General features: G+C 69.2%; 50 protein-coding genes. 24 read left to right on the top strand and 26 right to left on the bottom strand.

The annotated features are described in order from the left end of the window. Positions 1-221: 221 nt before the first annotated feature. From ACFWIW_RS27090 to ACFWIW_RS27075, 4 genes are all read right to left on the bottom strand, one after another. Positions 222-1,250 carry a PLP-dependent cysteine synthase family protein gene (locus tag ACFWIW_RS27090; RefSeq protein WP_378371050.1) on the bottom strand — a complete coding sequence of 343 codons (1,029 nt, stop codon included), beginning with the start codon at positions 1,248-1,250 and terminating at the stop codon, positions 222-224. Then, positions 1,247-2,389, bottom strand: coding sequence for a histidinol-phosphate transaminase (gene hisC / locus ACFWIW_RS27085; protein WP_378371049.1), 1,143 nt, complete (start codon positions 2,387-2,389; stop codon positions 1,247-1,249). The genes ACFWIW_RS27090 and hisC overlap by 4 nt, the downstream gene beginning before the upstream one ends. Positions 2,390-2,450: 61 nt before the next feature. Further along, positions 2,451-3,428 (bottom strand): ornithine cyclodeaminase, encoded by a 978-nt coding sequence (locus tag ACFWIW_RS27080; protein WP_378371048.1) that lies wholly within the window; start codon positions 3,426-3,428, stop codon positions 2,451-2,453. A gap of 29 nt (positions 3,429-3,457) precedes the next feature. Next, entirely contained in the window at positions 3,458-4,852 is a 1,395-nt protein-coding gene (locus ACFWIW_RS27075; RefSeq protein WP_378371047.1) for an alanine racemase, read from the bottom strand. 254 nt (positions 4,853-5,106) lie between these two features. Here ACFWIW_RS27075 and ACFWIW_RS27070 point away from each other — a divergent pair, with 254 nt between their 5' ends. The 6 genes from ACFWIW_RS27070 (at position 5,107) to ACFWIW_RS27045 (ending at position 10,111) form a co-directional block, all read left to right on the top strand. Continuing rightward, entirely contained in the window at positions 5,107-6,126 is a 1,020-nt protein-coding gene (locus ACFWIW_RS27070; RefSeq protein WP_378371046.1) for an ABC transporter substrate-binding protein, read from the top strand. 13 nt (positions 6,127-6,139) lie between these two features. Next, entirely contained in the window at positions 6,140-7,219 is a 1,080-nt protein-coding gene (locus ACFWIW_RS27065; RefSeq protein WP_378371045.1) for a FecCD family ABC transporter permease, read from the top strand. Next, positions 7,219-8,040, top strand: coding sequence for an ABC transporter ATP-binding protein (locus tag ACFWIW_RS27060; RefSeq protein WP_378371044.1), 822 nt, complete (start codon positions 7,219-7,221; stop codon positions 8,038-8,040). The genes ACFWIW_RS27065 and ACFWIW_RS27060 overlap by 1 nt, the downstream gene beginning before the upstream one ends. Continuing rightward, positions 8,037-8,453: a Fur family transcriptional regulator gene (locus ACFWIW_RS27055; protein ID WP_378371043.1), complete on the top strand. Its 417-nt coding sequence runs from the start codon at positions 8,037-8,039 to the stop codon at positions 8,451-8,453. The genes ACFWIW_RS27060 and ACFWIW_RS27055 overlap by 4 nt, the downstream gene beginning before the upstream one ends. Before the next feature lie 283 nt (positions 8,454-8,736). Continuing rightward, on the top strand, positions 8,737-8,937 hold the full coding sequence (locus tag ACFWIW_RS27050) for a cold-shock protein (RefSeq protein ID WP_378371042.1): 201 nt from the start codon (positions 8,737-8,739) through the stop codon (positions 8,935-8,937). Positions 8,938-9,124: 187 nt separating this feature from the next. After that, positions 9,125-10,111 carry an acyl-CoA desaturase gene (locus tag ACFWIW_RS27045; RefSeq protein WP_378371041.1) on the top strand — a complete coding sequence of 329 codons (987 nt, stop codon included), beginning with the start codon at positions 9,125-9,127 and terminating at the stop codon, positions 10,109-10,111. On the opposite strand, the gene ACFWIW_RS27040 is transcribed toward ACFWIW_RS27045, so the two are convergent. From ACFWIW_RS27040 to ACFWIW_RS27005, 8 genes are all read right to left on the bottom strand, one after another. Beyond that, positions 10,108-10,974, bottom strand: coding sequence for a hypothetical protein (locus ACFWIW_RS27040; RefSeq protein WP_378371040.1), 867 nt, complete (start codon positions 10,972-10,974; stop codon positions 10,108-10,110). The genes ACFWIW_RS27045 and ACFWIW_RS27040 overlap by 4 nt on opposite strands. Then, complete coding sequence (locus ACFWIW_RS27035) at positions 10,971-11,687, bottom strand: hypothetical protein (RefSeq protein WP_378371039.1); 717 nt, start codon at positions 11,685-11,687, stop codon at positions 10,971-10,973. Before ACFWIW_RS27035 ends, ACFWIW_RS27040 begins: the two co-directional genes overlap by 4 nt. Then, positions 11,614-11,943, bottom strand: coding sequence for a hypothetical protein (locus ACFWIW_RS27030; RefSeq protein WP_378371038.1), 330 nt, complete (start codon positions 11,941-11,943; stop codon positions 11,614-11,616). The genes ACFWIW_RS27035 and ACFWIW_RS27030 overlap by 74 nt, the downstream gene beginning before the upstream one ends. Positions 11,944-12,307: 364 nt before the next feature. Next, positions 12,308-13,012, bottom strand: a complete 705-nt coding sequence (locus ACFWIW_RS27025; RefSeq protein ID WP_378371037.1) for a transporter — start codon at positions 13,010-13,012, stop codon at positions 12,308-12,310. Continuing rightward, complete coding sequence (locus ACFWIW_RS27020) at positions 13,009-14,400, bottom strand: flavin monoamine oxidase family protein (protein WP_378371036.1); 1,392 nt, start codon at positions 14,398-14,400, stop codon at positions 13,009-13,011. The genes ACFWIW_RS27025 and ACFWIW_RS27020 overlap by 4 nt, the downstream gene beginning before the upstream one ends. 52 nt (positions 14,401-14,452) lie before the next feature. Further along, entirely contained in the window at positions 14,453-15,799 is a 1,347-nt protein-coding gene (locus ACFWIW_RS27015) for an NAD(P)/FAD-dependent oxidoreductase (protein ID WP_378371035.1), read from the bottom strand. A 21-nt stretch (positions 15,800-15,820) separates the two neighbouring features. Further along, complete coding sequence (locus ACFWIW_RS27010) at positions 15,821-16,744, bottom strand: alpha/beta fold hydrolase (protein ID WP_378371034.1); 924 nt, start codon at positions 16,742-16,744, stop codon at positions 15,821-15,823. Next, positions 16,737-18,269 (bottom strand): flavin-containing monooxygenase, encoded by a 1,533-nt coding sequence (locus tag ACFWIW_RS27005; protein WP_378371033.1) that lies wholly within the window; start codon positions 18,267-18,269, stop codon positions 16,737-16,739. Before ACFWIW_RS27005 ends, ACFWIW_RS27010 begins: the two co-directional genes overlap by 8 nt. A 175-nt stretch (positions 18,270-18,444) precedes the next feature. Between ACFWIW_RS27005 and ACFWIW_RS27000 the strand changes: the two genes are divergently transcribed. The 4 genes from ACFWIW_RS27000 (at position 18,445) to ACFWIW_RS26985 (ending at position 21,643) form a co-directional block, all read left to right on the top strand. Beyond that, entirely contained in the window at positions 18,445-19,680 is a 1,236-nt protein-coding gene (locus ACFWIW_RS27000; RefSeq protein ID WP_378371032.1) for a PucR family transcriptional regulator, read from the top strand. A 107-nt stretch (positions 19,681-19,787) separates the two neighbouring features. Beyond that, positions 19,788-20,324, top strand: coding sequence for a hypothetical protein (locus ACFWIW_RS26995; protein ID WP_378371031.1), 537 nt, complete (start codon positions 19,788-19,790; stop codon positions 20,322-20,324). Positions 20,325-20,491: 167 nt separating this feature from the next. After that, on the top strand, positions 20,492-21,079 hold the full coding sequence (locus ACFWIW_RS26990) for a TetR/AcrR family transcriptional regulator (protein WP_378371030.1): 588 nt from the start codon (positions 20,492-20,494) through the stop codon (positions 21,077-21,079). A gap of 90 nt (positions 21,080-21,169) precedes the next feature. Further along, positions 21,170-21,643: a carboxymuconolactone decarboxylase family protein gene (locus tag ACFWIW_RS26985; RefSeq protein WP_378371029.1), complete on the top strand. Its 474-nt coding sequence runs from the start codon at positions 21,170-21,172 to the stop codon at positions 21,641-21,643. 59 nt (positions 21,644-21,702) lie between these two features. Here the strand turns inward: ACFWIW_RS26985 and ACFWIW_RS26980 are convergent, their stop codons facing one another. The 6 genes from ACFWIW_RS26980 to ACFWIW_RS26955 form a co-directional block, all read right to left on the bottom strand. Further along, complete coding sequence (locus tag ACFWIW_RS26980) at positions 21,703-22,662, bottom strand: PDR/VanB family oxidoreductase (RefSeq protein ID WP_378371028.1); 960 nt, start codon at positions 22,660-22,662, stop codon at positions 21,703-21,705. Further along, positions 22,659-22,850, bottom strand: a complete 192-nt coding sequence (locus ACFWIW_RS26975) for a hypothetical protein (RefSeq protein WP_378371027.1) — start codon at positions 22,848-22,850, stop codon at positions 22,659-22,661. The genes ACFWIW_RS26980 and ACFWIW_RS26975 overlap by 4 nt, the downstream gene beginning before the upstream one ends. Next, entirely contained in the window at positions 22,847-23,893 is a 1,047-nt protein-coding gene (locus ACFWIW_RS26970; RefSeq protein WP_378371026.1) for a Rieske 2Fe-2S domain-containing protein, read from the bottom strand. The genes ACFWIW_RS26975 and ACFWIW_RS26970 overlap by 4 nt, the downstream gene beginning before the upstream one ends. Before the next feature lie 121 nt (positions 23,894-24,014). Beyond that, positions 24,015-24,776 carry an IclR family transcriptional regulator gene (locus tag ACFWIW_RS26965; protein ID WP_378371025.1) on the bottom strand — a complete coding sequence of 254 codons (762 nt, stop codon included), beginning with the start codon at positions 24,774-24,776 and terminating at the stop codon, positions 24,015-24,017. Further along, positions 24,773-26,014: a DUF3500 domain-containing protein gene (locus ACFWIW_RS26960; protein ID WP_378371024.1), complete on the bottom strand. Its 1,242-nt coding sequence runs from the start codon at positions 26,012-26,014 to the stop codon at positions 24,773-24,775. The genes ACFWIW_RS26965 and ACFWIW_RS26960 overlap by 4 nt, the downstream gene beginning before the upstream one ends. 16 nt (positions 26,015-26,030) lie before the next feature. Continuing rightward, positions 26,031-26,732 carry a FadR/GntR family transcriptional regulator gene (locus ACFWIW_RS26955; RefSeq protein ID WP_378371023.1) on the bottom strand — a complete coding sequence of 234 codons (702 nt, stop codon included), beginning with the start codon at positions 26,730-26,732 and terminating at the stop codon, positions 26,031-26,033. A gap of 59 nt (positions 26,733-26,791) precedes the next feature. Here ACFWIW_RS26955 and ACFWIW_RS26950 point away from each other — a divergent pair, with 59 nt between their 5' ends. Next, the gene (locus ACFWIW_RS26950) at positions 26,792-27,637 is read left to right on the top strand and encodes a fumarylacetoacetate hydrolase family protein (RefSeq protein WP_378371022.1); all 846 of its coding nucleotides are present in this window, start codon (positions 26,792-26,794) and stop codon (positions 27,635-27,637) included. A gap of 321 nt (positions 27,638-27,958) precedes the next feature. Here the strand turns inward: ACFWIW_RS26950 and ACFWIW_RS26945 are convergent, their stop codons facing one another. Next, positions 27,959-28,522: a hypothetical protein gene (locus tag ACFWIW_RS26945; protein ID WP_378371021.1), complete on the bottom strand. Its 564-nt coding sequence runs from the start codon at positions 28,520-28,522 to the stop codon at positions 27,959-27,961. 331 nt (positions 28,523-28,853) lie between these two features. On the opposite strand from ACFWIW_RS26945, the gene ACFWIW_RS26940 reads away from it, so the two are divergent. Then, entirely contained in the window at positions 28,854-29,300 is a 447-nt protein-coding gene (locus tag ACFWIW_RS26940) for an Lrp/AsnC family transcriptional regulator (protein ID WP_378371020.1), read from the top strand. 20 nt (positions 29,301-29,320) lie between these two features. Here ACFWIW_RS26940 and ACFWIW_RS26935 read toward each other — a convergent pair whose 3' ends face one another. Both ACFWIW_RS26935 and ACFWIW_RS26930 read right to left on the bottom strand, forming a co-directional pair. Then, positions 29,321-29,599: a hypothetical protein gene (locus ACFWIW_RS26935; RefSeq protein WP_378371019.1), complete on the bottom strand. Its 279-nt coding sequence runs from the start codon at positions 29,597-29,599 to the stop codon at positions 29,321-29,323. A 45-nt stretch (positions 29,600-29,644) separates the two neighbouring features. Continuing rightward, positions 29,645-30,421, bottom strand: a complete 777-nt coding sequence (locus tag ACFWIW_RS26930; protein WP_378371018.1) for an IclR family transcriptional regulator — start codon at positions 30,419-30,421, stop codon at positions 29,645-29,647. Positions 30,422-30,524: 103 nt separating this feature from the next. Here ACFWIW_RS26930 and ACFWIW_RS26925 point away from each other — a divergent pair, with 103 nt between their 5' ends. Together ACFWIW_RS26925 and ACFWIW_RS26920 are read left to right on the top strand one after the other, a co-directional pair. Continuing rightward, positions 30,525-32,117 (top strand): FAD-dependent monooxygenase, encoded by a 1,593-nt coding sequence (locus tag ACFWIW_RS26925; RefSeq protein ID WP_378371017.1) that lies wholly within the window; start codon positions 30,525-30,527, stop codon positions 32,115-32,117. Positions 32,118-32,145: 28 nt separating this feature from the next. Next, entirely contained in the window at positions 32,146-33,531 is a 1,386-nt protein-coding gene (locus ACFWIW_RS26920) for an MFS transporter (protein WP_378371016.1), read from the top strand. Positions 33,532-33,536: 5 nt separating this feature from the next. Here ACFWIW_RS26920 and ACFWIW_RS26915 read toward each other — a convergent pair whose 3' ends face one another. Both ACFWIW_RS26915 and ACFWIW_RS26910 read right to left on the bottom strand, forming a co-directional pair. Next, the gene (locus tag ACFWIW_RS26915; RefSeq protein ID WP_378371015.1) at positions 33,537-34,880 is read right to left on the bottom strand and encodes a sensor histidine kinase; all 1,344 of its coding nucleotides are present in this window, start codon (positions 34,878-34,880) and stop codon (positions 33,537-33,539) included. After that, the gene (locus ACFWIW_RS26910) at positions 34,877-35,569 is read right to left on the bottom strand and encodes a response regulator transcription factor (protein ID WP_378371014.1); all 693 of its coding nucleotides are present in this window, start codon (positions 35,567-35,569) and stop codon (positions 34,877-34,879) included. The genes ACFWIW_RS26915 and ACFWIW_RS26910 overlap by 4 nt, the downstream gene beginning before the upstream one ends. 74 nt (positions 35,570-35,643) lie before the next feature. Between ACFWIW_RS26910 and ACFWIW_RS26905 the strand changes: the two genes are divergently transcribed. The 3 genes from ACFWIW_RS26905 to ACFWIW_RS26895 are packed head-to-tail and all read left to right on the top strand — an operon-like array spanning position 35,644 to position 38,658. Beyond that, entirely contained in the window at positions 35,644-36,813 is a 1,170-nt protein-coding gene (locus ACFWIW_RS26905; protein WP_378371013.1) for a glycosyltransferase, read from the top strand. Further along, positions 36,810-37,787 carry an SDR family NAD(P)-dependent oxidoreductase gene (locus tag ACFWIW_RS26900; RefSeq protein ID WP_378371012.1) on the top strand — a complete coding sequence of 326 codons (978 nt, stop codon included), beginning with the start codon at positions 36,810-36,812 and terminating at the stop codon, positions 37,785-37,787. Before ACFWIW_RS26905 ends, ACFWIW_RS26900 begins: the two co-directional genes overlap by 4 nt. After that, entirely contained in the window at positions 37,765-38,658 is an 894-nt protein-coding gene (locus tag ACFWIW_RS26895) for an endonuclease/exonuclease/phosphatase family protein (protein ID WP_378371011.1), read from the top strand. Before ACFWIW_RS26900 ends, ACFWIW_RS26895 begins: the two co-directional genes overlap by 23 nt. A gap of 16 nt (positions 38,659-38,674) precedes the next feature. On the opposite strand, the gene ACFWIW_RS26890 is transcribed toward ACFWIW_RS26895, so the two are convergent. Together ACFWIW_RS26890 and ACFWIW_RS26885 are read right to left on the bottom strand one after the other, a co-directional pair. Further along, positions 38,675-40,027, bottom strand: a complete 1,353-nt coding sequence (locus ACFWIW_RS26890; RefSeq protein ID WP_378371010.1) for an aspartate aminotransferase family protein — start codon at positions 40,025-40,027, stop codon at positions 38,675-38,677. A gap of 161 nt (positions 40,028-40,188) precedes the next feature. Next, positions 40,189-40,668 (bottom strand): Lrp/AsnC family transcriptional regulator, encoded by a 480-nt coding sequence (locus ACFWIW_RS26885; protein WP_378371009.1) that lies wholly within the window; start codon positions 40,666-40,668, stop codon positions 40,189-40,191. A 108-nt stretch (positions 40,669-40,776) separates the two neighbouring features. Between ACFWIW_RS26885 and ACFWIW_RS26880 the strand changes: the two genes are divergently transcribed. Next, positions 40,777-42,210 carry a gamma-aminobutyraldehyde dehydrogenase gene (locus ACFWIW_RS26880; RefSeq protein ID WP_378371008.1) on the top strand — a complete coding sequence of 478 codons (1,434 nt, stop codon included), beginning with the start codon at positions 40,777-40,779 and terminating at the stop codon, positions 42,208-42,210. On the opposite strand, the gene ACFWIW_RS26875 is transcribed toward ACFWIW_RS26880, so the two are convergent. After that, on the bottom strand, positions 42,182-42,802 hold the full coding sequence (locus ACFWIW_RS26875) for a TetR/AcrR family transcriptional regulator (RefSeq protein ID WP_378371007.1): 621 nt from the start codon (positions 42,800-42,802) through the stop codon (positions 42,182-42,184). The genes ACFWIW_RS26880 and ACFWIW_RS26875 overlap by 29 nt on opposite strands. Before the next feature lie 174 nt (positions 42,803-42,976). On the opposite strand from ACFWIW_RS26875, the gene ACFWIW_RS26870 reads away from it, so the two are divergent. Genes ACFWIW_RS26870 through ACFWIW_RS26845 form a run of 6 tightly spaced genes read left to right on the top strand, consistent with a single transcriptional unit; the run spans position 42,977 to position 48,707 of the window. Beyond that, positions 42,977-44,623, top strand: a complete 1,647-nt coding sequence (locus tag ACFWIW_RS26870; RefSeq protein ID WP_378371006.1) for an ABC transporter substrate-binding protein — start codon at positions 42,977-42,979, stop codon at positions 44,621-44,623. Then, positions 44,623-45,576 (top strand): ABC transporter permease, encoded by a 954-nt coding sequence (locus ACFWIW_RS26865; protein ID WP_378371005.1) that lies wholly within the window; start codon positions 44,623-44,625, stop codon positions 45,574-45,576. The genes ACFWIW_RS26870 and ACFWIW_RS26865 overlap by 1 nt, the downstream gene beginning before the upstream one ends. Beyond that, complete coding sequence (locus ACFWIW_RS26860; protein ID WP_378371004.1) at positions 45,573-46,460, top strand: ABC transporter permease; 888 nt, start codon at positions 45,573-45,575, stop codon at positions 46,458-46,460. The genes ACFWIW_RS26865 and ACFWIW_RS26860 overlap by 4 nt, the downstream gene beginning before the upstream one ends. After that, positions 46,457-47,440 (top strand): ABC transporter ATP-binding protein, encoded by a 984-nt coding sequence (locus tag ACFWIW_RS26855; RefSeq protein ID WP_378371003.1) that lies wholly within the window; start codon positions 46,457-46,459, stop codon positions 47,438-47,440. The genes ACFWIW_RS26860 and ACFWIW_RS26855 overlap by 4 nt, the downstream gene beginning before the upstream one ends. Further along, a complete protein-coding gene (locus ACFWIW_RS26850; protein WP_378371002.1) occupies positions 47,437-48,246 on the top strand; it encodes an ABC transporter ATP-binding protein in 810 nt (269 codons plus the stop codon). The genes ACFWIW_RS26855 and ACFWIW_RS26850 overlap by 4 nt, the downstream gene beginning before the upstream one ends. Next, positions 48,237-48,707, top strand: a complete 471-nt coding sequence (locus tag ACFWIW_RS26845; RefSeq protein WP_378371001.1) for a DUF3237 domain-containing protein — start codon at positions 48,237-48,239, stop codon at positions 48,705-48,707. Before ACFWIW_RS26850 ends, ACFWIW_RS26845 begins: the two co-directional genes overlap by 10 nt. Positions 48,708-48,922: the final 215 nt, after the last annotated feature.

Raw genomic sequence — 48,922 nt, 5'->3', positions numbered from 1 at the left:
CCGCGCCCCCATCCGTCTGTGCGGGGTCCCGGTTTTGGGCCCCCCCCCAAACTCCTTTTTTAACCCCCCGTTGGGGGCGTTTGCCCCCGGTTGGGGGTCGTTTGCGGCCGCCTAACCGCCGCAAACCCCCCCCACTCGCCACTGCGGCAGCACCCGGCCCGTGAAAAGCGAGCTCGCCCGTTCACGGCGGTGAACGGGCGAGCTCGTCGATCTGCGGTGATTCAGTGGATTTCGGCGGGCGCCTTCCTGATGGCGTCGGCCGGGGCGGGCCGCAGCATGGCGGCGAGCCGGTCGGCGACCTGCTCGTCGAACAGGCCCTTGGCAGCCATCCAATCGTCGTTGTACACGGTGTCCAAGTACCTTTCGCCGCCGTCGCACACCAGGACGACGATGGTGGTCTCGGGCCCGGCGGTCCGCGCGCGTTCCAGGGCCTTGTAGACCACGCCGCCCGCCGAGCCGCCGATCAGGATGCCGAAATTCCTTGCCAGATAGCGACACGTCTCGAAGGCTTCCGAGTCGCTGACCTTGATCCCTTCGTCGATCAGCTCGTAGTCGAGGACGTCGCAGATTTCCGAGACTTCCGGTGTTCCGGTGCCGGTTTGGTGGTAAGGCGCTTCTTCGCCGCCGAAAGCGATGGAACCCACCGGCTCGACACCGATGATCTTCAGATCCGGGATGTGCTCCCGCAGGGCGCGGCCGGTGCCGGAGAGTGAACCGCCGGTGCCGACCGCTCCGAACAGGTAATCGATGTCCCGGCCAAGGTCGTCACGCAACTCGCGGGCGAGTGGCCGGTATCCGTTGGGGTTTCCCGGATTGCTGTCCTGCGCGGTGCAGAACGCGCCCTGTTCGGCGGCGAGCCGTCGCGCCGTGGCGTAGCGTTCGGCGGTGGCCAGGCCGTCCTCGTCTCCGGAGACATTGAGCAGTTCGGCGCCGTAGGCGAGCATGCCGCGCAATTTGTCGACACTGGCGTGGTTGTCCACCACGGCGGTGAACTTGTAGCCACGTTCGGCGGCGATGAGCGCCAAACCGATCCCGGTGTTGCCGGACGTGGCCTCGACCAGCCAGCCGCCGGGGGCGAGCAGTCCTTGCTCCTCGGCCTCGTCCACCATGTTCCTGGCCATCCGGATCTTGGCGGTGCCGGTGGGGTTGTACTGCTCCATCTTCAGCAGGACCGTTCCCGCCCCGTCCGCCACCGCCAGTCTGATCAGTGGCGTTCGCCCGACCAGATCGGACACCCTGTCCTTGATCATCGCTTGCCCTTCGCGCAGATCTCCGTCAGGCACCTGACGAAGACGTCGTTCTCTTCGGGGGTCGACAGTGAGGCTCGAATGAAGGTCTCGTATCCCGGCTCGCGCCACGCCTTGACGATGATTCCGGCGCGGTGCAGCTCCTTCGCCACCCGGTCGGAGCCGTGGTCCGTGTCGACGAACACGAAGTTGGCCGAGGACGGCGCCACGCGGAACCCCGTGCGGCGCAAGCGATCCGTGATCCTGGCGATCTCGAGGCGGGTCCGGTGGACGGTGTCCGCCAGATGCGCGTGATCGCCCAGTGCGGCGACCGCGGCCTCCTGGGCCAGCTGGTTGACGTTGTAGGGAGTACGAACCCGGTTCAGCGCGTGGACGAGGCCGGCGTCCGAGGCGACGCCGAACCCGACCCGGATGCCCGCCAGTCCGTAGGCCTTCGAGAAAGTGCGCAGCACGATCCACGGCCGGTCCTGCCCGCGCAGCACCGCCAGCCCGTCGGGGTACTCCGGATCGGGACGGGCGAACTCGCAGTAGGCCTCGTCGAGCACCAGCAAGGCCGACTCGGGTGTGTCGGCCACGACGCGCTCCAACTCGCCGGCGTCGAGGATCGCGCCGGTCGGGTTGCACGGATTGGCGAGGAACACGAGTTTCGGGCCCGCGGCGAGGGCGTCGCGCCAGGCGCCCGCGTCGAAGCCGAACCCGGCGGTGACCGGGACCTTTTCGACCCGGGCGCCCATCATGCGCGGGAAGATCTCGTGCAGGCTGAACCCCGGCGCCTGGGTGGTGACCAGGTCACCCGGATCGAGTACGGCCTGGCACAGCAGTTCCAGGATGTTCTCCGAACCGTTGCCGAGCACGACGTGGTCGGCCGGTACGCCCAGCTTCCGCCCGATGGCCTCGGCCAGCCGTTTGCCGGTGGGATCGGGATAGCGGGAGAAACCGTCGGCCAAGCGCAGCCGCATGGCTTCGGTGACCGCCGGAGAGACACCGAACGGGCTCTCGTTGTTGGACAATTTGATCACGCGGCCGGTGCCGCCGACCCGGGCCACCTCGTCCGGGTCGGCGCCTGGATCGTAGGCCGGCAGGCCCAGAACCTCTTGGCGTACCAAGGAGTGCGAGGTCGCCGGTGCGAGGACGTGATTCATGGGACGATCGCCCCCGGATGCCGGGGCCTTGGGAAGGCGCCGGTCTCGATCGTGCCGGTGCTCACCAGAAGTTGACCCTTTCCCCGCGCCCGGCCGCCAGCGCGAGATCGGCGATGTACCGGCCCAGCGCGGCGTCGGTGACCGCCATCCCGCTGTTGTAGGCGAAAACCACGTCGCCGGGGTCCCGCCGGGCGGGCGTGTGGCCGAGCAGGATGTCCGGCAGTTCGGCGTCCACCGGTGGCAGGCTGCCGTCCGGGGCACGCAGCTTGCCGCAGGTGACGTGCATCTGGGTGGTGTTGGTGGCGATCCGGTAGTCCGCGCCGTGGAACACGTCGTGTACGCCGTATCCGAGCAGCACGGAGATCGATCCCGGTTTCACCCAGTCACGCTGGACCGTCTGCGTCACGGACAGGCCGGAGGTGCCGATCAGGATGTCGGCTTGGCCCGCTGCCTTCTCCAGGTCGTCGACGATCTCGACTTCGCGGCCCTCGACGCTGTCCTGTACGGCGCGCAATCCCTCGGGATAGGTGCCGAACACCTGCAGGCGCTCGAGGTCCGGCAACGCCGCGAGCAGCATCGGCAGGGCGATCTGCCCCTGCACGCCGGTACCGATGACCAGGGCGCTGCGGGCGTCCGGGCAGGCGGCGCGGGCGAACAACGCGCTCGTGGCCGACGACCGCAACGGCCCGAGCTTCACCACGTCCATCAGCGCGATCGGCGCCCCGGTGGTGTCGTCGGCGATGAAGATGAAGGAGTGGAACCGGTATTCGTCCCGCCGGCGGCTCGGATCGAACTCGTAGACGGCCTTGAAACACACGGTGTCGCTGGCGGCGTCCCTGGCCACCATCGAATAGCTCAGCGAGTGGTCGTCCGGGTCTTCGATGATCGTCTTGACCGGGCTGTCCGATCCACGTTCACGCACCGCGCAGTAGGCCTGTTCGACGACCTTGAGCACCTGCCGGTAGTCGAAGTCCAGCCCTTCTTGCTGTGACTGCGGCAGCAACCACAACTGGCCGGGCTCGGCGTAGCTCTGTGACATTCGGGATTTCTCCTTTGTTTCGAGGCCGCTCAGATTCCGTCGAGTCGCCAGCGTGGTGGCGTGCCGCCGTCGCCGAGCCGGATGACGGCCTTCGACGGCAGCGGGGTGTCGTGGAACCGTGATTCGAGGAAGTCCATGTGGTAACCGGCCGTGTTGAGATAGACCAGGTGATCGCCGGGCCGCACGGGCCGGGGGAAGCCGATCTTCCGCCAGGTCACCATGTCGTTCTCCAGACAGGTCGAACCCGCGACACAGGCCGGGAACAACTCGTCGGCGGCGGGTTCGGCGGAGAGCAGCACGGGATCCGGGAGATAGTCGGTGTTGAACCACGGTTCGCTGAGGCTGAGGCTGTTGCCCGCGACGGTGACGATCGCGTACCCGTCGGTGTCCCGCCGGTCGTCGACCTGCTGTGCGCGGTACACGGTGAAACCGGCCTGGTCCAACATGGACCGGCCGGGCTCGACGATGAAGCGGATGCCGTTGCGGGCCGCCTTGGCCGACAGGCTCTCGTTACCGTCGACGGGGTGGTCCATGAGCGTGCGCGCCGCCTGAGCGGTCGGCTGCCCGCCGTACGGGTAGAAGTAGAAGCCTTTGGCGGCCTTGGTCCCGTGGTAGTGGGCGGGCTCGTTCTGCAGGAGGAACTCGTCCCAGAGCCGCGGTTCGACATAGCGCATCGGTAACCCGCCGCCGATGTCGACCACTTCGGCGGAGAGGGCGCCTCGCCGTCTGGCGTCGAGGCAGTGCTCGATCATCTCGTTCGCCGCCGTCGCGCGTTCCTCCGGTGAATAACCGTTCAGGTGGAACGAAAAGCCTTGAAAACGCACATGGTCCGAGAGGTCGAGGCACAGGCCGACGGCCGCGTCGCGTTCGGCCTCGGCCATACCGAAGCGGCTGCCTGGTTGACCGGCCGTCCGGGATCGCAGCAGCACCCGGACCCGCCGTTGGGCGAGCCGGGCCGTCGCGGCCAGCCTGCGGAGTTCGCTGATCGAATCGATCGCGACCAGGCAGTTGTGCTGGACGGCGAGAGAGTGCAGGGCGTCGTCCTTTTCCGGGCCGGAGACGCCGATCCGGTGGCCGGGCACTCCGCCGGCCAGTGCTTTGACCAGTTCGGGCGCGCTGGCGGCGTCGATTCCGGCATCGAGGGCGGCGGCCGAGGAGACGAAGCAGTCCGCCTTGTTCGCCTTCTTGGCGAAGAGGATGTCGACGTCGGCCCCCGTCTCGGCGAACGCTTGCCGGAGACCGGTGATGTTCTCCTCGAAGACCTCCGGCAGCACGACGTGCAGAGGCGACCCCAGGCCGTCCAGAAGTTCGGTCAGCAGGGTCCGGTGATCGTCGAGGAGCGAGGAGACGGCGGGATGTCGGAGAGCGGTGAGCGGGAAGGGTGGGACAGCGGTCAGCAGGGACCCTTGTCCTTGTCGAGGCATGGGCACATCCTTGTTCTACTGCAAATGGTTATCATGTGCAATAGGCCGACCGGTCGCCTGTGACCGGGCGGCATGGGTGGTCGATGTCGCTGGGAGGCAAGGGAAAACGGCTCGTGATGGGTCGATCGCCACCGTTCCCGCCCTGTGGCCGGAGACGCTGCGCTGCTCCCCGCGCGTCATCTGTGACCTCGTCGCGATCACCGCCGAGACTCTTCGCTGTCCGCGCGTGTCCTGCTATCGTGCGCTTAATGAAAATGAAATCGGGTATCAGTGTCATGACCGCGGCGATGCTGGTCGCGCTCGCGGGCTGTGCGGGCGGCGGGGCCTCCGAAGCGGGCGGGCGGGAAGCGGCGGCGCAACCGGGGGCGACGGCCTATCCGTTCAGCATCAAGAACTGCGGCATCGACGTGACCTTCGAGGCGGCGCCGAAGAGAGCGGTCACGATGAACCAGACGGCCGCCGAGATCCTCATCCATCTTGGAGTGGGGGACCGCATCGTCGGATCGGGTTACGAGAACTTCAAGGTGCCGGACGATATCGCCGAGCAGTACAAGAAGATCCCGATCCTGTCGGCACCCAAGGACACGATCAAACACGAGAAGCTGCTGGAGGCGCAGCCGGACTTCGTCTACAGCTCCTTCGCGAGTTTCCTCACCGCGGCACAGGGCGGTGAACGGGAGCAGCTGCACAAGCTGGGCGTGCCGACCTACGTGACCGAGTTCGACTGCGCCAAGCACGTCAGCGTCGCCAACGCCGACTTCCCGATGCTGTACGAGGAATACCGGCGGCTGGCCAAGATCTTCGGTGTGCCGGCCGCGGGGGAGAAGCTGGCGTCCGAACAGCAGGCCGTGGTGGACAAGGCGCTCGGCAAGGTCAAGAAGCGGGACAAGCCACTGAAGGTGATGTGGTTCTACTCCACCTACGCGGGAACCCCGTGGGCGGCAGGCCCCGGTGGGCTGCCGCAGCGCGTCTCCGAACTCGTGGGGGTGAAGAACATCTTCGACGACGCGTCGACCAAATGGGCCGAGGTGAGCTGGGACGAGGTCGCCGCCCGGAATCCCGACGTCATCATCCTGGCCGACTTGACCCGCGGCGAGCCCAACGACACCGTGCAGGAGAAGCTCGACCTCCTCAAGAAGGATCCACTCACCAGCAAGCTCGGCGCCGTGGCGGGCAACCGGTTCATCACCCTCCCCGGCGCGCAGATGGATCCGAGCTACGGCAGCGTGCGAATGGTTCCCGCGCTCGTCGACGCCCTGAACGAAATCCCGTGAGCAGCCTGCCGTTATGACGACGAGTTCAGCCAAGACCCCGGGCACGGACCGCGGGGCGGTTCCGGCGCGCCCGCGGCGTGTCCCGACGGTGTTCTTCTTCTTCGTGGCCGCCGCGGGGCTGCTCGTGTCGATCGTCGCGGCGTCCCTGTTCGGGAGTGCCGAGATCGGTCCCCTCGACGTGGTTTCCGTGATCTTGCGGCATGTCGGCCTCGACGGGATGGCCCCCACACCGCCGCTGCCGAGACTGCTGGACGCCCTGATCTGGGAGTCCCGCTTCCCTCGGGTGCTGCTCGCCGCGGCCGTCGGCACGGCGTTGGCCGTCGCCGGCGCGGTGCTGCAAGCGATCACCCGGAACCCTTTGGCGGACCCGTATCTGCTGGGGGTGTCCTCCGGTTCGTCCACCGGCGCGGTGGCCGTTCTCCTGCTCGGCGTCGGCGGAGGAATCTCCCTCTCGACGGGGGCGTTCGTCGGCGGTCTGGTCTCCTTCGGCCTGCTGCTGGCACTGCTCGGTGGAGGGCGGGTGGCCAGTCCTTCCCGGGTGGTGCTGACCGGCGTGCTCGTGTCCCAGTTCTTCGCCGCGGTCACGTCGGTCATCCTCATGGTCAGCGGGGACGCGAACTCCACCCGTGGCTTCACCTACTGGCTGCTCGGCACGCTGGCCGGTGCCCGGTGGGAGGGGGTGACCGTCACCGTCGTGATCATCCTGGCCGGCGTGTTCGCCATCCTGTTCTTCGCGCCGGCACTGGACGCCTTCACCTTCGGCTGGGACTCCGCCGCCGCGCTGGGGATCAACGTCACCGCGGCCCGGATCTGGCTGATGGTGCTGACCTCGGTCATCACCGCGGCCGCGGTGGCGTCCTCCGGTGCGATCGGTTTCATCGGGCTGCTGATCCCGCACGCCGTCCGCATCCTGGCGAGTCCGATGCACCGCCTCCTGCTCCCGCTGTCGGCGATCGTCGGCGCCATCTTCCTCATCTGGGTGGACACCTTCGCGCGCACCGTGTTCTCCCCGCACGAACTACCCGCCGGCGTCATCACCGCGCTGCTCGGCGCGCCCGCGTTCGCGCTGGTCCTGAAGCGTCTGGAGTCCTGATGGGGCGTATCACCGCCAACGAACTGTCCTGGTCGGTCAAGGGGCACCGGCTGCTCGACAACATCGACCTGGCGGCGCACGACGGAAAGATCGTCGGGTTGCTCGGGCCCAACGGCTCGGGCAAGTCCACCCTGCTCCGCCTGCTCGCCGGCTTGCGCCGCCCCGACACGGGAACCGTCCTCTACGACGATTCCAGCCTGCGCGACCTCGGCCGCCGCGTGCTCGCCCGGCGGCTCGCCGTGGTCGAGCAGGACGTGACCGCGCACAGCCACGTCAGCGTCCGCCAGGTCGTGGAACTCGGCCGCACCCCCTTCCGTGGCCGTTTCGACGCGCTGACCGAACGCGATCGGCACATCGTCGACGCGGCGCTGGCACGGGTCGACATCGCCGACAAGGAGCACCAGAGCTGGCACACCCTCTCCGGGGGCGAGAAACAGCGCACCCAGCTCGCCCGCGCTCTCGCGCAGGAGCCGCTCGAGATCCTCCTCGACGAGCCGACCAACCACCTCGACATCCGGCATCAGCTCGAACTGCTCGACCTGCTGACCACTTTGGGGGTCACCTGTGTCGTCGCCCTGCACGACCTCAACCTCGCCGCCCGTTACTGCGACCACGTCGTCATCCTCGATCACGGGCAGGTCGTCACGGCGGGCGCACCCGAGACCGTGCTGACCGCCCCCTTGATCGAGTCGGTCTACGGCGTCGACGTGGTCATCGACCGCGAATCCACCACGGGCGCCCTCCGCGTCACCTATCTGTCCGCCGCCGGGAAAGTGGCCGGCGGGGCACGCGGGCGGGTGACCGCCGGCGACGGGACATGAACGGCCGGGACACCCTCGACTCCTCCGTGCCGGGGCGGCGCACCACCCGGCAACGGACAGCGGTGGTGCGCCTGCTCGACGAGATCGAGGGTTTCCGATCCGCCCGCCACCTGCACGAACTGCTGAGAGAGCGCGGCGAGGACGTCGGCCTCACTACCGTCTACCGGACCTTGCAGACCCTCGTGGCTGCCGGGCAGGCCGACATGCTGCGTCTGGACCACGGCGAGGCCGTCTACCGGCGACGCTCGAGCCGCCGTCATCATCACCTCGTGTGCCGATCCTGCGGGCACGCGGTCGAGGTCGCGGGCCCCGCCGTGGCGGCCTGGGCCCGCCGGATCGCAGGCGAACACGGCTTCTCCGACGTCGCCTACACCGTGGAGGTCTCCGGTGTCTGCGCCCGATGCGCCCGCTGACCGCGCGCGGGGTCGCACGCGAAACTCGGGAGGCGCCGTCCGGGATTCCGGCACCGGATCAGGCGGGCACGGCGGGAACAATTCCCGGCAGGCCGTCGTTGTACCCCATGGTCGAACGTTTTGAGTGTTCGTGTTCTTCAGGGCACGCTCGCACAGAAGTTGTCGCGGGCGCCTCTCTTCTTTCTTGCAGGGCAAGCTGGAGCAGTGGTCGTCTGAACCTCCGGCCCTGGCTCGGCGACCGCCGGGCCCGCGAAAGTGAACGCCTGTAAGGGAAGTATTTTTCATGACTCAAGGCACTGTGAAGTGGTTCAACGCCGAAAAGGGCTTCGGCTTCATCGCCCCGGCGGAGGGCCCGGACGTGTTCGTGCACTACTCCGAGATCGACGGCGGCGGTTTCCGCAGCCTCGAAGAGAACCAGCACGTCGAGTTCGAGATCACTCAGGGGCAGAAGGGCCTGCAGGCCAGCAACGTCCGCATCGTCTGATCACCCCACGATCACCAGGGCGGGACGCCGTACGGGTGTCCCGCCCTTTCGCGCGTTTGGCGCCGCCATCAGCGGGTATCCGTTCCCTGGTCGCCCAGGCACGAAGAAGACAGGTTGGAAAGAGCGATCGAGCATGACACGAACAGTTGAATCTCCCCGAAAACATGGGCAGCGTGCCCCTCTGCCCATGCTGTCCGGGGAGCAGACCGATACCGAAAACTTTCTCGTCAAGTTGTTCGCGGTGGTGCCTTTGGTGGCGTTGGCCGCGGCTGTCCCGTTCGCGTGGGGTTGGGGTCTGGGGTGGGTGGATCTCGGTCTTGCGGCCGGGTTCTATTTCCTCACCGGTCTCGGGGTGACCATCGGTTTCCACCGTTATTTCACTCATGGGGCTTTCAAGGCCAACCGCGGCCTGCGGATCGCCCTCGCGGTCGCGGGCAGCATGGCCATGCAGGGCCCCGTCATCGGCTGGGTGGCCGACCACCGGCGGCATCACGCCTTCGCCGACCGCGAGGGCGACCCGCATTCCCCGTGGCGGTTCGGCACCACCCCGGCGGCGCTGGCCCGAGGCTTCTGGCACGCCCATATGGGCTGGCTGTTCGAACGGGAGAAGACCAACGCGCAACGGTTCGCCCCGGATCTGCTCGCCGACCGTGACATCGCCCGGATCGATCGGCTGTTCCCGCTGCTCACCGTGGTGACGTTGCTCGCGCCCGCCGTTCTCGGCGGCGTGATCACCTTGTCGTGGTGGGGCGCGGTCACCGCGTTCTTCTGGGCGAGCCTGGTCCGGGTGGCGCTGCTGCACCATGTCACCTGGTCGGTGAACTCGCTGTGTCACCTGATCGGCGACCGCCCGTTCGCCGCCCGCGACAAATCCGCGAACTTCTGGCCGCTGGCCATCGCTTCGATGGGTGAGTCCTGGCACAACTCTCATCACGCCGATCCGACCGGTGCCCGGCACGGGGTCCGCCGGGGTCAGCTGGACATCTCCGCACGCCTGATCTGGTTGTTCGAGAAAGCGGGCTGGGCGACCGACGTCCGCTGGCCCAAGGCCGACCGGCTCAGCCGCAAACTCAACCCCGGCCACGCCCTGTCACTCCATGGAGTCGGCAAACTGGAACGCGGTCTTCTCGGCGAAACGCCCGCACGAGGGACGAGGCCCCAGCCGGGCGGCTAGCTCGGCACGAACAGGATGCGGGCCGAACCGTCGTAAGGCACGACGATCGTGCCCGAGCGGCCGTTCCGCTCCGCGGTGACGAGAAGCAGCTTCCCGCCCGCTTCGGTGAGCACGTGCAGTCCGCGGTAGCGGTAGCGGAACTTGTCTCCTTCGGCGCTAGGCAGCAGTCGCTCCTGCAGGCCCGGAAGGTTCAGGTGGAGTGGCTCTTCGGTGTCGAGCACGACCGCCGGGCGTTCCTTGGCGATCCGTGTGCCCACGGTCTCGGCGATTCCCCGGCCATACGCGGCCGCGAAGCTGTTCGTCGCCCAGAAGACGCCGAGCAGCGCGATGAGTGTCAGGCAGGCGATCACCACCATCCCGCCCGGACGGCGTTCGCGCCCGCGCACCGCCCGCGACAGCCACACTCCGATCGCCGCGAGCGGGAGGCCGAATCCGAGGCTGACCGGCGTGACACCGGGGAATTCGGTGTGTGACACCTCCGGCCACAGAACCCCGACGACCCCGCGGCCGAAGAGGATCGCGCCCACCGGCACGAGCACGATCGCGACGACCCGCAGCGTGCGTGACCACGCTTTCCGGGCGAGCGCCCGCCGGACTCCGCGTACCGTGAGGTGGACGGCCAGGGCGAGCACCACGAGCCCGGCGAGCGGCGCGTACAGCGCTTCGGCGCCGTGGAGCACCACTTCCGTCGTCGACAGGTCGAGCGCGGTGAGGTCCACGCCGAAGTACAGGTACCGCGCGTAAGTCGCGACGTAGCCGAAATAGAACAGCAGGGCCGCCGCGATGCTGGTCGGCGCCGCGATGGACGCGAACTGGGAAAGCCGGTGCAGCCATGGGCTCGACGGCTCGGCCTCGTCGTTCACGAGGTGGACGTCGTCGTGCTGGGAGTGTTCGACGTGGAGCCGGGCGGGCTCGACGTCGTGACTCCGCCGCGACCATCGTCCCGTGCGGTCACGGTCTCGTCCGCGGTCCACTGGACCGTGGCGGGCAGCTTCGCCGCCGGCACCTGGCCACACGGCTTTTCCTTCGCCGAGCGGCAGACCGCTTGGAAGGTCAGGCGCAGCACGACCTGCTGCCGGGCCCCGGAAAACTTGTCGGCGTACAGCGCGAGCAGACATCCCCGGCCGGATTTGGCCGGGTCCGGTTGCAGGATGCGGCCCTCGCAACCGTGATCGACCGGGTTCGTGTACCCCATCCTCGTGCACTGGTCCCACGCCGTGACCAGCCGGATGCCCCGGCCGACGATCCGCACGCCGGTGATCGTGACCGGGACGTCGGCGCGGTTGTTGTGCCGTTCGGTGCACCCGTAACGGTTGGTGTTCACGTAGATGTCCGGCCACGGGGTGCTGGGGTTGCGGTTTTCGGCGTTGGGGCCGCCGATACGGATGATCTTCCCGCCGGACGACCCGCCGGTGGTCGCACCGGTGGTCTGGCCGGTGGATTCGGTCGGCGGTGTGGTGTACGACGTCGGATCGAGCGTCGGTTCGCCGCGGCCGGAGTCGTCATGGCTTCCGCACCCGACCACCACGGTCGACGCGACCGCCGCCAACATCGACAGTGCCTTCGTCGATCTCATCGTGCCTCCCAATGGAGTAGTCGCACGGAACGATCCGGATGTGACTCAGCCAAGCGGGTGAAATGTCCCGGACGTCCCCCTTCCGGACGCGCAGGCTGTTGGCTTTGAGCATGTCGCGGGCGATGGGCAGATCGCGCGGTGACCCGTTGACGTTGTCGATCAACGCGGTTTCGCCGCCCCAGCCGCCGCCGGTCGCCTCGAATGTGACGAACGGTTCCCCGGCCCGCGGGTTGTGCCCGGCGAACCGCACGATCATCGAGTCCCGTGGCTCGCCGCCGCGACCTGGCCCGGTATCACGGGCGCGAGCGCCTTGACCGCGAGATCGACGAGCATGCCGAGGCTCGCCCGTGGGACCTGAACTGCCTCGAAATCGTCCACAAAGGACTTAAGTCTCGTCGTTCTCGTCGGATTGGGCGCTTTGTGCGGGGGTCGTGAGTGTTTTTCTGACGGCCAAAAGCACTCACGACCACTGCGCGAGCCGGACATGCTGGCATCAGTCGGACGTTGTGCGGCGGCCGGCGTTCACGACCGGCGCGGCGGACTTTGCCGGAGCGCATGAACGAACCGCGGTGCGGCATCCCTTCCGGAGTGGTGGTCCGGAGTCCGCTGCGTGTTCGCGGTCATGACGACGCACCCGCTTCCTGTGACGTCTTCGCGCCCGAGGCCACGTTGTGGTTGTGCAGTGCCCGGTAGGCGAAGAAATAGACGAATCCCTGGGTTCCCCAGGTCGCCAGCGCGGCGGTGTAGAAGATCGTGCGGTTCGCGTCGTCGAACGGGAAGGGGAAGAAGTCGTAGGTGATCGCGATGGTGGTGGCGGCCGCGGTCACCAGCCCGGTCCAGAACGCCTGCCGTTTCGCGCCGATGTTCCAGAGCCGCTTGGCGAAGTACGCCAGGAAGACCGCCGTGACGAGGTTGACCACGACGTAGAACGTGGCGACGGCGAAAGCGAGGTGGTCGACGCGCGGATCCTCGCCGTGGAACTGGCGGAGGAACAGCCCGGCCGCGGTGGCGAAGGCGAACACGCCGACGTCGACGGCGAGACTCGGCTTGTAGCGATGGGTGACCTTCATCAGGCCCAGGACGAGGATGAGCGTGATGCCGACCGACCGGGAGAAGGCGTCGAAGAAGTACGCCACGTCGTACAGGAGGCTGTCCGGGCTGCCGCCGAGCAACGACCAGAGCAGGAAGTTGGTGCCCGAGGTCGCGACGACCATCCATTCGAGACCGAGCAGGTAATTGCCGTAGCGGCGGATGAATTTCCAGCCGAAGAAGTAGCCGGCGAAGATCATCCACACATCGGCGAGCAGGAAGAGCGCGTCCTTCATCGCACAGCCACCTCTCGGGACTCACGCGCCACGGCGGCCGCGACGCGCTCGGCGGCGCGCTGGCCGGTCAGGACGGCGCCGTTCATGGTTCCGGCCCACTCGCCCGCGGTTTCGGTGCCCGCCCAGTGGACGCGGCCGTGCGGTTCGGTGAGCGCGGGGCCGTAGCTCGTGGTCGCGTACGGGGCGACGGCCGGATTCGGGCCTCCCGGGGCGAACGGTTCTGTTCCCCAGCAATGGTCCAGGTAGTCGATGGGCGTGCTCGCTCGCGTGCCGTACAGCTGGACGAGCTGCTGGACGACCCTGCTGCGCCGATGTTCGAGGTCGAAGCCGTCGAACACGCGGGGGTCGCAGAACGTCATCAAGATGCCCGGCCCGGTGGGTTCGGGTGACACGTCGAAGGTGATGAACACGGCCCCGGTGTCGGTCAGTGCCTCGCCCGAGAGCCCGTCGGCCCGCCAGAAGGGCTTGTCGTAGGCGACGAACGCCTTGCTCAGCACGCCCATACGCCACGTTTTGGCGAGCCCTTCGGCCCGCTCGGGCAGGGCGGGGTCGAAGCCGATCCCGGCGCGGTGCGCCGTCGCGACCGTGACGATCGCGTACTTCGCCTTGATTTCCGCCGAATCGGTGCGGATCGTGACGCCGTCGCCGGTTTGGGAGATCCGGCGGACCGGCGTCCCGAGGACGACGCGGTCGCCGAGCCGCCCGGCGACCCGTTTCGCGATCTCTTGGGTGGTTTCGGCGTACCGTTCCTGTTGCTGGCCGCCCTCCACGTCGAGCATGTGGTCGACTCCGCCCGCCGCGCGGATGTAGCGCAACGCGTGCAGCAGCGAGACGTCGCCCGGACCGCATCCCCACTGCACCTTGCTGACGATGGTCATCAAGGCGCGGGTGGCGGACAGCGCGTTCTTCCGGTCGAGCCATTCGCCGAACGAGATCGCGTCGAGCCGACCGGCCTCGGGGGAGTCCCAGGCCGCGTCGACGTCGATGCTCGCGACCAGTTTGTTCAGCGCCAGCTGCACGCGGGCCATGTCGACCAGCGCCGCCGGCGAGACCGTGGGAATCGTGCCCCGGTAGGTGCGGCGCCGTCCGGCCGCCCACAGGACGTTGCGTCCTTTGTCGAACTGACCGATCGTGGTGCACCCGGCCCGGCTCGCGAGGTCGCGGATCGCCGTGTGCCGCCGGGAAACCCAGGTCGCGCCGAGATCGACCCGTACCCCGGCCACCTCGCCGGAGAGCGATCGGCCGCCGACGCGGTCGCGGCCTTCCAGGACGAGGACGGACCGGCCCATGCTCACGAGCCGCTCCGCGGCGCTCAGGCCGGCGAATCCGGCGCCGACGACCACGACGTCGACTGACGCTGGGGAGCCTGCCTTACGAGAACTCGACATGCTTTTCTCCTTTGCCCACGCGGTTCGCGTGCTGCGAGAGGTACTGCGTGACTCAGCGCGCCCGAGCGGCGGCTCGAAGAGCGCGGCGCCGGCTGCCGTTGATCAGATCGGTGAAGCGGTCGAGTGCCCACACCATGCGCAGGCCGCGCGGGCCGACCATCGTGAAGGGAGGGAACTTCGGTTTCTCCGCCCAAATGCCGTCGAGATCCTCGTGCCGTGACCCGTCCACGATCAGGTCGGCGATGAGCGACCCGACGTAGGGGGCCTGGGCCAGCCCGTGCCCGTTGCACGCGATCGAGTAGTAGATGTCGTCCTCGATCCGGCCGGCGATCGACAGCCACGACGAGGTGATCGCGATCCAGCCGCCCCACGCCCGTTCCACGGCGACGTCGGCGAGGGCCGGGAAACGGGTCGCGAACGCACCGGCGAGTTCTTCGACCAGCTTCCGGTCCGGGGCCTTCGACGGCAGGGGATAGGTCATGCCGCGCTCGACCCGCCGGACGCCGAACACGATGGTGCCCCGCGCGGTGAGGCGGTAATGCTCCATGACCTGGTGCTGGGTGATCACTCCCGACCGGCTGCTCCAACCCAGCGCGGCGAGGCGTTCCGGAGCGATCGGCTCGGTCTCCATCTCGATGAGCCACATCGGCACCGAGAGACGTTCGGGGGTGATGTCCCACTCTCCCGAGTAGGCGTTCGTCGCGAGCACCACCTTGTTCGCGCGCACGGTGCCGCCGGGGGTCGAGAGCACGACCTCGCCGCCGTGACGCCGCACATCGGTGACCTTGGTCCGTTCGAAGACCCGGGCCGGCGACGAGACCAGGGCGCGGCGTACTCCGCGGCTCAGCTTGCCCGGGTTCAGCATTCCGCCCACGGCCTCGCGCATGCCGCCGACGAAGGTGCGGGGAATGCCGAGTTCCTCGCTCGTGCCGACGTGACCGCGTCCGCCGGCGCGCCGGAGAATCGCCGCCAAGGTCCGCGTTCGCAGCATCTGCCCGTGTCCCACGGCGGCGAACGCCAGGCCGTTGGGTTCGTAGTCGCAGTCGATGTCGTGGGTCTTGATGAGATCTTCCACGAAGCTTGCGGAATTCTCGGCCAGCCGGACCATGCCGGGCACTTTCCCGGGGTAGAAGAGGCTCAGCAGACGGAGATCCCCGCCCGGGACGCTCGCGATCTGGCCCCCGTTGCGCGAACTGGAACCGTAGCCGCAGAACTCGGCCTCCAGCAGCGCCACGTCCTGGCCGCGCTCGGCGAGCCGCAGAGCCGTCGCCATGCCGCCCATACCGCCGCCGATGACCGCGACCTCGCACGTGAGGTCGCCGTCGAGGCTGGGGAGGACGTCCGCGGGCGGGTCGATCCAGCCGCTGAAAGTGCTGTACTCGACGTTGTCGATCTTCATGAGGCCGCGCTCGCTTTCCGCTCAGGAGAGCCGGACATGGTTTCCCCCTTCGGACACGCGTTTGGCGTGTTCGGCGATGTATTGGGTGATGGGCTTGACCAGGGCCTCGGGAATGTGGTGCCCCATGCCGGGGATGACGACGTGCTGCGCGGAGCGGATCGCCTTCACCGTCGCGGCGCCGCCGCTGGGGGCGACCAGCCGGTCCCGGTCGCCGTTGAGCACCAGGGTGGGGGCGGTGATCCGGCTCAGCTGGGCGGTCCGGTCCCCGGACGCCTGGATCGCCTGGATCTGCCGGGCCGTGCCCGCGGCCAGGTCACCGGCGGCCCGGTCCCAGCCACCTGCCGCGACGGCGGCCTCGGCCGCGTCGTCGATGGGATATCCCGTTCCGGCGATGTGGCCGGTGATCCGCAGGTGGGCGCGTACCGCCGCGGTCCTGGTCCGCGCCGGGGGGCCGGCGAGCAGCCGCATCGTCGACCACGCCGGTCGGCCGACCTTCTTCGCGCCCGTGGTCGAGAAGATCGAGGTCAGGGACAGGACCCGGGTGGGTTCGGCCGCGGCGACGGTCTGCGCGATCATCCCGCCCATGGAGCGGCCGACCAGGTGAACCCGCTCGATCCCGAGATGGTCGAGGACGCCGACGGTGTCGGAGGCCATGTCCGCCAGCGAGTAGGCGTCACTTCGGGGGCGTGCGAGCAGCTGGCGCCACAGGGCGGGCGGCGGGGTGGCCACGAACGTGGACTGGCCGACGTCGCGGTTGTCCATCGTGACGACCCGGAAACCCCGGTCCACCAGCGCACCGACGAAAGAGCCGGGCCAGAAGGTGAGGTCCTCGCCCAGCCCCGCGATGAGCAGGATCGCGGGGTCGGCCTGATCGCCGTGGTCGCGGAAGCAGATCGTCGTGCCGGACGGAAGCGCCGCGTACTGGTCGGCGTTCGCTTCAGACATGAGCCGACCGCCTGTCCCCGGGCAGCGCCACCGGCCGGGCGGTGCCGAACTCGAGGTGCTCGTCGGCGACCGGGCCGCGCAGCGCCTTGGCGTCCTCGGGGAAGGACATCGCCATCCGCCACGGGGCCGCCTGCCCCTGTTTGGGCAGTCGCCTCTCGGCGCGTTTGGCATAGCCGGCCTGCAGGTCCATGACCGGTTTGCACGGCATCCCCGGCGACGCGACCGCGACCACCCGGTCGTAGCCGTTGGCGTCCATGTGCCGGACCAGGTCGATGAAATAGCGGCACATCAGGCTCACCTTGAGCGTCCAGGACGAGGTCGTGTAGCCGATCGCCATCGCCCAGTTGGGAATCCCGCTCAGCAGCATCCCGCGGTAGGACACCGAGTCCGCGATGTCGGCCTCGCGACCGTCGACCACGATCGGCATTCCGTCGAAGAGCCGCATGTTCAGCCCGGTCGCGGTGACGATGATGTCGGCTTCCAGCTCCTCGCCCGATCCCAGGACGATGCCGCGTTCGCTGAACCTCGTGATGACGTCGGTGACGACGGAGGCGGTGCCCGCCGAGATCGCGTCGAAGAAGTCGCCGTCCGGGGCCAGGCACAATCGTTGGTCCCACGGGTCGTACGGCGGGTTGAAATGCTTGTCGACGTCGAATCCCTTGGGCAGCCGCTTGATGTTCTCCCGCCGGATCAGCGCTCGCCCGATCTTCGGGAACGCCCGCAGGCCCTTGACGATTCCGTGCTCGACCCAGATGTTCTTGAACCTCGTCGCGGCGTGCCCGCGCTTCTCTCCCAGCAGCTTCGTCAGGGTCGTGGCGACCCGGTCGACGCGGGGAAGCCCCAAGATGTAGCTGGGGGTGCGTTGCAGCATCGTGACGTGCCGGGCCGCGTCCGGCCCGGTGGACATGGCGGGCACCAGCGTGATCGCGGTCGCGCCGCTGCCGATGACGACGACCTTCTTGCCGCGGTAGTCGAGGTCCTCCGGCCAGTGCTGCGGATGGACGATCGTCCCCCCGAAGTCGTCACGACCGGGGAACTCCGGCGTGAAACCCTTGTCGTACCGGTAATATCCGGTGGCGGCGAACACCCAGCCCGCCCGGATCGTCTTCGTCGTGATCGACCCTGTGGCTGGATCCGACGCCTCGACGCGCAGCGTCCAACGAGAGTCCTCTGTGGACCATTCCGCCCGGACGACCCGGTGGCGCAGCCTGATCAGCCGCCCCAGATCGTTCTCCTCCACCGTTTCCCGGAGGTACTCCCGGATCAGCGGAGCGTCGGCGATCGCGGCCTCGTGGCGCCACGGTTTGAACTCGTAGCCGAAGGTGTGCAGGTCCGAGTCCGACCGGATGCCCGGATAGCGGAATAGATCCCAGGTGCCGCCGATGTTGTCGCGGCCCTCCAGCACGACGAGCGACTTGCCGGGCAGTTCCCGGCTGAAATACGTCGCCGCGCCGATTCCGGAGATCCCCGCGCCGATGACGACGACGTCGAACTCCTCGATCGCGTCCGACCTCTCAGCTGTCATGTCTGCCTCTCCTCGCCGAGCCGGCTGCTGATGTGGCGTCCACTGTCGCCAGCCGCGACTCCGGTCACAACGACACCGTGCACAGGGTTCGCCCGCGGCCGGTGCACGATGCACTCCTCCCGACGAGCGCGGCACATGCCGTGCCGACTCGCCGGAGGGAGGGCACACTTCGGGGATGGAAGAGCTGTGGCCCCCGCCGACCCCCGAGGCCGCCGAGGCGATCCGGTCCGTGTGCCAGCGACTCCTGCCGGATGCGGAAGCACTGGCCGACGCCCTCTCCGCGTCCGCCCGCCGGGTGCAGTTCGACCCGGCCGTGCTCTCGGACGCGTCTCTGGGCGAGGAGGACCGCGACCTCAACCATTCGGATCTCGTCCAGTGGCTGACCTCGAACATTCAGCACCCTGGGCGGCGGGTGGAGCCCTACATCGGCCCGCGGATCACCGCGTACATCGGAGATCTAGTGGCCCGCGGCATCGCACCCGACTTCGCCGCGGGATGGCGGGCCGCGCTGGGGATCGGCTGGCGCCGATGGCTGGAGGAATGCTCTGCGCGCTGCGCGGACCGGGACCTTCTCGTGGACGTCCTGGACGTGTCGGCGAAGTCGCTGATGCAGTATGCCCTCGATTCGGTCGCGACCCTCCGCGAGGCCGGCCTCGCCGCCGCGATGGGCAACGCGGACGCCGAGGCGATCGCCCTGATTCAGATGATCGCCAGCGGGGCGCCGATGGCGGAGGATTTCGCCGAGGAGCGCCTGCGCTACCGCATGGCGCGATGGCATGTGGGTCTCGTGCTGTGGGTCGACGATCCCGGCCGTCAGGATGCACTGGACGAGGCGATCGCGGCCCTGCGCTCCTCTGAGGAGGGTCGGAGCACGCTGGTCGCCCGTGCCAGTACCACGTCGCGCTGGATCTGGCTGTCGGGAGCCGATACCCCGGACCTGCATCCGGCCGAGAAGATCGTGGCGACGACGGACGAGGTCCGCGTAGCGGTGGGCAGGCCCGGACGCGGGCTCGACGGGTTCAGGTCCAGCCACCAAGGCGCACTGTCGGCCCAGTCGCTGATCGTCCGGCTCGGATCCGACCGGCGATTCACGGCCTACGCCGACGTCGAGCTGATCGACGCCCTCACGAAGGATCGCGCCGGCGCACGCCGGTTCGTCCTCAGCACCCTCGGCCCGCTGGCCGAAGCCGACTTCGCACTACGGCAGGCACTCCTCACCTACGTGCAGTGCGGCTTCAACACCACCCGGGCGGCCGCCAACCTCTACGCCCACCGCAATACCGTCGAGCGACGCGTCTCGCGCGCCAACGAGCTCTCGGTCGTCAAAGTCGAGAACAACCCCACCCATGTCGCGGCCGCGCTGCTGGTGCTGGACATCGCCCCGGAAATCATGGCGATCAGCCCCGGCTGAGCTCACGAAGTGCGCAACCGACCGTCTGCCCGCGGCCGCCATCCGCCGGTGGTCTCAATTTCGCTCGACTCACGTCCGTGAAGCGCTTCTGGACGTAATCTCACCTCGTGGAGGAGTTCCCAGACCCGTCCGGGCCGCCCTACCCGTACAAGTACCCGCTGCCCGCCGACGCGAAGGCGGAGCACCAGCGTGCCGTCCGTCATTTCCGGCGGAAACACGAATTCTGGGACGGTCTGATGACGGCCTCGTTATCGGTGCCGGTGGCCGTGGCCGGGGCCTGGTTCACGGACGCGGACGGCAACCTGCCGGGATCGGTGGGTGTCCTGGTGGTTGCCGTCGGCGCGGTGCTGATGGCGCTCATCGGCTACCGGAAAGGTGTGGTGGCCGATGAGCGGGACAAGCATGTCAATCTGCTGAAGACGTACGGCGTCCTGCCACACGAGACCGGGGAATCGGCGCCCGCGGTGCTGCACCCCGACTTCGACAAGATCCGTGCGCAGTTCGGCATACCGCTCCCCGGCAAGGAGGATACGTCCCGGCCGATACCCGCCGCGACCGCCGACGACGGCATCCCCGGCGGTGATCCCTACAGCGGGGTGATCCGGCTCGGCCCGCTCGAGCCGCGCCGCGAAATCGGCCACTGACGCTTCCCTGCCTGCGTTGCCCGGGGCTCCTGGTCGTTCGCCGAAGCGGACGGCATCCGGGCCGGTGAATGCTCCCGTCGGCGTGAAACCTGGTTCTTCAGCCCATTTGCGGACTGCCGGAAAGGCCGCTATCTTGGAACGAACGTTTCAAGATAGCGAGGGTGGGTATGCCCGATGTGAAGCACTTCGACCCGGACGCGGTACTCGACTCCGCCGTGCGGTTGTTCTGGCGCCAGGGTGTGGATTCCACCGGGGTACAGGACATCGTGACCGCGACCGGGGTGAACCGGTCGAGCCTGTACTCGACGTTCGGCGGCAAGCACGACCTCTACGTGGCGGCGCTCCGCCGTTATGTCGCGCGGCGCTCCCAGCCGATCATGCGACGGCTCACCGAGGACACCCGGGGCTTGCCGGCGATCTCGGACTTCTTCGACGGGCTGATCACCACCCGGTGCTCCGGGGAGTACGCGCGCTGGGGGTGCATGATCTCCAACGCCCACGCGAACGGCGAGAACGACGACCCCGACGTTCGTGCTGTCTTGCATCTGCACCACGACCAGTTGCGTGCCGCGATGTGCGCCGCCGTGGAGCACGCGGCGGCGGCGGGCCAGGTGCGGCCGGAGGTGCCGGCGGCCGCGGCGGCCGACATGCTGGCGTTACTGGCATACGGCGTCAACCTCCGCTCCCGCGCGGGCGCGGAACCGGAAACGCTCAAGGAAGCCGCGTCGGCCACGATCGGCCTGCTGGCCGCCTGAAAGGAGCCCTGAATGCCTCAGTTCACCCTTCACGACCAAACCAGCGCACCCGGAGACTCCCGGCCCCACCTGGAGTCGGCGAAGCGACGCATGGGTTTCATCACCACGCTGAACGCGGTGATGGCCGAGTCGCCTGAGCTGCTGGCCGGATACAACGCACTGGCGGAACTGTTCGGGAAGTCGTCCCTTCCGGTCAGGGCGAAGCACGTCGTCTGGATCACCGCCAGCGTCCAGAACGGTTGCGAATACTGTGTCGCCGCGCATTCCACCCTGGCCTTGAAGTCCGGTGTGGACGGTGACACGGTGGCCGCCTTGCGGGACAGCAAGCCGCTGGCCGACGACAAGCTGGACGCCGCGCGGCGTTTCACCGCGTCGATGGTGGCGGGCCAGGGCTGGGTTCCGGATGAGGAAGTCGAGGAATTCCTGGCCGCGGGTTACACCAAGCGCAATGTGATGGATGTGATCCTCGGTGTGGGCATGAAGACGTTGTCCAACTACACCAACCACATCGCCCACACCCCGCTCGACCCCGCGTGGGAAGGGCAGGAGTGGAAGCGCCCTTGACGGACAGTACGAATTCGCCGAGACCGCACGACCGGTAGGCCGGAGAACGGCAGCGCTTGTCACAGGTCGAGGACAAGACGGGGTGAACGGGAACGGGACACGCAGATCATCATCGTGTCGCAGGCGTCCCGTTCTTCTCCGGTCAGAAGCGAGTCGCGGTGATCCGGCTTTCCGGACAGCACGGGGGTTTCACACGTGCCGCAGGTGCCTTCCCGGCACGAAGAAAGGATCTCGGCCCCGGATTCTTCGACGACGTCGAGGATGGAGCGATCGGCGGGAACTTCGAGTATCGCGCCGGTCCGCGCCAACTCGACTTCGAAGGCCGCGCGGGGGCCGTCGGCGGAGCCCTCCTTCGCCGCGAATCGTTCGACGTGCGGGACGACGGCCTGCCGGTTCGCGCACTGCCGTTCGACGGCGTCGAGCAGGGCTTCCGGTCCGCAGCAATAGATCGCCGTATCGGCGTCTTCGTCCAGCAGGGTGGCCAGGTCGAGCAGGCCGCGTTCGTCCTGAGGACAAATGTCGACCCGCTCCGGGTAGCGCGCGAGTTCGTCGCGGAAGGCCATGGACGAGCGGGTGCGGCCGCCGTAAACGAGCCGCCAATCGCCGCCTGCCTCGGCCACCCGCGTGATCATCGGCAGGATCGGCGTGATGCCGATACCGCCCGCGATGAACAGGTAGCGCTTGGCCTCCACCAACGGAAAGTGGTTGCGAGGGCCGCGCACGTGCACTCGCTGGCCCTCGGCGAGGGCATCGTGCACGTACCGCGACCCGCCGCGTCCGGCTTCTTCCCGGAGCACCGCCACCTGGAGAAGCGAGGAGTCCCGCGGATCACCGCACAGCGAGTACTGGCGGATGAGGCCGGGTTCCAGTACGAGGTCGAGATGTGCACCCGGCTCCCAGGCGGGAAGGGGGAGCCCGTCCGGATGCCGCAGGGTCAGCCGGACGACGTCGTCGGCGACGGTTTCCTTGCGGTCGAGCACCAGGTCCAGTTCGTGCCCGGGGTGCGGTGCGTTCTTCATCGGCGGCGCCTCGTGTCGTGTCCGCCGGGATGGCCGAGCAGCCATTCCCACAGCTGGACGGGGTCCTCGAACTCGCGCTCGGCCGAGCAGTGACAGACCGCTCGCAGCCGGTCCGTGCCCAGCACCCAATGGATGCGGTACACGCGGTCGCCGGACAGCATCGGCCGGTTCGCGGGTACGCCGGTCATGCCGTGGCCGGGGAGGTGACCATGCGCTGGAGCATCCGCCTGGCCGCGAGGCCACCGGTGTCGATGTTGACCGACAGCTCCTGATAGCCCTCGGGCTCGGCCGCGACGACCTGCTCCAGGACATCGAGCGCCACGACGTCCTGCATCACCACGGTGCGGTTGTTCTCGGCGAGGAACTCCGACACTTCGGGGTCACCGAGGGCGAAGTCGCGGGCGACGGCCCAGAAGTCGTGGGTGGAGTGCTCGGTCTCCGGGGTGATCGCGTACACCACCTCGACGTGGAAGGCGTCCGGGTCGCTCCCGTCGCGGCGCGGGACCGAGCCGGGCGGAGCGATACGACTGTGCAGTTTGTACAGGCACGGCGGGGTGTACTCGATGTCCTGCCAGCGCGCGATCCTGCCCTGGAGTCCCGTCGATTTCGCGTAGAACGGCGGGCATTCGGCGTCGTCCATGTGGCGGGAGACGTAGACGACGCCGGCGTCTTCGTCGACCTCCGTGGTGATCGGCGTCGCCGCCACTTCCGGCGTGCCGATGTACCCGCCGTGCAGGTACGTCTCGTGTGACAGGTCGAGGAGATTGTCGACCAGCAGCGAATATCGGGCCTTCAGCGGCTCCATTCCCCGGACGGTGGTGTAGTCCGGCGAATCGAGATACGGCACGCGCGGGATACGCGACACCTCTGCCCCGGCTGGGTCACCGATGAAGACCCAGACCAGGGAATCCTGCTCCACCAACGGGTACTGCCGCAGGCGAGCGGTGCGCGGGACGCGGCTCTGCCCCGGAACGGAGACACATTTGCCATCGGTGCCGTAGGTGAAGCCGTGGTATCCGCAGACCACTTGGTCGTCCACGAGCCTCGACGGTGCTTGCGAAAGCGGGAAGCGCCGATGCACGCACCGGTCGGCCATCGCGGCGACCTCGCCGCCACGGGTGCGCCAGAAGAGGATGGGCTCACCGCAAATGGTGCGGGAGAACAGTTCCTGCTTGATCTCGGTGCTGTAGGCGGCGACGTACCATTGGTCCCGCGGGATGGTGGTGGTCATGGTCGGTGTCTCCTCGTCCTTGAGGCCGGAGCCGGGAAGCTGAGGCCAGCCTGACGGGAGCGACCGGCCGCACCGAAGGGCCTTTCCAAAAGATGGAAGACTTTCCGCAGGGGGCGCGTGGTCAGCTCGGCGCGGCGAGGGCACGCGAGATCGCCCGGGCGCTGGTGCGGATCAACGGTGCCAGCGCGTGCGGCTTGGTGCCGGCGTGGTGGACGACGAGGGACACCGCGGCGACGACCTGCCCACGGTTGTCGTCGATCGGGGCGGCGACCGACACGGCGTCCATCGTGACCTGCCGATCGCTGATCGCGAAGCCGTTGGTGCGGACGTCGGCGAGCATCCGCCGCAACGCGGGCGGATCGGTGACCGTCTCGCGGGTGTAGCGTTCGATCGGCTTGCCGAGCACGTCGTCCTGCACCTCGGTGGGGGCATGGGCGAGCAGTACCAGGCCGACGCCGGTCGCGGTGAGCGCGAAACGCCCGCCGACTCTGGTCAGCACGGGTACGGCACCCGAACCGGCGATGCGTTCGATGAAGACGACCTCGGTGCCTTCCCGCACCGCGAGCTGAACGTTTTCTTTCGTGATCCGGGAAAGGTCTTCGAGGAAGGGAAGTGCCCGCTCCCGCAGCCCTTGCCCGCGCGGCGCCAGCGCGCCGAGTTCCCAGAGGCGCAGCCCGACCCGGAACAACCCGTCTTCGCCCCGTTCGACGGCTCCCCAGGAACAGAGCTCGTTCAGCAGCCGGTGCACCGTGGACAGTGGCATGTCCGCGCGGCGGGCGATTTCGCTGAGGCTCAGCGCCGGGCGCTGTACGGTGAACGCGCCCAGCACTTGGAACGTGCGGCCGACCACGGATCCCGTGCGGCCGGGACGACGGCCTCTCACCGCTGCCGCGCCTGCCAGTCCCGGACGTAGGCGCGGCCGTAGTCGTTGCCGTGCGGTGTCCGCAGCACAGTATGGACGTGGAACGGCTTCGGGGTGTCGTAGTCGAGGAAGACCCCGCAGTGGTGGTCGAGCTCGACGATGATCACCGGCGACTGGACGCGGTAGTAGAAGACGTCCCCTGGTTCGTGGCCGCCGATCCAGCTGAACCAGGTTTCGGCGAGCCAGGACCGGACCTCCCGCATCCGAGCCGCCCGCGGTCCCGCGGGCAACGGCGAGACGAAGGTCTCCACGATGTCGAGCACGATGCGCTGTGCAGGCTCGGGCATGCCGGCGACCCGGATGCCTTCGACCGGGATGACGCGGTTGTCCTGGAAGGCGCCTGCCAGGTGGCGCTCGTCGCCCGGATGCACCCGCCCCGGCGGCATTTCCGGGTCCACCATCCGCCGGTAGGTGACCGCGGCGCGGCGCTGTTCCGGGGGTAGCGCTGCCATCAGGTCGGTGCCCAGGCGGATCCGTTCGGTGAAGGCGGTGACGCCGGCGTGCGGGCCCTCGTCGATCTCGTTCGGCTCGGCACCGAGGAAGACCGGGCTCAGCACCATCCGCCCCTCGACCACGAGGCAGTTGACCGCGCAGTGATGACCGAACAGCTGCCAGCCCCACGGAGCGACCGGGTCGGGCCTGCCGTACAACGCGACGTTGTAGCTGAACTCGTTGAGGATGCTTTCCAGCCCGACCACCTCGCCGAGGAAGCCGTTGATCAGCATCATGCCGTGCACCAGCGAAAAGCCTTCGGGACTCAGCGAAGCGCGCACCAGTTCCAGCGCCCGCCGCTGTACCTCGGCAGACTGGAACTCCAGCCGGATTCCGGTGTCGAACTGCAGGAACTCCGGATTCGCCCAGGTCTGCCATTCGACCGCGTCCACCGGATGGTTCAGCGCGCGGCGGCCGTCGTCGTCGAGCGCGGCTTCCAGCGCGAGCGCTGCCTCGACCATCGCGGCGACCGGCGCCTCCTCGCCGGGCAGCGCGGGGGTGAACGGGTGACAGTCGGGGCGCAGCGACCCGTCCTCGGTGATCCCGCGGAACTCGTTCAGCTGTAACGGTTTCCAGCCACGGATCAAACCGCCGGTGAACGGGTCTCGTTTCGCCGCCTCCCGGTACTCGTAGGCGTCCAAGCCCTTGAGTTCGGTGATACGCGGCGAGTCCGGTGGGTACAGGAACCGGCGGAATTCGGCGGACACGGGGTTCCTTCCTGGCTCAGTCGGTGGAGTTGTGCCGGGCGACGACGGCGCGGACGGCGGCCTCGTCCCCGGCGGCTATCGCGTCGACCAGGTCCGCGTGGATCCTCAGCCGTCGCGCGCGGTAGGCCTCGGTGTCCGTGGCCTCCAGCCGGGGGGTGGTCGCGCCGAGGTGGCCGAGGGTGCCGAGATACACGGCGCGGGCCATGGCGTTGGGGCACAGTGCGGCGATGCGTTCGTGCAGTGCCCAGTTCGCCCGGACGAACGCGTCCCAGTCCGGGGCGTCCGCCATCGTGGCCACGGCGGCCCGCAGCCCGGGGATGTCCTCCTCGCGGCGACATCGGGCGGCACCGACGTCGATGAGTTCTTCCAGGTGATTACGCAGCTCGACCGCGTCGGCCACCTTCTCCTGAGCGTCCTCGCGGATACCGAGCAGGGTGCGCCGCATCCGGACGACCGGCCCTTGATCCGCGACGAAGAGGCCGCCGCCCCGGCCGGGCCGGATGACCAGCACGTCCCGGTCGGCCAGCAGGCGGACGGCCTCGTTCACGGTCGCCCTGGCCAGCCCGGACTCGCGTTGGAGCGCCTCGATCGTGCCGACCGGTGATCCCGCGGTCAATCCGGCCGCGCGGACGCGCGTCTCCACGGCGGACGCGAGTTGCTCCGCCCGGGTGCGGGGTGTCGCGCTCGCGACCTTGAGTCCTGCGAACAGCTCGGTCATAGTGCTAGTCAACCATAAAGTCTGTAATGTTTACAGAGTTATCGATGGCAAGGAGTGACATGCGGATCGTGGGAGTGGCTCGCGCAGATGGCACGGACGTGGCGAGCCTGTCCGAAGACGGCACCCGGCTCACCGTCCTCTGCGGACTTGAGGACTTCTGGGCCGGGCCAGAGGACCGCCTCGGCCGGCAGCCGGCGGGGGAGACGCTGCCCGTCGAAACCGCGACGCTGGTGCCGCCGGTATTGCCCGGCGCGCGCGTGCTGTGCGTCGGGCTGAACTACCTCAAGCATGTCGCCGAGGGGTCCTATCGGGACCAGGACCTGCCCGAGCATCCGACGCTGTTCGCCCGGTGGACGCGGTCGCTGACCGTCGGCGGAGCCGAGGTGCCGGTGCCCGCGAACGAAGAGGGCCTCGACTGGGAGGGCGAGATCGTCGCCTGGGTCGGGCGGACCCTGGTGGACGCCGAGCCGGACGAGGCGCTGGCGGCCGTCGCCGGATACTCGACCTTCAACGACATCACCGCGCGGCGGGCGCAAAAGCTGACGTCCCAGTGGATTCTCGGAAAGAACGCGGACCGTTCGGGGCCGCTGGGGCCGATGGTCCCGGCGGCCGAGGTCGGCGATCTGCGGGACGGCCTCCGGGTGCGCACCCGGGTCAACGGCGAGACCGTCCAGGACGGTTCGACCGCCGAGATGGTCTACCACGTCGGGGAAACCCTCGCGCATATCTCCCGGACGATGACCCTGCGTCCGGGTGACCTGCTGGCCACGGGCACGCCGTCCGGCGTCGGTTACGCGCGCACGCCGCCGTGGCTGCTGAAGCCGGGAGACGTCGTGGAGGTCGAAGTGGACCGGCTGGGCGTGCTCCGGAACCCGATCGTCGGTAGCGAGTACCGCCTGGCGTAGGCGCTGGGATGGTCGGGCAGATGCTCGACCATCCGCAGCAGTTGTGACCACGGGCGCCTGGCCCCGAAGAAGGTGAGGAGATCCAGGCCGAGTTCGGCTTGGAGGTCGGCGCTCGCGGGCTGGTGGCGACCAGCTCGTAGATCTGCTCGGCGTGTTCACCGGTCAGCGACTCCAGTGCGCGCCGCGAGCTGCCCGATTCCTCGATGTCCATCACGGTTGCCTGTCGTCGGGTGCGCGGAGTGTCGGCATTGCGGACCTTTCAGTACGTCTGGGTCGGGGTCGCACCGCATCTGGCGGACAGGCGCGTGAACTGGACACCTGTCAGTGATCGGTTGGGGGCGTCACGAGCCGCATGAGTGGTCTGGCCGCCAGCATGGCCGCCAGCGCGAACGCGAAGGCGGCGACAGATCCGAGCGGGACGAGCGAGACGCCGAGCACCAATAGGAAGCAGAGCGTCCCGATTGCGGAACCCAATGCCCCGCGCAGCAGGCCGGCGGCGGCCGGTGGTCCGACCGAGCTGTGCAGCGAGGGAGCCATGATGCCCAACAGCACCGGCAGTGCGGACAGGACTCCTCCCACGAAGGACCCCAGAACACCCGCTGCGGTCACAGCTGTCAGCACTGTCACGCCGGACAACGCCATGCGCATCGGGATCTCCCATGCCCGTGCCCGCGATTGGTCCGGCCGTCGGTGGCCCTGATCGTCGGCAGTCCAGGTCAGCAGCCCGGCGACGGTGACGGCCGCGGTCAGCCCCGCGGTCAGCCAGACGTTGCCGCACAGGGTCCCGAGCAGACCGGCGACGGCTGCGCAGCCCAAGGCGAGCAGCAATGTCCCCGCCGGGCGTCTGCTCGGGGCGAGTCGTGCGTAGGCGAGGCAGAAGCACACCACCACCAGCGTCCCTGTCACACATCCGTATGTGGCCTGGGCCGCCATCTCGGTTCCGTGGCTCGCACATACCAGGACCAGGAAGGGCCCCGTGCTCGTAGGCGCGCCCAGCAGCTGACCGCCCCGGTGTGGCCCCAGCCGCCGCGCGACGATCGAGACGACCAACACGAGACAGGGGGCCAGCGCGGCACGGATGAGCAGGATCTCCATAAGGAAGATACTCGCCGTGAAGTCGCCGATTTTGTCTCGGTATTCTCGGCTATCAGCGCCCCTTGGTCGATGAAAGCGCGGCAAGTTCCCTGATCTGACGATTTTTTCGTAGAGTCGCTGTATGGACCGTATCGATCGTCAGCTCCTGTCGCTCCTTTTGCAGGATGGCCGGGCGAGCTACCAGGAGTTGGGCCGCCAGGTCCGACTGTCGGCCAACACCGTCGCCGAGCGTGTCCGCCGCCTCCAGGCAGCAGGGGTGATCCGCGGATACTGCGCCGAGGTGAACCTGGAAGCATTCGGCCGCAGCATGCACATGATCAGCGACATCCGCCTGGGCGAACGCGTGGACCGCACGCTGTTCGAAGCACAGCTGCTCGACGTTCCCCAGGTGATCGGCGCGATGCGACTCACCGGCGACTACGACTTCCAGCTACGCATGGCCTGCACCGACGCGCGCGAGTTCGAGGCCGTCATAGACCGACTGAAGAGCGACCTTGGCGTACGCGAGCTGCGCAGCCGTCTCCTGCTGCACGAGTTCCCACTGAGCCTCGACCGCATACTCCAGTGAGGCTTGGCGCGCCCGCGACGTCAGCCGTCAGCGGCCGGGGCCGCGGTGAAGCCCATGTCCGCCGGCACCGCCTTCCAACCGGGACTGCCGGCGGTCTTGGCGTCGGCGTTGTACGTTGCGGTCAGTGTGACCTCGTTGCCGACCGGGTCATCACCGCCAGACCCTTTCTGATCGACGGCGTCTGTGACGGTCATCTTTGGTGCGAGCTTCGCAACGTAGATCGCGTCGTCGCCATCGGTGAACAATCCGAACGGGCGAAAGTAGCGCGTGCTCGGCCGGGCCGGGCGATCGAGGCGCACCTCCCCAGTGGTGACGCGCCTGGTGATCCTCCGCCGCGGCCGGGTTCAGCGCACCCGTGCCCGCGGTGCGCCGAGCGCGCGGGAAACGGCCAGCGCGGTGGCGCGGACGACCTGCTCGTAGGCCTGCGGTTTCGCCGCGTCGACCGGGACCACCACGGACACCGCGGCGACCACGCGGCCGGCGTCGTCACGGATCGCGACGGCGACCGAGGAGACCGCGGCGGGTTTGCGGCGGGCGAACACCGCGACGCCGGTCCGCCGCACGTCGGCCAGCCTCCCGCGTAACGTCGCCGCGGCCGAGGAGTCCAGTGTGGACAGTGTCTGCTCGCGCACGGCGGAATCGGCGAAGGCCAGCAGCACCAGTCCGACGCCCGTGTCGTGCAGCGGCAGCCGCCCGCCGACGCGGTAGGCGACCTCCACCGCGCCGAGCGTGGACAGCCGTTCGACGAGCAGCGCCGCGCCCTGATCGAGCACCGCCAGCAGCACATGCTGGCGGGTGATCTCGTGCAGGTCCTCCAGATACGGCAAGGCCGCCTCGCGCAGGCCGTGACTTCGCGGCGCCAGCGACGCGACCTCGAACAGCCGCAACCCGATGACGTACCGCCCGCGATCGTCGCGTTCCAACGCGCCCCAAGCCTGTAGCCGGGCGGCCAGGCGCGAGGCCGTACTGCGCGGCACGCCGGCGCGGCGGGACAGCTCGACCAGGCCGAGTGCGCGGTGTTCTTCGGTGAAGGCGGCCAGCAGCGCCAGCGCCCGGTCGACCACCGGGTCACCGCTCTTGGGGCGCTTGCCCCGGACCGGCCGCGGCTCTGGAGCCGACATGCCTCGCAGTCTGACAGGCCCAACCAATGGAACTCCTGGTGACCCCGGCCACAGCCGTTCCGCATGCTTCCCCAACCCGATCCGGTGCGCAGAAGGAGGACGAATGCCCGAGCAGGTTCCGGTGCTGGTCGCGGGCGGTGGCCCGAGCGGGCTGGCGGTGGCCGTCGAGCTCGGCCGGGCGGGCCTTCGTTGCCTGGTGATCGAGCCGCGGGAAACGGTCGGCACCGACCGGCCGCGGGCCAAGACGACCAGCGTCCGCACCATGGAACTGCTGCGCCGGTGGGGGCTGGCGGACCGGGTGCGGGACGCGGCGCCGCTGCCCGTGTCGTACGCGCAGGACGTGGTGTTCTGCACCGCGGTCACCGGCCGCGAGATCACCCGGTTCCCCAACGCGTTCGGCCTGTTCGCCCACCGCCGCGACGAATTCGCCGAATGCGGCCAGCAGATCCCGCAACCGGCGGTGGAAGAGGTGCTGCGCGAGGCCGCCGCCGAACTGCCATCGGTGGAGCTGCGCGTCGGACACCGGGTGACCGGGCTGGTCGACGGCGAAGACGGCGCCCGCGTGGAGATCGCCGGACCGGACGGCTCGCGGTACGTGATCGAGGCAGGCTACGTGATCGGCTGCGACGGCGCCAACGGCGTCAGCCGCGCCGCGATCGGCGCCCGGTTCTCCGGCCGCAGCGGGGAACTGCCGAACCTCAACATCACCTTCCGCGCGCCGGAACTGACCGAGGAGGCGTTGTGCACGCGGGGAGTGCACTACTGGGTGCTCGGCCCGGAAGGCGGCGGCATCGTCGGCCGCATGGACCTCGACGGCACCTGGTGGGCCATCGCGCACGGCGTGGACGTCCGGGCGGACGCGGTGGATCCGGCCGCGCTGGTGCGCCGGATGATCGGCCGGGAGCTGGACGTCGAGGTGCTCGCCACCGATCCGTGGGCGGCCCGGATGCTGCTGGTGGACCGGTATCGCGGCGAACGGGTCTTCCTGGTCGGCGACGCGGCGCACCTGAACCCGCCATGGGGCGGGCACGGCTACAACACCGCCATCGGTGACGCGGTGAATCTCGCCTGGAAGCTGGCCGCGGTGTTGCGCGGGTGGGCGGGACCGGCGTTGCTCGACAGCTACGAGGCCGAGCGGCGCCAGGTGGCCGAGCAGACGATCGCCGACGCCACCACCCAGGAAACCCGGCTGGCCTGGGCGTACGCGCATGCCGACATCGACGCGGACACTCCGGCGGGAAGCGCCCGGCGGGCCGAGGTCGCCGAGGCGCTGGCGGCGAAACGCGTCGAGTTCCACAGTCTCGGGCTCGTGCTCGGCTACCACTACGCGGACTCGCCGGTCGTCGTCGACGACGGGTCGCCGGTGCCGAAGCACGAGCCGTCGAGCTACCACGGTTCGGCCCGGCCAGGAGCGCGTCTGCCGCATCGCTGGTTGCCGGACGGATCGTCGCTCTACGACCACCTCGGCCCCGGCTTCACCCTGCTGCGGCTGGACGGCACCGCCGACGTGACGCCGTTCGCGCGCGAGGCCGAGACGCGTCGGGTGCCGCTCACCGTTCTCGATCCACCGGGCGTGCCGGACCCGGATCCCTACCGCGCCCGCCTTCTCCTGGTGCGACCCGACCAGCACATCGCTTGGCGTGGTGACGACGCCGTGGACGCCGCGGCGGTCCTCGACACCGTTCTCGGCAGGTAACCGTTTTCGTCCTCAACGTGGAGGAACCATGAACGTCGAACCCACCACCGGAGCACAACTGCTGGCCAGGGTGGAGCGCATCCCGCTCACCCGATTCCACTTGCGTGTCGCGTCGATCCTCGGGGTCGGCACCTTCTTCGACTCGTTCGACGCGCTGATCCTCTCGGTGGCACTGACCGCCGTACTGACCTCGCTCGGCGCGCCGATGTCGGTGGCGGGTCTGCTGATCGCCGCCGGATACATCGGACAGATCCTCGGTGCGCTGCTGTTCGGCGTGCTCAGCGAGCGGGCGGGCCGCAAGGTGGCGTTCGTGGCGGCGTCCGCGTTGTTCGGGGCGCTTTCGGTGGCCTCGGCGCTGGCGTGGAGTGTGGAGAGCCTGATGACCTTCCGGCTGCTGCAAGGCATCGGGCTGGGCGCGGAAGTGCCGGTCGCGGCGGCGATGTTCAACGAGTTCGTCCGGGCCAAGGCCAGGGGACTGGTCGTGCTGGTCTACGAAAGCCTGTTCGTCTGGGGCATCCTCGGCGCGACACTGATCGGTGCGCTCGTCCTCTCGGTGTTCCCTCCGGACGACGCGTGGCGGTACCTGTTCTTTCTCGGCGGCGTTCCGCTGCTCGCCGCGGTGTGGGCGTGGTTCCGGCTGCCGGAATCGCCCCGCCATCTGGTGCACCGGGGAGATCTGGCCGAGGCCGAACGTGTCGTGGCCGACATGGAGGCGTCCGCCCGTCACGGCGGCCGGACGCTGGAGGAACCCGCCGAGGCGGTGCCCGCGCCCGCCGAACCGCCGACGAGGTTCGGCGAGCTGTTCTCACCTGGCTACCGGGCGCGCACGCTGACCCTGTGGTGCCTGTGGTTCACCACCTTCCTGCCCTTGGCCGGATTCACCACCTGGATGCCGACACTGCTGATCCGGGTCGGCGGCCTGAGCCCGTCGGTGGCGTCGTTGCTGACCGGCGCGATCGTGGTCGGCAACCTGGCCGCGCTCTACCTCGCGGCGTCCACCTTGGACAAACTGGGCCGCCGGTTCTGGTTCACCGTGGGCTACGGGCTCGCCCTGCTCGGCAGCGTCGGCGGAGTGATCGCGCTCGGGCTGCTCGGCTGGCAGGGCTGGCCGGTGCTGTTCGTCTGCGGCGCGCTCGTGCTGTTCGGGGTGAACATCAACGCCCCGATCGCCTATCTCTACACCGCCGAGCTGTATCCGACCCGGATGCGGGCGTGGGCCACGATGGTGAGCAGCACGATGCGCAACCTGGCGTCCGTGGTCGCGCCGATCACCATCGGCCTCCTGCTCGGCGCGGTCACCGGGGTGCTGTGGAGCTTCGTGCTCACCACGATCGTCCTGGTCATCGGCCTGACCGTCTTGCTTCGGCACGGTGTCGAAACACGGCAGCGAAAGCTGGAGGAGCTGGCGCGGTAGGCGGCCTAGACCGGTTCGGCGTGGGGGAAGGCCAGGGTGAGTGCCGTGCCGCCGCCGGGCGGGGATTCGGCGCGGACGCGGGCGCCGTGGGAGCGGGCGACCTGGGCGACGATGGCGAGGCCGAGACCCGATCCGGGGCGTTCCCGCGCCGAGGGGGCGCGGTAGAAGCGGTCGAACACCTTGGGCAGATCGTCCGGGGCGATTCCGGGCCCGTCGTCCTGGACGGTCAGCACTCCGCCGTGTAGTCCGATGTGGACGGTGTCGCCGTCTTCGCTGAATTTCGCCGCGTTGTCCAGGAGGTTCGCGATGGCCCTGCAGAGGGTTTCGGGTGTCGCGTCGACCAGCGTCGGCTCCAGATCGGCGCGGAAGGTGATCCGCGGCCAGTGGCGGGCCGCGCCGGCGAGCGCGTGTTCGGTGAGGCGGTCGAGGCGTACCTCTTCGAAATCCCCGGCGGGTTCGTCGCCCCTGGCCAGTTCGATGAGGTCGGACACCAGCTGTGTCAGCTCCTCGAACTGGTGGTGGATCCGCTTGAGGATCCGGCTCTGCTGTGCGGGTTCCAGCGGCCCGGACAGGGTGAGCAGGTCGATGTCGGAACGCAGCGAGGTGAGCGGGGTCCGGAGTTCGTGGGAGGCGTCGGCGACGAGGCGGCGCTGGGCGGTGATCGATTCTTCGAGCGCGGCCAGCATGCTGTTGAAGGTCCGGGACAGCTGGGCGAGTTCGTCGGTGCCGCGCACGTCGATGCGGAGCCCGGGGTCCTTGGTCGCCTCGATGCGCCTGCTCGTCGCGGCGATCCTGGCCAGCGGCCGCAGGCTGGTGCGGGCCACCAGGTAGCCCAGCGCGCAGGCGAGGACGATCCCGGCCGCGCTCGCCGCGAGCAGCACGTTCCGGATCCGGGTCAGGCTCTGCCCGACGCCGTCCGAGCGGACCGCGACCTGCAGCGCGCGGCCCTGGCCCAGCGGGGTGGTCAGCATCCGGAGCGGGTGCCCGCCGACCACGACGTCGGTGCGGAAGGCGACGGCCGTGCCCGCCGCGACGGCACGCGTCTCGGCCGTGACGGGAAGCCCCGGTGCGTCGTCGGCACCCGGCCCCGCCTGCCCGGCGGTGACGGTCTGGCTGCACGCCGGGGTGGCGATCCATTCGCAGTCGCCGACGGTCGCGAAGTCCCAGCGGCCGGCCTTGATCTGCAACTGGATCCGGTTCGCCTCCCTGGTCAGCCCGAGGTCGAGCTGGCGGTGCAGCTCGCGGTCGAAGAAGAAATACGCGGCGGTGGCCATCGCGGCGGCCGCGAGCGCCACGCAGACCGCGGACAGCACCGCGATCCGCGTCCGCAGCGGGAAGGCGGGGCTCACGGCAGCCTCAGCTGGTACCCGACACCCCGCACGGTGTGGATCAGCCGTGGCTCACCCTCGGCTTCGAGTTTCCGGCGCACGTAACGGATGTAAACCTCGACCGAATTGCCGGCGGGACCGAAGTCGTAGCCCCAGACCCGGTCGGTGATCAGCTCGCGGGTGAGCACCTGGCCCGCGTTGCGCACGAGCAGTTCCAGCAGCGCGAACTCGGTCTCGCTGAACTGGATCACCCGCTCGCCGCGCCGCCCCTGCCTGGCCGCTTCGTCGAGGGTGAGATCCGCGAAGGCGACGACGGCGGTGCCCGCGTCGCCGACCCGGCGCAGCAGCGCGCGCACCCTGGCCAGCAACTCACCCAGGTCGTAGGGCTTGACCACGTAGTCGTCCGCGCCCGCGTCCAGCCCGTCGATCCGGTCCTGGGAACCGGTGCGCGCCGTCAGCACGAGGATCGGGGTGCGGTCGCCAGCGTCACGTAACGCCCGGCACACCCCGAGGCCGTCCAAACCGGGCATCACCACATCCAGCAGGATCAGGTCCGGCCGCAGTTCACCGACCGCGCGCAGCGCGCCCGTGCCGTCGGAGGCGGTGTGGACCCGGTAGGACTGCAATTCCAGCGCGTCGGTGAGTGCCGCGCGCACCGCGGGCTCGTCGTCCACCACGAGCAGGGAAGCGGATTCGGTTCGCCGGTTCATTTCCCGCCGAGCGTAACCGACGCCGGAACCCCGCGCGATTTCCCGGCGCGGGTTTAAGAAACCTCTCATCAACGATGTCCACTGTGGCCGGCATGGTCAATCCGCACGTTCCATCCATCGTGATCGCCGCCGGGGGTACCGGCGGGCATATCTATCCCGGGCTCGCGCTGGCCGACGCCCTGCACACCGAACGCCCGGACTGCCGGATCCAGTTCGCCGGGACCACCCGGGGAATGGAGACCCGGCTGATTCCCCGCGCCGGTTACCCGCTGCATACCGTCGACATGATCCCGTTCGCGAAAACCCTTGGCGCACGGCGGTTTCTGCTGCCGGCCGCGCTCGCGAAGGCGTCGTGGCAATGCGCCCGCCTGCTTCGCCGCGAGAACGCCGCGGTGGCGGTCGGCATGGGCGGATACGTCAGCGCTCCGCTGATCGCCGGGGCACGGCTGGCGGGTGTCCCCGCGCTGATCCACGAATCGAACGCGGTTCCCGGCCGGGCCAACAGGTTTTCCGCGCTGCTGACCGGAAATATCGCGGTGGCCATGGACTCCGTGTCGTTCGGCGGCCGGGCGCGGCTGGTCGGCATGCCGCTGCCGCGGGCGCTGGACGGCTTCGACCGGTCCGTGCTCCGTCCCGAGGGCCGGGCACGGTTCGGCGTGCGGGGGGAGGAGTTCCTGGTGCTGGTCAACGGCGGCAGCCAAGGCGCCGCCAGTCTCAACGACGCCGCGGTTGACCTCGCGCGGCGCTGGCGTGACCGGTCCGGTGTGCGGATCGTGATCAAGGCGGGTGCGGGCGGCGCCGAGCCGCTGAACCGCCGTATCGCCGAGGCGGGCGCGAGCGGTGCCGCCACGGCCGTCGACTACCTCGACCGGATGGATCTCGCCTACGCCGCCGCCGATCTGACCGTGTGCCGGGCAGGCTCGGCCACCGTCGCCGAACTCGCGCGGGTCGGGCTGCCCGCGGTGATGGTGCCCTATCCGCACGCACCGCACGATCACCAGGCCCGCAACGCCGACGTCCTCACCCGTCGCGGCGCGGCGGTGGCGATGGCCGACGCCGACGTCACCGGTGCGGCACTGGCAGGCACCGTCGGCGCGCTGGCGGACGACCGCGCCCGGCTGGCCGGGATGGCGGCGGCGTGTGCCGCGGCGGCCGTCCCGGACGCCGCCGCCCGGCTCGCGGACTGGGTGCTGGACCTGGCAGGAGAACGGATCACCGGCAGGGAAGGGGTACTCACCCGATGACGAACTGGACCGGGCGGCGGGTGCTGGTCACCGGCGCCGAAGGATTCATCGGCAGCACACTGGCCGGACGGCTGGTGCGCGAAGGCGCGACCGTGCGGGCTTTCGCACATTACAAACCCTATGGCGCTCAAGGACATCTGGCCTCGGTCCGCGACGACGTCGAAGTCGTCGCGGGTGACGTGCGGGACGCCGGGCGGGTGGCGGACGCCGTGTCGGGGTGCGACGTGGTCTTCCACCTGGCCGCGCTGATCGGCATCCCGTACAGCTACCAGGCCCCGGAATCCTACGTGCAGACGAACGTGGCCGGAACGCACAACGTCGCGGCCGCCTGCCTGCGGCATGGCGCACGGCTCGTGCACACGTCCACCAGCGAGGTCTACGGCAGCGCGCGCACGGTGCCGATCGCGGAGGACCACCCGCTGCAGCCGCAGTCGCCGTACTCGGCGTCCAAGATCGGCGCCGACATGCTCGCGTTGTCCTACTGGCACTCCTTCCGGCTCCCGGTGACGGTCGCCCGCCCGTTCAACACCTACGGCCCGCGTCAGTCGGCAAGGGCGGTCATCCCGGCGATCCTCGGCCAGTTGCACGACGGGGTACCGGAGATCCGGCTCGGGTCGACCAGCCCGACCCGCGACTTCACCTACGTCGCCGACACCGTCGCCGGATTCCTCGCTCTTGCCGGTTCGGACGCGACACCGGGCCGCGTGGTCAACATCGGCTCCGGGCGGGAGATCTCCATCGGCGACCTGGCCGCGCTGCTCGTCGAGATCACCGGCGCCGACGCGGTCGTCACGGTGGACACCGACCGGCTGCGCCCGCCGGGCAGCGAGGTCGACCGGCTGCTGTGCGACAACACGCTGATCGGTGGACTCACCGGCTGGGCCCCGGAAGTCGGCCTGCGCGAAGGACTTCGGCGTACCTCGGAATGGATCGAAGCGAACCGCGGGAACGATGCGCGCCGATACCAGGTCTGACACGCGCCGCGGCCGGGACGTCGCGCTCGCCGTCCCGGCCGCGGTTTCGGGGGCGCTGCTCGCCGGGCACCGGCTGGTACCGCCACCCGTCAGTGCCCTTCTCGACAGTTTCCTGCCCTGGCTGGGGTTGCCGGTGCTGGTGCTCGTACCGCTCGCGGTGTTCCTGCGCTCCCGGGCGGGGACGCTCGCGGCGCTGCTGCCCGTCGTCGCGTGGTCGGTGCTGTTCGTGCCCGACCTCGCCGCGTCGCCGGACGGTGGAAGCGCCGAGTTCCGGGTCGTCACCGCCAACCTCGGCGGCCGCGCGCTCGCCGGGAGCGTGGCCGATGCCGAGCTGGTCGCGGTCCAGGAACTCACCGATGCGAACCGCGCGTCCGTCGCGGCGGCGCTGGACCCGGGACATCCGTACAAGGCGACCGTCGGCACGGTCGGGCTGTGGAGCCGCTACCCGGTGTCGGAGGTACGGCGGCTGGACCTCGGACAGGGCTGGCCGCGGGCGCTGCGCGCGCGGGTGCGGGCGCCCGGCGGCGACGTGAGCGTCTACGCGGTGCATCTCGCGTCGATCCGGTTCGGCGACTCCGCGACGCGGGACCGCACGCTGCGGACGCTCGCCGCTCTGGTGGAGGCGGACCCGTCGGACCGGCTGCTGGTGGCGGGAGATCTGAACACGGCGTCCACCGACCGCCTGCTCGCACCACTGACCACGACGTTGCACGACGCCCGTGAAGGCTTCGGGTTCACCTGGCCCGCGGTGTTCCCGCTGACCAGGCCCGACCATATCCTCACCCGCGGTTTCCGCACGGTGGACGCGTCCGTGCTCGAAGGCGGGGACAGCGACCACCGCGCCGCGCTGGCCGCGCTGGCCCCCGGGTGACCTCACCCGCCCACGGTCACAGCAGTGACCACGCGCTGGTGAGCGCGTCGCGCAGGATCTGCTCCATCTCCTCGAACTGGGGCCGGTCACAGATCAGCGGCGGGGCGAGCTGGATGACGGGTTCGGCGCGGTCGTCGGCCCGGCAGTACAGGCCCGCGTCGAACAGGGCGGCGGAGACATGGCCGCGCAGGACGCGTTCCGACTCCTCCGGGGTGAAGGTCTCCCTGGTCTCCTTGTCCTTCACCAGCTCGATGCCGTAGAAGAACCCTGCACCGCGGACGTCGCCGACGATCGGCAGATCCCGGAGTTTGTCCAAAGTGGACTTGAAAACGGATTCGGTGCGGCGGACGTGATCCAGCAGCCCCTCGCGTTCGATGAGGTCCAAGTTGGCCAGTGCCACCGCGCAGGACACGGGATGGCCGCCGTAGGTGGAACCGTGCATGAACGTCGCATCACCGTGCTGGAAGGGTTCGGCGAGGCGGTCGCCGATCAGCACCGCGCCCAGCGGGGCATAGCCCGAAGTCAGGCCTTTGGCGGTGGTGATCATGTCCGGGAGATAGCCGTAGCGCTCGGCACCGAAGTCGTGTCCGAGCCTGCCGAAAGCGCAGATCACCTCGTCGGAGACCAGCAGTACGTCGTAGGTGTCGCAGATTTCGCGCACCCGCTCGAAATAGCCCGGCGGCGGAACGAAACAGCCGCCGGTGTTCTGCACCGGTTCGAGGAAGACCGCGGCGACCGTGTCCGGTCCCTCGAATTCGATCGCCTGCGCGATCCGGTCGGCGGCCCACCGGCCGAACGCCTTCTCGTCGTCGCCGTGCTCGGGAGCGCGATAGAAGTTGGTGTTGGGCACCCGGATCGTGCTCGGGACCAGCGGCTCGAAATCCTGTTTGGCGGCGGGGATCCCGGTGATGGACAGGGCTCCCTGAGAGGTGCCGTGGTAGGCCAGCGACCGGCTGATCACCTTGTGCTTTCCGGGTTTCCCGGTGAGCCGGAAGTACTGTTTCGCCAGTTTCCACGCGGTTTCGACGGATTCGCCGCCGCTGACGGTGAAGAACACGCGGTTCAGGTCGCCGGGCGCCGCGGCGGCGAGCCGCTCGGCCAGTTCGATCGCGGTGGGGTGGGCGTGCGACCAGAGCGGGAAGTACGCGAGTTTCCCGGTCTGCCGGGCCGCCGCCTCGGCGAGTTCCGCCCGGCCGTGGCCGACCTGGACGGCGAACAGGCCGGCGAGCCCGTCGAGATACCGCTTGCCGTCGGCGTCCCAGACGTAGGCGCCCTCGCCGCGCACGATCACGGGGATGTCGGCCGGATCGAGTCCGGCGTGCCGGGTGAAGTGCAGCCACAGATGGTCGTTCGCGATGGTGGCGCTCATGGATTCCTCGCAGGGGCGGCGGTGCCGCGGAGGGATGACCCAGCGGCTGGGAGATCCGTTATCGCATGCGCCGCCCCCGTCCGGCAAGCGGATCGGTCGCCAGATGACGAATCGGCGACCGATTTTCCGGGCTCTTGGATTTGGATCTTCGGATTTCGTCGTCAGCGTCGTTGACTCGTCCACTGATAGGTCTGTTTCCGCAGCTTGAGGTACACGAGCATTTCCGCGGTACGGACTCCGGGGAGGGTGCGGACGCGGTTGGAGATCAGCTCCAGCAAGGTGGCGTCGTCCGCGCAGACCGCCTCGCACAGTACGTCGAACCGGCCCGCGCAGACGACGACGTAGGCGATCTCGTCCATCCCGGCCAACGCGTCGGCGACGGGCTCGAGCGCGCCGTCCACGGTTATCGCGATCATCGCCTGCCGGAAAAGCCCTACCTGCAACGGATCCGATACCGCGACGATCTGGATGACACCGGCATCGGTCAGCCGCTGGACCCGCTGGCGCACCGCGGCCTCCGACAGCCCGACCGCCTTGCCGATCGTCGCGTACGGCCGCCTGCCGTCCTCCTGCAATTGTTCGATGATCCGTTTGGACAGGTCGTCCAGCACGAGCCCGGAGCCCGGATTGGGATTGATCATCGGTTCAGTATCACCGTCGAAGCCGGGGCGATTCAAGGCATGTCACAACGGATTTCGTCGAGTTTTCGCCGTTGACACCCTGGAATCGGTGGGGTTTCATCCCGGCGCATGGCAGCTACGCGATCGTTCCGCAATTTCATCGCCGGGGAACCGGCCGACGCCGTCGACGGGCGCACGCTCGACGTGATCGATCCGGTGACCGGTTCGGTTTACGCGACCTCGGCGCTGTCCGGGCCCGCCGACGTCGAGGCCGCGTTCGATGCCGCCTCCGCGGCTTTCGAGGCTTGGTCGGACACGACACCCGGGGAGCGGCAACTCGCGTTGCTGCGCATCGCGGACGCACTGGAGGAACGCGCCGAGGAGTTCGTCCGCGCCGAATCGGCCGACACCGGCAAACCGCTGGCGCTGACCCGCGCCGAGGAGATCCCGCCCGCGGTCGACCAGATCCGCTTCTTCGCCGGGGCCGCACGGCTGCTGGATGGCCGGGCCGCGGGGGAGTACCTGGCCGGCCACACCTCCTTCGTGCGGCGCGAGCCGGTCGGGGTGTGCGCGCAGGTGACGCCGTGGAACTACCCGCTGATGATGGCGGTGTGGAAATTCGCCCCGGCGCTGGCCGCGGGCAACACCGTGGTGCTCAAACCCGCCGAGACCACCCCGGCCAGTACGGTGCTGCTGGCCGAGCTCGCGGCCGGGTTCCTGCCGCCGGGTGTGCTCAACGTGGTGTGCGGCGACCGGGACACCGGCCGCGCGCTGGTCGCCCACCCGGCCGCGGCGATGGTTTCGGTGACCGGTTCGGAACGAGCCGGTATCGAGGTCGCCGGAGCGGCGGCGGCCGATCTGAAGCGCGTCCACCTCGAACTCGGTGGCAAGGCCCCGGTCGTGGTGTTCGAGGACGCCGATATCGTCGCCGCGGCCGAGGGTATCGCCGCCGCCGGGTTCTTCAACGCCGGTCAGGACTGCACCGCAGCGACGAGGGTGCTGGTGCACGACGCGGTGCACGACGAGTTCCTCGCCGCGCTCACCGCGCGGGCGAAGGCGACCCGCACCGGGCCGCCGGACGACCCGGACGTCACGTACGGGCCGCTGAACAACGAGGCCCAGCTGCACCGGGTCGCCGGGTTCCTCGACCGGTTGCCCGCCCATGCCACCGTCCATTGTGGAGGGTCACGGCTCGGCGATACCGGGTACTTCTTCGAGCCGACGGTGGTCGCCGGCTCCCGGCCGGGTGACGAGATCGTCACCGACGAGGTGTTCGGCCCGGTGATCACCGTGCAACGGTTCGGCGGTGAACAGGAGGCGTTGCGGATGGCCAACGACGTCCGGTACGGACTCGCGTCCTCGGTGTGGACAAGGGACCACGGCAGGGCGATGCGGCTGGCCAAAGGGCTGGACTTCGGCTGCGTGTGGATCAACACGCATATCCCGGTCGTGGCCGAGATGCCGCATGGCGGCTTCAAGCATTCCGGCTACGGCAAGGATCTTTCGCTCTACGGATTGGAGGACTACACCAGGATCAAGCACGTGATGACCGCGATCGCCTGACCGTCCGCCCCGGCGTCAGCGTGTCGAGCACCCGGCGGGCCAGTGTGCCGACCCGGCGGGTCCGGGACGGTGCGACGCCGGTCTGCGAAAGGTGCGCGTTGCCGACGGCGGCGCACAGCATGAGGTAGGCGACCTCGTTCGCGTCCTTTTTGGACAGTGTACGGTCCGCGCCCGCCAGCGCGCCCGCCATGGTGTCCAGGATGTCGTCGTAGCTTTCGAGGAACATCGTGCGGAGTGTCTCGTCGCGACGGGCCTCCTCGAACAGCGCGAGGAAGACGGCGAGCCCCTCGCCCGGTTCGTAGAAGCGGGGATCGAACAGGTAGTCCATCACCGCGTCCACGCGCTTCCCGTCGTCGTCGACCTGACGGACCTCGGTGAACACCTGCCTGCCCGCGGTGCTGACCCATTCGCACAACGCCACCACCTGGTCGTGCCGGTTGCCGAGATAGTGCCGGACGTGGCCTCGGGCCAGCTTCGCCTCCTCGGCGACCGATTCCAGTGAGGTCCCGGCGAACCCGGACCGCGCGACACAGCGCGCGAAGGCGCTCAGGATCTGTGCCTTGCGCTCCTCGGCGAGGCTGTTCCGGCCCACGGTGTTTCTCCCTTCCCTGCCGGTACGCAGGATAGCCAGCTCCTGACGGGGGCCGGCCTCGGATCTTTTCTTAGTCGGTATTGACTAACTATGACGGCACGTTCCAGAATCAGCCAACTCAACACCGATCGAGCGTCGTCGGCGCCGGTTGGGACCCCCACGGAGGGATATCTCGTGAGCCGACCGAATTCCTCGCTCAGCCGGAAGCGTCGAGCCGCACCGATCGCCGTCGCCGCCGCCTTCCTCGTCACCGCGTGCGGCGGCGGTGGCACGAACGGTGCCCAGGGCGCGATCAGCCTGACCACGCAGACCCCGCCCGCGGCGGGCGACGTCGACAAGGTCACCTGGGCCCTTCCGCAGGGTGAACCGCCCACGATCGATCCGGTGAAATCCGGCGACTACTCGGCGAACGCGGTGGTGCTGAACCTGTGCGAGCCGCTGATGCGGTTGAAACCGGACTTCAGCGTGGAGCCGGGTCTCGCGGAGAGCGTCGCCCAGCCCGACGGCAGCACGTTCGTGTTCACCATCCGCCCGGACGTCCGGTTCTGGAACGGCAATCCGGTCACGGCCGCGGACGTCGCGGACAGCCTGCGGCGCAACCTCGATCCGAAGAACACCCCGGCGCACGGCGACGTGTTCCGCCACGTCAGGGCCGTCGAGGAGACCGGGCCCCGCCAGGTGACCGTGAAGCTCGCCGCGCCGGACGCGCAGTTCCTGAACAGCATGGCCGGAGTGCAGAGCGCGATCAGCGAGAAGGCCTCGGTGGACAAGGCAGGTGCCGCCTATGGCACTCCTGGCACCGGGGTGATGTGTTCCGGGCCGTTCAAGTTCGACAGCTGGACGCCGGGCGAACGCATCGTGGTCACCCGCAACGACGGCTACTGGGGTGCCAAGGCGAAGGCGGCGCGGTTCGAGTTCGTGTTCTTCACCGACGACAGCACGCTGACCAGCGCGCTGCTCTCCGGGGAGATCGACGGCACCTACGAAGCGCCCATCGGCAGCTTCTCCACCTTGCGCACCTCGTCGTCCGGGAAGCTGTACCTCGGGCCGTCCACCCAGTCGCTGAGCATCGGGCCGGTGTCGCCGAAGGGGCCCGCGGCGGACCCTCGCGTCCGAGAGGCGCTCGATCTGGCGATCGACAAGAACAGCCTGGTGCGGAACGTGCTGCACGGGGCGGGCGCGCCACTGAGGACGTTCACGCCGCCGCTGCTGTGGGCGGGTCATCCGGCCAAGACCGTGTTCGACGCCGCGTACCAGGAGCTGCCGGACACGTCGACGGCCGACCTCGTCCGGGCGAAGGAGCTGATCCGCCAGGCCGCCCCGGGGCCGGAACCGCTGAAGCTGGTGATCCCGTCCGGGGACCAGATGACGTTGCAGACGGCGACCATCGTGCAGGCGGCGGCGAAGGAGATCGGGCTCGCCATCACCATCGAGCAGTGGCAACCGACCGTGTTCGGCAAGCTGTTCTACGACCCGGCCGCGCGGGAGAGTGTCGATCTGGTGGCCACTGTCGGCTACATCGAGGTCCCCGGCGTCTACTACTACGCGCCCGCGTTCGCGCTCAAGGACAACCTCTTCAATTGGACCGGCTGGAGCGATCCCCGGGTGGAGACCCTGCTGACCGAGGGACAGCAGGTGGCCGATCCGCAGGTCTCGGCGCAGAAGTTCGTGGCCGCGCAGAAGATCTTCGCCGCCGCGCGGCTCCAGATCAGCCTTGCCTCGCTGCACGAGCGGCTGTACCTGAACAACCGGATCACCGGCGCGCCCGCCTCGTTCGCCTACATCAGCTCGGCCTGGGCCGCGTCGGTCGGGAAAGCCTGATGGGTGGCCTGCTCACCCGGTTCCTCGCCCGGCGGCTGGCCGCGTTGGTCCTGACGCTGGCGGCGGCCAGCGTGGTCATCTTCGGCGCGCTGTACCTCAGCCCCGGTGATCCGGCGACCCTGCTCGCGGGTGGCCGCAGCCCCAGCCCGGAGGCACTGGCCGCGGTCCGCGCGCAGTACCACCTGGACGATCCTTTTTGGACACGGTACTGGCGCTGGCTGTCCGATGTGTTCAGCTGGCGATTGGGCCGCTCGATGTCGTTCGGCACGGACGTCTCCGGCCTGATCTCGGCGCGGCTCGGGAACACCCTGTTCCTGGTCGGCTACGCGGCCCTGCTGATCCTGGTGATCGGTATCGGCTTCGGTCTGCTGGGCGCCCTCGGCGGCCGTATCGGCACCACGATCACCACGCTGACCTCCAGCCTGCTCATGGCGGTGCCGGCGTTCATCGCGGCCATCGTGCTGATCTGGGTGTTCGCCACCCGGCTGAACTGGCTGCCGGTGTTCGGCTCCGGCAGCGGTTTCGCCGGCAGGCTCGAGCATCTCACCCTGCCCGCGGTGGCTCTGGCCGGTTCCTACATCGCTTATCTCAGCCGGATCACGCGGTCCGCGGTGGCCACGGAACTGCGTTCGGAGCGGGTGGAGACCGCGCGCAGCCGCGGGGTTCGGACGCCCTCGATCGTGCGCAGGCATGTGCTGCGCAACGCGGCGGCACCGGTGCTGACCGTATCCGGGCTGACCGTCGCCGGGCTCATCGCCGGGACAGTGGTGGTGGAGCAGGCGTTCGGGGTGAGCGGTATCGGCTCGTTGCTGGTGCTGGCCGCGCAGAAACAGGACTTCGTCGTGGTGCAGAACATCTCCCTGCTGATGGTGGCGGCGTTCTGCCTCGCCAACACGACCGTCGACCTGGTGAACGCGGTGCTGGACAAGCGATTGCTGAGGGCGGGGAAATGAGCGTGCTGATCACCGGGCGGCCACGGGCGGAGCTGCCCCGCAGGCGTGGCTTCGGCCGGCTCCGGTCGCTGGCCGTTCTCGGGCCGTCGGGTGCGATCGCGGCGGGGATCTGCGTGGTGCTGGTGCTGGCCGCGCTGGCCGCGCCGTGGCTGATGCCGCACGACCCGTACGCCGTGGACGCGGCCAACGTGTTCTCCGGGCCGTCCACCGAGCATCCGCTGGGTACCGACGACACCGGCCGCGACCTGTTGTCGCGTCTGCTCGACGGCGCCCGGCTCAGCCTGCTCGGCCCGCTGCTGGTGACGCTGCTGTCGGCGGGCCTTGGCACCGCGGTCGGCGTGCTGGCGGCGTGGCGGGGCGGCGCGCTGGACGCGGTCGTCGCGCGGGTGCTCGACGTGATGTTCGCGTTTCCCGGCATCGTGCTGGCGATCATCGTGGCCGCGTTGTTCGGCAGCGGTTTTCTGGCGCCGGTGATCGCGCTGTCACTGGCCTTCCTGCCGATCACCGCGCGGGTGATGCGCGCGGCCGCGATGCGCGAACGCGGCCTGCCCTACGTGGAGGCGTTGCGGCTGCAGGGCATCTCCGGCCCGATGATCTGCGTCCGGCATCTGGTGCCGAACCTCGCGCCGTTGTTGCTGGTCCAGTGCACCATCGGGTTCGGTTACGCGATGCTCGATCTGGCCGCGATCTCGTTCCTCGGGCTCGGCGTGCAGCCCCCGGCGTCCAACTGGGGCGTGATGGTCGCGAACGGCAAGGGCGCGATTCTCGACGGCCACCCCGAGCAGTCGCTGTACGCGGCCGTCGTGATCGTGATCGCGGTGGTGGCGGTCAACCTCGTGGGCGAACGACTCGCGGCCCACTACGAAGTGGGGGAGACGGGATGACCGATCCGTTGCTGCAGGTCGACGATCTGCACGTGTCGATAAGGCGGCCGCGCGCCGAGCCGAGGCCGATCCTCCGCGGGGTGAGCTTCGGCATCCGGGCGGGCGAGGCGTTCGGCCTGGTCGGTGAATCGGGTTCGGGGAAGTCGATGACCGCCCGTTCGGTCCTGCGGTTGCTGCCGGACACGGCGCGGACCGGCGGCACCATCACCTTCGACGGCGTCGACGTCGGCGGGCTGAACGCGGCGGGATTGCGACGGCTGCGCAGCCATTCGATCGCGATGATCTTCCAGGACCCTCGCGCGCATATCAACCCGGTCCGGACGGTCGGGGATTTCCTGTGCGAGGGACTGGTGCTGACCAGGGGAGCGACCCGTAAGGACGCCCGGCGGGTGGCGAGAAGGCTGCTCACCGACGTGCGGATCGCCGACGCCGGCCGCAGGCTCCGCCAGCATCCCTACGAACTCTCCGGTGGGTTGCTGCAGCGGGTGATGATCGCGGCCGCGCTGGCGATCGAGCCGAAGCTGATCCTGGCCGACGAGCCGACCACCGCACTCGACGTCACCACCCAGGAAGAGGTGATGGCGATCCTGGACGAGCAGCGGCGGCGGCGGGAGCTGGCGTTGCTGTTCATCACCCACGACCTGGACCTGGCGGCCGCGGTCTGCGACCGCACCGCGGTGATGTACGCGGGCCGGATCGTGGAGACCGCGCCGACCGGCGCCCTGCACGGGGATTCCGCGCACCCGTACACGCGCGCCCTGCTGTCCGCGCGACCCGCGACGGCGCGGCCCGGCGAGCGCCTGGTGACCGTGCCCGGCAGACCCGCCGCGGCCTGGGAAGCGGGGGAGGGGTGCGCGTTCCGGCCCCGGTGTCCCCGCGCGACCGAACAGTGCGGCCAAGACGATCCGGCGGACCGAGCGGTGCGCGAAAGCGTCGTCGCCTGCCACCACGCCCACGCGGACACGGAGGTGACGGCATGACCACGCCGATCCTCGAGGTCCGCGGGCTGCGGAAGGTGTATCCGGTACGCCACGGTGACCTGGTCGCGGTGGACGACGTGAGTTTCGCCGTCCAGGCCGGCAGCTGTCTCGCCGTGGTCGGCGAATCGGGCTCCGGGAAATCCACCTGCGCCCGGATCATCGCCGGGCTGGAGCGGGCGAGCGCCGGCGAGGTCGAGGTGGACGGCGCGCCGTGGAACACCGGCCGTCTGTCCACTTCGGAGCGACGTCGGCGGGCACGGGTGGTGCAGATGGTCTTCCAGGACCCGTATCTCTCGCTCGATCCCCGGCAGCGCGTCGGGTCCTGTCTGGCGGAAAGCCTGCGCCTGCACTTCGACCTGACCGCCGGACAGCGCGCGGACCGGATCGGGGAGCTGCTCGACCTGGTCGGGCTCACCGAGGACCACGCGCGGGTCCGGCCGAAGCAGCTTTCCGGCGGACAGCGGCAACGGGTGGCGATCGCCCGCGCGCTGGCGACCCGGCCCCGGCTGCTGATCCTCGACGAGGCCGTCGCCGCGCTCGACGTGTCGATCCAGGCCCAGATCCTGAACGTGCTCATGGACGCCCGCGAGCACACCGGGGTCGCGTTGCTGTTCATCTCACACGACCTCGGCGTGGTGCGGCAGCTCGCCGACGACGTCGTCGTCATGCACCACGGGAAGGTCGTGGAACAGGGTCGCGCCGCGACGGTTCTCGGCACTCCCGCCGATCCCTACACCCGGCGCCTGCTGGAATCCGTACCCCGGCCCGGCTGGCGCCCCACCTTGAAGGAGCCTTCATGCCGTTGATCGAACCGGCCCTGCGTTTCGCCTTCGAGGCGCGCGTCGAAATCGCCGAACCGCTCTGGGTCGGCCGCGCGCCGGAGGAGGAGGTGATGTTCACGCCGATCACCGGCGGTGTCGTCGAGGGGCCCCGGCTGAACGGCGAGGTGCTGCCCTATGGCGGCGACTGGTCCACCACCCGGGGGAAGGGCGAGAGCACCGAACTCGACGCGCGTTACCTGCTGCGCGCCGACGACGGCGGGACCATCGACATCCACAACCGAGGCTGGTACCGCGCCGAAAACGAGGTGGAGCAGCGCATCCGCTCCGGGGCGGAGGTCAGCGAGGCCGAGTACTACTACCGGACCTTCCCGGTCTTCAAGACCGACTCGCCGTCGCACGCCTGGCTGAACACCACGGTGTTCGTCGGCATGGCCCGCGCCGCGGCCATCGACAAGGTCTGCATCCGCTTCTTCGCACTCGACTGAGGGAATCGAAAACAGAGCCGGGACAGCACGGCGCCAAGGCGAACGTGGCGTGGTCGGCCGGGGTGGTCGTGAGTGGCGATTCGGGTTCCGACCCGAACGGTGTCTCAGATACCTACTGGCTTCCGGAGGCGGTGTCACCAGGACGGTGCCGGGCCCTGCGACAGCCGACGTGAGCGTAACCCCAATATCCACCCTAAACAAGTGGGACAAGGCGT

This window comes from Amycolatopsis sp. NPDC058340 (assembly GCF_042723975.1).
In the GTDB taxonomy this organism is placed as follows: Bacteria; Actinomycetota; Actinomycetes; order Mycobacteriales; family Pseudonocardiaceae; genus Amycolatopsis.
This window is presented reverse-complemented; position numbering and strand designations above follow the sequence as displayed.

Bases quoted from the DNA above. Each gene is read 5' to 3' on its own strand.
- ACFWIW_RS27065 (WP_378371045.1), top strand. From the start codon at position 6,140: ATGACGACGAGTTCAGCCAAGACCCCGGGCACGGACCGCGGGGCGGTT.
- ACFWIW_RS26990 (WP_378371030.1), top strand. From the start codon at position 20,492: ATGCCCGATGTGAAGCACTTCGACCCGGACGCGGTACTCGACTCCGCC.
- ACFWIW_RS27035 (WP_378371039.1), bottom strand. From the start codon at position 11,687: ATGAGATCGACGAAGGCACTGTCGATGTTGGCGGCGGTCGCGTCGACC.
- ACFWIW_RS26860 (WP_378371004.1), top strand. From the start codon at position 45,573: ATGAGCGTGCTGATCACCGGGCGGCCACGGGCGGAGCTGCCCCGCAGG.
- ACFWIW_RS27005 (WP_378371033.1), bottom strand. From the start codon at position 18,269: ATGACAGCTGAGAGGTCGGACGCGATCGAGGAGTTCGACGTCGTCGTC.
- ACFWIW_RS27015 (WP_378371035.1), bottom strand. From the start codon at position 15,799: ATGAAGATCGACAACGTCGAGTACAGCACTTTCAGCGGCTGGATCGAC.
- ACFWIW_RS27050 (WP_378371042.1), top strand. From the start codon at position 8,737: ATGACTCAAGGCACTGTGAAGTGGTTCAACGCCGAAAAGGGCTTCGGC.
- ACFWIW_RS26895 (WP_378371011.1), top strand. From the start codon at position 37,765: ATGCGCGCCGATACCAGGTCTGACACGCGCCGCGGCCGGGACGTCGCG.
- ACFWIW_RS26910 (WP_378371014.1), bottom strand. From the start codon at position 35,569: ATGAACCGGCGAACCGAATCCGCTTCCCTGCTCGTGGTGGACGACGAG.
- ACFWIW_RS26985 (WP_378371029.1), top strand. From the start codon at position 21,170: ATGGGTTTCATCACCACGCTGAACGCGGTGATGGCCGAGTCGCCTGAG.
- ACFWIW_RS27025 (WP_378371037.1), bottom strand. From the start codon at position 13,012: ATGAAGGACGCGCTCTTCCTGCTCGCCGATGTGTGGATGATCTTCGCC.
- ACFWIW_RS26955 (WP_378371023.1), bottom strand. From the start codon at position 26,732: ATGACCGAGCTGTTCGCAGGACTCAAGGTCGCGAGCGCGACACCCCGC.
- ACFWIW_RS27075 (WP_378371047.1), bottom strand. From the start codon at position 4,852: ATGCCTCGACAAGGACAAGGGTCCCTGCTGACCGCTGTCCCACCCTTC.
- ACFWIW_RS26975 (WP_378371027.1), bottom strand. From the start codon at position 22,850: ATGACCGGCGTACCCGCGAACCGGCCGATGCTGTCCGGCGACCGCGTG.
- ACFWIW_RS26930 (WP_378371018.1), bottom strand. From the start codon at position 30,421: ATGTCGGCTCCAGAGCCGCGGCCGGTCCGGGGCAAGCGCCCCAAGAGC.
- ACFWIW_RS27070 (WP_378371046.1), top strand. From the start codon at position 5,107: ATGAAATCGGGTATCAGTGTCATGACCGCGGCGATGCTGGTCGCGCTC.
- ACFWIW_RS26890 (WP_378371010.1), bottom strand. From the start codon at position 40,027: ATGAGCGCCACCATCGCGAACGACCATCTGTGGCTGCACTTCACCCGG.
- ACFWIW_RS27000 (WP_378371032.1), top strand. From the start codon at position 18,445: ATGGAAGAGCTGTGGCCCCCGCCGACCCCCGAGGCCGCCGAGGCGATC.
- ACFWIW_RS26845 (WP_378371001.1), top strand. From the start codon at position 48,237: ATGCCGTTGATCGAACCGGCCCTGCGTTTCGCCTTCGAGGCGCGCGTC.
- ACFWIW_RS26850 (WP_378371002.1), top strand. From the start codon at position 47,437: ATGACCACGCCGATCCTCGAGGTCCGCGGGCTGCGGAAGGTGTATCCG.
- ACFWIW_RS27020 (WP_378371036.1), bottom strand. From the start codon at position 14,400: ATGTCGAGTTCTCGTAAGGCAGGCTCCCCAGCGTCAGTCGACGTCGTG.
- ACFWIW_RS27045 (WP_378371041.1), top strand. From the start codon at position 9,125: ATGCTGTCCGGGGAGCAGACCGATACCGAAAACTTTCTCGTCAAGTTG.
- ACFWIW_RS27090 (WP_378371050.1), bottom strand. From the start codon at position 1,250: ATGATCAAGGACAGGGTGTCCGATCTGGTCGGGCGAACGCCACTGATC.
- ACFWIW_RS26940 (WP_378371020.1), top strand. From the start codon at position 28,854: ATGGACCGTATCGATCGTCAGCTCCTGTCGCTCCTTTTGCAGGATGGC.
- ACFWIW_RS27030 (WP_378371038.1), bottom strand. From the start codon at position 11,943: ATGATCGTGCGGTTCGCCGGGCACAACCCGCGGGCCGGGGAACCGTTC.
- ACFWIW_RS26885 (WP_378371009.1), bottom strand. From the start codon at position 40,668: ATGATCAATCCCAATCCGGGCTCCGGGCTCGTGCTGGACGACCTGTCC.
- ACFWIW_RS27080 (WP_378371048.1), bottom strand. From the start codon at position 3,428: ATGTCACAGAGCTACGCCGAGCCCGGCCAGTTGTGGTTGCTGCCGCAG.
- hisC (WP_378371049.1), bottom strand. From the start codon at position 2,389: ATGAATCACGTCCTCGCACCGGCGACCTCGCACTCCTTGGTACGCCAA.
- ACFWIW_RS26865 (WP_378371005.1), top strand. From the start codon at position 44,623: ATGGGTGGCCTGCTCACCCGGTTCCTCGCCCGGCGGCTGGCCGCGTTG.
- ACFWIW_RS26855 (WP_378371003.1), top strand. From the start codon at position 46,457: ATGACCGATCCGTTGCTGCAGGTCGACGATCTGCACGTGTCGATAAGG.
- ACFWIW_RS27010 (WP_378371034.1), bottom strand. From the start codon at position 16,744: ATGTCTGAAGCGAACGCCGACCAGTACGCGGCGCTTCCGTCCGGCACG.
- ACFWIW_RS26905 (WP_378371013.1), top strand. From the start codon at position 35,644: ATGTCCACTGTGGCCGGCATGGTCAATCCGCACGTTCCATCCATCGTG.
- ACFWIW_RS26900 (WP_378371012.1), top strand. From the start codon at position 36,810: ATGACGAACTGGACCGGGCGGCGGGTGCTGGTCACCGGCGCCGAAGGA.
- ACFWIW_RS26920 (WP_378371016.1), top strand. From the start codon at position 32,146: ATGAACGTCGAACCCACCACCGGAGCACAACTGCTGGCCAGGGTGGAG.
- ACFWIW_RS26950 (WP_378371022.1), top strand. From the start codon at position 26,792: ATGCGGATCGTGGGAGTGGCTCGCGCAGATGGCACGGACGTGGCGAGC.
- ACFWIW_RS26970 (WP_378371026.1), bottom strand. From the start codon at position 23,893: ATGACCACCACCATCCCGCGGGACCAATGGTACGTCGCCGCCTACAGC.
- ACFWIW_RS26980 (WP_378371028.1), bottom strand. From the start codon at position 22,662: ATGAAGAACGCACCGCACCCCGGGCACGAACTGGACCTGGTGCTCGAC.
- ACFWIW_RS27055 (WP_378371043.1), top strand. From the start codon at position 8,037: ATGAACGGCCGGGACACCCTCGACTCCTCCGTGCCGGGGCGGCGCACC.
- ACFWIW_RS26925 (WP_378371017.1), top strand. From the start codon at position 30,525: ATGCCCGAGCAGGTTCCGGTGCTGGTCGCGGGCGGTGGCCCGAGCGGG.
- ACFWIW_RS26880 (WP_378371008.1), top strand. From the start codon at position 40,777: ATGGCAGCTACGCGATCGTTCCGCAATTTCATCGCCGGGGAACCGGCC.
- ACFWIW_RS27060 (WP_378371044.1), top strand. From the start codon at position 7,219: ATGGGGCGTATCACCGCCAACGAACTGTCCTGGTCGGTCAAGGGGCAC.